Here is a 55,542-nt window from a genome sequence, read left to right on the forward strand (position 1 = left end):
CAGTCCTTCGAGCTGCTGCGCAGCGGCGAGCTGGAGGCTTTCGAAAAGTCGGTGGACTCCGAAGACGCGAAAGAGGGCGTGCGCGCCTTCTCCGAAAAGCGCCCGGCCGACTTCAAGGGACGGTAACAGACATGGATTTCGCCCTCAGCGGAGAGCAGAACATGCTCGTCGAGTCCGTTCGCGCCTTTTGCGAGCGGGAGCTCTATCCCCACGAGGAGTTGGTCGAGCAGAGCGACGAGGTGCCGCCGGAGCTGGCGCAGGAGATCCGCGACAAGGCGCTCAAGGCCGGCTTCTATGCCGCCAACATGCCCGAGGATCTCGGCGGCGGCGGCCTGGACGCGGTGGAGCTGGCGCTCTTCGAGCGCGAGCTCGGCCGGCCCAACTACGCCCTGCAGTCCTTCGTCGTGCGCCCCAGCAACATCCTGCAGGGTTGCGAGGGTGACCAGCGCGAGCGCTACCTGCTGCCCGCCATTCGCGGCGAGCGCATGGACTGCCTGGCCATGACCGAGCCCGGCGCCGGCTCCGACGTGCGCGGCATGTCGACCCGGGCCGTGCGCGACGGCGACGACTGGGTCGTCAACGGCCAGAAGCACTTCATCAGCCACGCCGACGTGGCCGACTTCTGCATCCTCTTCGCGGTCACCGGCGAGGAGGAAACGCTGCGCGGCCCACGCAAGCGCATCTCCTCCTTCCTGGTGGACCATGACACGCCCGGCCTCGAGGTCCGCCCCGGCCCGCGCCCGGTCTCCCATCGCGGCTACAAGAACTGCGAGCTCTACTTCACCGACTGCCGCATTCCCGGCTCGGCCCTGCTGGGCGAGGAAGGCAAGGGCTTCGAACTGGCCAACACCTGGCTCGGCGCTTCGCGCCTAACCGTGGCCACCATGTGCGTCGGCCGCGCCCAGCGGGTCATGGACCTGGCAGTGGACTGGGCCGCCCAGCGCAAGCAGTTCGGCCAGCCCATCGGGCGCAACCAAGGCGTCGGCTTCAAGCTGGCCGACATGGCGACCGACATCCGCGCTGCGGAACTGCTCACCCTCATGGCTGCCTGGAACCACGGCCAGGGTCGCATGACCGACCAGGATGCCGCCATGGCCAAGGTCTTTGCCTCCGAGATGCTGGCCCGGGTCACCGACGAGGCAGTGCAGATCTACGGCGGCATGGGCCTGATGGACTCTCTGCCGCTTGAGCGCTTCTGGCGCGACGCGCGCATCGAGCGCATCTGGGACGGGACCAGCGAGATCCAGCGCCACATCATCGCCCGCAGCCTGCTGCGCCCGCTGGGGGCGTAGAGGCCGGCGCCCATGACCCGCGCCTCCCTTCGCCGCCTGCTGCAGCCGCGCTCCATCGCCTTCATCGGCGGTCGGCACGCCGAGCTCGCGCTGCGCCAGTCACGCGCCATCGGCTATGACGGCGCCGTCTGGCCGGTGAACCCCAAGCGCGAGAGCCTCGGCGGCATCGCCTGCTACCCCTCGATTGCCGCCCTGCCCGAGGCACCGGACGCGGCGCTCGTGGCCGTACCGGCGGCGCCGACGGTCGACGTGGTGCGAGAGTTGAACGACGCCGGCGCCGGCGGGGCCGTCTGCTTCGCCACAGGCTTCGCCGAGGTCGGCGGTCAGGGCCTTCACCTGCAGCAGGCACTCAGAGAAGCGGCCGGCGACATGGCGTTGGTCGGGCCCAATTGCACCGGCCTCCTCAACTACCTGGACGGCGCGGCCCTCTGGCCCGACGAGCAGGGCGGCGAGCGATGCTCACGCGGGGCCGCGATCCTCAGCCAGTCGGGCAACGTGGCGATCAATCTCACCATGCAGGAGCGCTCCCTGCCGCTGTCCTATGTCATCAGCCTGGGCAATCAGGCGGGGCTCGGCATCGCCGACTATATTGAGGGCCTGCTGGAGGATCCGCGGGTCACCGCCATCGGGCTCTACCTGGAGCAGCTACACGACGTCCCCGCCTTCGCCAGTGCGGCGCGCCAGGCCCTGGAGAAGGGCGTGCCGCTGGTGGTTCTGAAGCTGGGCGCCTCCGAGTCCGGCGCGCGCTCGGTGATGAGTCATACCTCCGCACTGGCCGGCTCCGACGCCCTCTACCAGGCGCTGTTCGAGCGGAGTGGCGTGGTGCGGGTCGACAGCCCGGCGTCGCTGCTGGAGACGCTGAAGCTCTTCACCGTCTCCGGCATTCCCGCCGGCCGCCGGCTCATCTCGCTCTCCTGCTCCGGCGGGGAGGCCGCGCTGGTGGGCGACGTGGTGGAGGCGCGCTCGTTGCCGCTCGAGTTTCCGCAGCCGGACGCCGCCAGGGCGGCGCGACTGTCCGAACTGCTCCGCGTCCCCGCGGCAGCGGTTGCCAATCCCTTCGACTACAACACGGCCCACTGGGGCGATGCCGCCGCGCTGGAGCCGGCCTTTGCCGAGTCGCTGGAGGCGGTCGACATGGGCCTGCTGCTGCTTGACTACCCGCGCGCCGGCCGCGGCGACCCCGCCGCCTGGGAAGCCAGCGAACAGGCCTTCATCGCCGCCAGCCGCGGTCGCAACCAGGTCGCCGCCATCGCCTCGACCCTGGCCGAAAGCCTGCCCGCGCCCGTGCGCGAACGACTGGTGGCTGCGGGTATCGCGCCGCTCCAGGGACTGAGCGAGGCCCTTACGGCCCTGGCCGCCGCCGGAGACTACGGCGCGCGCCGCCCTGCCCTGCTTGCCGAACCGGCAGCACCGCCTCTGCCCGCAGCGCCGCTGACGGCAGAAGGCCGGCTTTTGAATGAAGCGGAGGGCAAGGCCTGCCTGGCCGGCTATGGCCTGAGCGTGCCGGAAAGCCGCGTGGTTCCGGCAAGCGAGGTCGTGGCCACCGCCGAAGCGCTCGGCGGGCCGCTGGTGCTGAAGGCGGTGCACCCCGCGCTGGCCCACAAGACCGAGGCCGGCGCCGTGGCCCTGAATCTGCGAACGAAGGACGAGGTCGCGGAAGCGCTCGCCGCGATGCGCGATCGCTTGGCAGGCGGCCCGGCGAGCGATGCTGCCTTCCTGGTCGAGCGCATGGTCGAGGACAGCGTGGCCGAGGTGATCCTGGGCCTGCAGGTCTCGCCCCCCTTCGGCCCGTCGCTGCTGCTCGGCTCCGGCGGCATCCTGGCGGAACTGGTGGGCGACAGCGTCAGCCTCCTGCTGCCCACCAGCCAGGCCGCGGTCCGCGAGGCGCTGGCCAGACTGAAGGTGAGCCGCCTGCTCAACGGCTGGCGCGGCCGCCCGGCAGGCGACGTCGAGGCCCTCGTGCAAGCCGCCATGGCGCTCGCCCGTTTTGCGGAGGCCGAAGCAGACCGTCTATTGGAGTGCGACATCAACCCGCTGCTGGTCCGCCCCGAGGGACAGGGCGCGGTGGCGGCGGACGTGTTGCTGCGACTGGGTTCCTGAACTACTGAAACGCCACCTCGGCGAAGCTTCTCAGCTTGCGCGAATGCAGGCGCTCGCGTTCTTGGCAGCGCAGGCGTTCCATGGCCTTCAGGCCGATCTCCAGATGCTGGCCCACCCGCTCGCGGTAGAACTCGCCCGCCATGCCCGGCAGCTTGATCTCCCCGTGCAGCGGCTTGTCCGAGACGCAGAGCAGCGTGCCGTAGGGGACGCGAAAGCGGAAGCCATTGGCCGCAATCGCCGCCGATTCCATGTCCAGGGCGATGGCGCGCGACTGCGACAGTCGGCGGAGGATCGCATCGTAGTCGCCCAGCTCCCAGTTGCGGTTGTCGACGCTGGCCACCGTGCCGGTGCGCATCACCCGCTTCAGGTCGTAGCCAGCCAGACCGGTCACCTCGACCACCGCCTGCTCCAGCGCCACCTGCATCTCGGCCAGCGCCGGGATCGGCACCCAGAGAGGCAGTTCCTCGTCCAGGACGTGGTCTTCGCGGACATAACCGTGGGCCAGCACATAGTCGCCGAGTTGTTGCGTATTCCGCAGCCCGGCGCAGTGCCCCAGCATCAGCCAAGCGTGCGGGCGCAGCACCGCGATGTGGTCGGTGATGGTGCGTGCGTTGGAGGGGCCGACGCCCACATTGACCATGGTAATCCCGCCGTGGTCCGGGGCCACCAGATGATAGGCCGGCATCTGCGGCAGGCGTTCCGGCGGCTCCGGCGCGCGCGCAGTTTCACCAAAGCGCGCGTTGCGCGTGACCACCTCGCCCGGCTCCACAAAGGCATCGTATTCCGGATGGCCGGCCGCCATGCGCTCGCGGCCCATCCGCACGAAGGCGTCGATGTAGAACTGGTAGTTGGTGAAGATCACCAGGTTCTGGAAATGCCGCGGCATGGTGCCGGTGTAGTGGGACAGGCGGTGCAGGGAGTAGTCGATCCGCCCGGCCCGGAAGAGGGCGAGAGGCTCGGGCGCACCCGCCGTCTGGATCAGGGTGCCGTTGGCGATGGCGTCGTCCATCGTCCCCAGGTCCGGCGTATCGAAGAGGTCGCGCAGCGGCGGCTCGATCACGGCGGCGCGGCGCAACCCCGCCGTTTCCAGGCTGACGTCGCGCTTGTAGGCGAAATGGACGGGAATCGGCTCGCTGGATTCGCCCACCGTCAGCGGCAGGCCGTGGTTGCGCAGCAACAGCTCGAGCTGTTCGCGGAGATAGGGAGCAAAGAGATCAGGCCGCGTGATCGTCGTCTCGTAGATGCCGGGTCCGTGCACGAAGCCATAGGACAAGCGCGAATCGAGCCGTGAATGGCTGGTCGCCGCCACGCGGATGAAGGGATAGGTCGCGCGCACACGCTGGGCCGGCGGATCGCCCTGCAGGTAGCGCTCGAAGTGGTGGCGCAGGAAGGCCGTGTTGCGCTCGTAGATCCGCTCGATCTGCGCCAATGCCTGCTCGACATCCGTAAAATCGGCCGTTTCCAGCGGTTCGGGTGCAATGTCGCCGTTTGCTGTATCGTTCCAGGTCATGGGGTCGAGCTTTCACCCTTGCTGTGGCAAGTCAAGGAGCAAGGACGTGCGGAAAAGGGTGCCCCAGCCCGAGCCATTCACCCATCGCGCGTTGACTTGAGCGGGGTCGACCCATATTTCTCAGGCACGGTCCCCATGCCGTACCTGCGCGCCGGCCGCGCGGCGGCTTCTTTCCAGTCCGTATCGAGGGATTCATGTTCAGCGCGATTGCAAAGCGCGTTTTTGGTTCTGCCAACGATCGCTTCATCAAGTCGCTGCGCCGCGAGGTGGCAGCGATCAATGCCCTGGAACCCGAGCTGGAAAAGCTGGACGACGCGGCGCTTGCCGCCCGCACCCAGCAGTTCCGCGAGCGCCTGGACAAGGGCGAGAGCCTGGACGACCTGATGGCCGAGGCTTTCGCGACAGTCCGTGAGGCCGCCAAGCGCACCCTGGGTCAGCGTCACTTCGACGTCCAGCTGATCGGCGGCATGGTCCTGCACCGCGGCCAGATCGCGGAGATGAAGACCGGTGAAGGCAAGACCCTGGTGGCCACTCTGGCCGTGTACCTCAATGCCTTGGCCGGCAAGGGTGTTCACGTCATCACGGTGAACGACTACCTGGCCAAGCGCGACGCCGAGTGGATGGGGCAGATCTACCGCTTCCTCGGCCTGACAGTAGGCACCATCGTGCACGGCCTGCCCGACCCTGTGCGCCGCGAGCAGTACGCCTGCGACGTGACCTATGGCACCAACAACGAGTTCGGCTTCGACTACCTGCGCGACAACATGAAGTATCGCCTGGAGGACATGGTCCAGCGCGACTTCAACTTCGCCATCGTCGACGAGGTCGATTCGATCCTCATCGACGAAAGCCGTACGCCGCTCATCATCTCCGGTCCGGCGGAGGACTCCAGCCAGCACTACCGAGCAATGGACCAGGTCCTTCCGTACCTCACCGAGGAGCACTACGAGAAGGACGAGAAGCTGCGCGCGGTCACGTTGACCGATGCCGGGGTGGAGAAGGTCGAAGAGGTTTTACGCGAACTGGGGCTGATGGAGAGCGGCGGCCTCTACGACATCCAGAACGTCTCTCTGCTGCACCACGTGACCCAGGCGCTGCGCGCCCACAAGCTCTTCGCCCGCGATACGGACTACATCGTCAAGGATGACAAGGTGGTCATCATCGACGAGTTCACCGGGCGCATGATGGAAGGCCGGCGCTACTCCGAGGGCCTGCACCAGGCACTCGAGGCAAAGGAAGGCGTGACGATCCAGCAGGAAAACCAAACGCTGGCCTCGATCACCTTCCAGAACTACTTCCGCCTCTATCCCAAGCTGGCGGGCATGACCGGCACCGCCATGACCGAGGCCTCCGAGTTCGCCGACATCTACAGCCTCGAGGTCGTGGAGATCCCCACGAACGTCGCCGTGGCCCGTGTCGACAACGACGACGAGGTCTACCGCTCGCAGCGGGAAAAGTACGACGCCATCATCGAGCAGATCGAGGACTGCCGCCAACGCGGCCAGCCGGTGCTGGTGGGCACGGTCTCCATCGAGAAATCGGAATTCCTGGCGAACCTGCTCCAGCAGAAGAAGATTCCGCACCACGTGCTGAACGCTCGCTATCACGAGCAGGAAGCCTACATCATCGCGCAGGCCGGCGCCCCGGGGGCGGTGACCATCGCCACCAACATGGCCGGGCGCGGCACCGACATTCAGCTCGGTGGCAACGTCGAGATGCGCGTGGCCCAGGAGTCGGGCGACATCGTCGACGACACGGCTCGAGCCAAACGCGAAGCGGAAATCCGCGCTGAGGTGGAGAAGAACCGCGAGATCGTGCTGCAGGCCGGCGGTCTCTTCGTGCTCGGCACCGAGCGCCACGAAAGCCGGCGCATCGACAACCAGCTGCGAGGCCGCTCCGGGCGTCAGGGCGACCCCGGTGCCTCCAAGTTCTTCCTCTCGCTGGAAGACGACCTCATGCGCATCTTCGGCTCCGAGCGCATGGACACCATGCTGCGGCGCCTGGGCCTGAAGGAGGGTGAGGCCATCGTGCACCCCTGGGTCAACAAGGCCCTGGAAAAGGCGCAGCAGAAGGTCGAAGCCCGCAACTACGACATCCGCAAGAACCTCCTCAAGTACGACGACGTGATGAACGACCAGCGCAAGGTCGTCTTCGAACAGCGCAAGGAGATGATGCGGGCCGAGGATGTGCGCGACACCGTGCTCTCCATGCGCGCCGAGGTGCTGGAAGACATGGTCGCCCGCTTTATTCCGGCCAAGGCCTATGCCGAGCAGTGGGAGGTCGATTCCCTGCACGAGGAAGCGCGGCGCGTCTTCGGTCTCGACCTGCCGATCAAGGACTGGGCCCAGGAGGAGGGGATCGCCGATCAGGAGATTCTGGACCGCCTGCGCCAGGCCATCGATGCCCGCATGGCCGAGAAGGACGAGAACTTCGGTCCGGAGATCATGCGTGCGGCAGAAAAGCAGATCCTGTTGGCCGTCCTCGACAAGCAGTGGAAGGAGCACCTGCTGGCGCTCGATCACCTGCGTCACGGCATCGGCCTGCGCGCCTACGGACAGCGCGATCCGCTGAACGAATACAAGCGCGAAGCCTTCGAGATGTTCGAGACCATGCTCTCGCGGGTGCGCGAAGAGGTGACGCTGCTGCTCTCCCATGTGCAGATCCGCGGGCCCGAAGCACCGAACGTGCCGCGCCCGCAACAGGAGATGCATGAAGGCCGCCAGGATCCGGCCCTGGCTGGCGCCGAGGGGGAAGCTGCAGCGGGCGCGAGTGCCGGTCCCGAAGCAGCCCCGGCGCATCCAGCGGTCCAGCCCAGCGTCAACCGCTCTCCCGAGGCCGCCTTCGATCCGGAAGACCCGGCCACATGGGGCCGCATCGGGCGCAACGCTCCCTGCCCCTGCGGCTCGGGCAAGAAGTACAAGCACTGCCACGGCAGCCTGGCCTGACCGGGGGCACACGCTACTTCAGCCGAATAAAAAAAACCTCCCGAGCCGAGGGCTTCCGGGAGGTTTTTCTTTGGGTGGGAGTGGATCTTTATCGAACCCTCAGCGCCAGGGCGCGACTGGGCACGGTGTCGGCCCGGCCAGGCATGGAGACGTAGCTCGGGGTTTCCTCCAGCACTTCCCAGACGCCTGCGCGCGCCTGTTCGGCGACCCGGGCGGCAAAGCCGTCCTCCCAGAGACGATCCTTGACCGTAAGCACGATGACGCCCCCCGGGCGCACCACGCGTGCCAGCTCGTCCAGGCCCTCGGCGCCCACGTGCCCAACGGTGAAGACTCCGGCGCAGACGACTCCGGCAAAATGGTCGCTTTCAAGTGGCAGCGACTGGCCCATGGCGGCACGGTGCAGGCGGTCGTAGACGCCCTTGCGGTGCGCGACTTCCAGCATTCCCTCGGAGATGTCCAGCGCCTCAGCGCTGCTATAGCCGACAATCTTGAGCCATTCCCCGATCAAGCCGGTGCCGGCACCGGCATCGAGAATCGGTCCCTCGCCCACGGGTAGATGACGGCACAGCAGGGCAAGACAAATGGTTGGATGACGATATCCCAGTGATGCCATCTCCCCGTCATAGTTCTCGGCCCACTCGTCATACTTGCGCGCAACATCATCGGGGCTGGTCGCGCTGTATACCGTGTCAAGACTCTCCGCTTTTCGCGCGGTTACCATGCGAAACTCCTCATCGGTATGGGATGGCTATTGATAGCCTCTGTGCCCTGTAATGCAAAGCGTTGGCGGATATCCTCACCTTTGCGTCGCTGCACGAGGCTGCATTTCCGGACCTCCAGTGATAGCGTCCGCCGACCCTGAGACGGAACGCGAGGTAGGACGAGCATGAGTGACAATGAAGCGATCGAGGCACTGGGGCAGCTAGCGGGCTTCGAAGCCCTGGCGGACAACGCACAGGTCACGCGCCTGGGCGGTCTGACCAATCGGGTCTATCGGGTCGAGCGGGGTGGCGAAGCCTGGGTTCTGCGGCTGCCGGGGGAAGGCACCGAGGCCTACATCGATCGCAAGGTGGAGGCGCACAATGCCCGCGCTGCCCAGCGGGCCGGGGTCTCACCGGAGTTGCTTTATGCCGATCCAGACAGCGGCGTGATGCTGATGCGCCATGTCGAGGGTGAAACGATGAGCCCCGAACATTTCCGCAGTGTGGCGGGAGCCCCCACCCGCGCCGCCCAGGCCTTCAAGCAGCTGCATCGCAGTGGCGAGACCTTCGAGTTCCACTTCGAGCTCTTCGCCATGATCGACGACTATCTCAAGGTGCTGGAGCGGCTTGGGGCCACTCTGCCCGAAGGCTACCATGACGTGGTGGCGGAAGCCGAAGGCGTCCGCGAGGCCTTGGCAGCGCAGCCGACGCCTCTCGCCCCCTGCCATTGCGACCCCTTGTGCGAGAACTTCATCGACACCGGCAGCCGGATGTGGATCGTCGACTGGGAATACTCGGGCATGAACGACCCGCTCTGGGATTTGGGTGATCTGTCCGTCGAGGCCGGTTTTACCGCGGCGCAGGACCAGGAAATGCTGGAGGCCTATTGCGAGGGCCCGGCACCTGCAGCCGTCCAGGGCCGCATGGTGATCTACAAGGCCATGTGCGATCTGCTCTGGACGCTCTGGGGCCTGATCCAGCACGCCAATGGCAATCCGGCCGAGGACTTCTGGGCCTATGCCACCGAACGCTTCGCGCGCTGCAAGATCCTGATGGCCGATCCGGACTTCGCCGAGCATCTGGCGGCCGTGCGCCGCGGCTGATCCAGCTGCGACGGCGTCACGTGAGCGCGCGCCAGCCGATGTCTTTGCGGCAAAAGCCCTGCGGCCAGTCGATGCGTGCCACAGCGGCATAGGCGCGCTCGCGGGCCTGTGCCAAGTCCTCTCCCTGGGCGCAGACATTGAGCACCCGGCCACCGGCCGCCTGCAGACTGCCGTCCTCCGCGCGCCGGGTGCCGGCGTGGAAGAGGGTGACACCCTCCACCTGCGCCGCCTGCTCCAGGCCGCGGATCTTGGTGCCCTTCTCATAGCTGTCGGGATAGCCCTCTGCCGCCAGCACCACGGTCAGGGCCGGCTGCGGCGACCAGGACAGCGAGACTTCGCTGAGCCGCCCCTTTGCAGCTGCGCTCAGCACGGCCAGCAGGTCGCTTTCCAGGCGCAGCATCAGGGTCTGGCACTCCGGGTCGCCGAAACGCACGTTGTGCTCCAGCAAGCGCGGCGTGCCATCCGAAGCGATCATCAGCCCGGCGAAGAGCACGCCGCGGAAGGGCCGCCCCTCGGCGGCCATGCCGCGCACTGTGGGCTCGACGATCTCGCGCATGACGCGCTCCTGCAGCGCCGGCGTCATCAAGGGCGCCGGGGAGTAGGCGCCCATGCCACCGGTGTTGGGCCCGGCGTCGCCGTCAAACGCTCGCTTGTGGTCCTGAGCGCTGGCCAGCGGCAGGGCCGTGGTGCCGTCGCAGAGCGCGAAAAAGCTGACCTCTTCGCCGTCAAGAAACTCTTCGATCACCACTTCGGCTCCGGCGCTGCCGAAGCGTCCTTCCAGCAGGGCCGCGTCGATAGCGGCTTCCGCTTCCGCCAGTGTCGCACAGACGCTCACTCCCTTGCCGGCGGCCAGACCATCGGCCTTGACCACGATGGGCGCGCCCTGCTCCCGGGCGAAGTCCTTGGCTGCCGCGGCATCGGTGAAGCGGCCATAGGCGGCGGTGGGAATGCCCTGGCGGGCGCAGAGATCCTTCATGAAGCCCTTGGAACCCTCCAGCGCCGCGGCCGCCGCGCTGGGGCCAAAGGCTGCGATGCCGACCTCTTCCAGCCGGTCGACCAACCCGGCTACCAGCGGCGCCTCGGGACCCACGATCACCAGCTCCGGGCGGGCCTCCCGGCAGAAGGCCATCAGGCCCTCGACATCCTCGGCGGGAATCTCCAGACACTCCGCAACCTCGGCAATGCCGGCATTGCCTGGCGCGCACCACAGTCGCTCGCACGCCGGCGAAGCCGCGATTGCCCAACAGATCGCATGCTCGCGGCCGCCGCCGCCCACCACCAATACCTTCATCCCGCCTCGATCCCTTTCCCGGCTTGTCCTACAGGCGCGCTCTTGTAGCATGGCGCGGCGAAACCATGAGTGAAACTTACACCACCCCCGGCCTTCAGCCCGAGCGCGCCGGCGCCAACCTGCCGGAGCTCACCGTCTCGGAGATCAGCGGCGCGATCAAGCGCACGCTGGAAAGCGCGTTCGATCGCGTGCGGGTGCGCGGCGAGATTTCCGGTTTCAAGCGCGCCGCCTCCGGTCACTGCTACATGGCGCTGAAAGACGAGCGGGCGGTGCTGGATGGGGTCTGCTGGCGCGGCACGGCACAGCGCCTCAGCATCCAGCCGGAAGACGGTCTCGAGGTCATCGCCACCGGCCGGATCACCAGCTACGCCGGCCGCTCCAAATACCAGATGGTAATCGACTCGCTGGAGCTTGCCGGCGAAGGCGCGCTGCTGAAGCTGTTGGAGGAACGCAAACGCAAGCTGGGTGCCGAAGGTCTCTTCGCACCGGAACGCAAGCGGGCCCTGCCCTTCCTGCCCGAGGTCATCGGGGTGGTGACCTCACCCAGCGGTGCGGTGATCCGCGACATCCTGCACCGCCTGGCCGAACGCTTCCCGCGACGGGTGCTGGTCTGGCCGGTGCTGGTGCAGGGTCAGGGCGCCGCCGAGCAGGTGGCCGAGGCCATCCGCGGGTTCAACGCGCTGCCGGCGAAGGGGCCGGTGCCACGGCCCGACCTGCTGATCGTCGCGCGCGGTGGCGGCAGCCTGGAAGACCTCTGGGCCTTCAATGAAGAGATGGTGGTGCGCGCCGCCGCAGAGTCCGCCATTCCCCTGATCTCCGCGGTCGGGCACGAAACCGATACCACCCTGATCGACTTCGCCTCTGACCGCCGGGCACCGACCCCCACCGCGGCCGCCGAGATCGCCGTGCCGGTGCGCAGCGAGCTCCAGTCCCAGGTGCTGGATTTCGAGCGGCGCCTGCTGGGCAGCAGCGTTCGGCAGCTGGCCGAACGGCGCAATCAGGTGGAGGGCCTGGCCCGGGGCTTGCCGGATCCGCAGCGCCTGCTGCAGGAGAAGACCCAGAGCCTCGACGATCGCAGCGAACGCCTGCAGCTGGCCGGACGCAGCTTTCTCGACCGCCGTGGGGCGGAACTGGAAAGCCTCGGTCATCGCCTGCCGCACCCGCGCCAGCAGCTCCGCTACGCCCAGCAGGCCCTGGATGGCGCCCGCGACCGCCTGAGCCCGGCCATGCAGCGCCTGGTCACACAGCGGCGCCAGCTGGTCGAGCGCCTGCGGCCGCTGCCGCCCCGGCGCGAACTGGCTCACGCGGTCCAGACACTGGCCACCTGTGGCGAACGGCTCGAGCCGGCGATGCGCCGGGTCCTGACCGCCAGGAAAGACACCCTGGACGCAAGCAAGCGCCTGCTGGAGACGCTCTCCTATAAGGGGACCCTGGAGCGCGGCTATGCCGTGGTGCGAGGGCCCCAGGGGCTGCAGCCTCGGGCCAAGGATGTGCGCAAGGGTGACGAACTGCGCATCGAGTTCTTCGATGGTGCGGTGACCGCGCTGGCGAGCGGCGGCCGTGAGGCCAGCTCCGCCGCGGCGAAGCCTGCCACTCCTCCGCAACCACACGGCCCGGCACCGAAACAAGGCAAGTTGCTGTAGCGAGCCGCGTTACCGACCGCAACTGCGGCACTCAGGGTCCGCCGTAGAGGTTGCGGCGCTCCTGCTGCTCCAGCATGCGCTGATGCGCTTCGTTCTCACCGCCAGAGCTGCTGGAACTTGAGCTGCCGCCACTGGCGATGCTGTCGATGAGACGATCGAGAAATCCGCCTTGATCCTCGGAGGCCTGGGCCTGGCGTTGCTCCAACTGCGGCTGCGGTTGCGGCACCGGCGCCTGGATCGGCAAGGGCTGTACGGGCTCGCCCTCCAGGGCGCGGGTGACGATAGATTTCCAAAGGCGGGCCGGCAGGCTGCCGCCGGTGACCTGTTGCATCGGCGTGCCGTCGTCGTTGCCGACCCACACACCGACCACAAGCTCCGCGGTGAAGCCGATGAACCAGGCATCGCGGAAGTCCTGGGTCGTGCCGGTCTTGCCGCCCGCCGGACGACCGGGATCGGCCGCCTTGCTGGTGCCCCAGGCAACGCTGGCCTGCAGCAGGTCGAGCATGGCTGCATGGGCGGACGGCGAGATGACCCGACCCAGCCCCTGCCCTTCGCGACGAAACACAACTTCGCCGCCCGGCGTGGCGAGGTGGCGCAGGCCGAAAGGCCAGACGCCATAGCCGCCGTTGGCGAAGGCGGCATAGGCCGCTGTGAGGTCCAGCAGAGTCACCTCGGAGGTGCCGAGCGCAAGACTGGGCAGACTGTCGAGCCGGCTGGAGATGCCCAGGCGCTGGGCCTGCTCCACCACGCTGTCCGCCCCCTGTTGCTGCAACACCTGGACGGCCACAGAGTTGAGCGAGCGGGCGAAGGCCTCGCGGAGCGTGACCTCGCCGTAGAAACGGTCGCCGAAGTTGCCGGGCGACCAGGGCCCCTGCGGCAGGGAGACGGTGATCGGCCCATCGTTCACCCGCTGATCGGGTGCCGCGCCGGCCTCCATGGCAGACAGATAGACGAAGGGCTTGAAGGCCGAGCCGGGCTGGCGCAGGGCTTGGACCGCCCGATTGAATTGGCTTTCGCCGTAGCTGCGTCCGCCGGCCATGGCCCGCACAGCGCCGTCCGGGGAGAGCATCACCACCGCCGCCTGGCTGACGCCACGTTCGGCGCCGGCGTCACTCAACAGCGCCTCGATCTCCTCCTCGACGATGCGCTGCAGCCGGGGGTCGAGGGTCGTGTGCGCCACCAAGTCGCGCTCCAGCGGCCCGATCGCGTCCTCGACCTGGCTGGTGGCCCAGTCCGCAAAATAGCGACCGCGCCCCCGCGGTCTTTCTCCCGGCGTGGCCCGTTCCTCCAGCGCGAGCAGAGCCTCCTCCTCGCTAACAAAGTCTGCCGCCACCATAGCGTCCAGGACGCTGCGGGCGCGCTCATGGGCGAGATCGGGATTGTGGGCCGGATTGTAGCGCGAAGGCGCGCGCAGCAGCCCGGCCAGCAAGGCGGCTTCATAGAGATCCAGAGCGGTGGCCGACTTGCCGAAATAGCGATTGGCCGCGGCATCCACCCCATAGGTGCCGGCTCCGAAGTAGACGCGGTTGAGGTAGAGCGAGAGGATCTGGTCCTTGCTCAGCTTGTACTCCAGCCAGAAGGCCAGAAGCAGTTCGCGGATCTTGCGATCGTAGGTGCGCTCAGAGCTGAGAAAGACGTTCTTGGCGAGCTGCTGCGTGATGGTCGAGCCGCCCTGGACCACGCGGCCGGCGCGGAAATTGGCCACCACTGCCCGGGAGAGACCGATGGGGTCGAGCCCGAAATGGCTATAGAAGCGCCGGTCCTCGATTGCCAGCACCGCCTGGGGCACATGCGCCGGCAGGTCTTCGACCGAAAGCGCAACGCCATAGAGTTCGCCGTAAGCGGCAACCCGCCCACCCTCGGCGTCCACGACCTGCAGGCTGGGTTGGCGGGTGGATTCGGCGATGCGGCGCACATCGGGCAGGTCCCAGGCGTACCAGCCGGCCACGAGCCCCACGATCAGCAGCAACCAGATCGCAGCGGCCGCGCTCCAAGCCAGCAGACGCCGCCAGAGCCCACTCTTGCGACCAGCGCCGCTCGCACTCGCCTTGGCCCTGCCGCGCCCACCGGTGCCGCTCGCGCTCTTCGCGTTGGTCTTGGCCGGGGAGGCCGTGCGCCGCGCGGTGGCTGCAGAAGCCTTGGTCTCGGCCGGCGTGCTTGCGCTTGAGCTGCTACGGGTGCTGCTGCGCGCGGCCCCACCACGGGCCGTCCGGGCGCCCGCAGACTTGGACGCCTTTCCCGGTTTGGCGCCGCCGCTGGGCGCGCGCTTGGGGGTTCGCGATAAGGGTGCCATGCCGCCTGTTTAGCGGGAACTTCCGGGCAAAAGAAAGGCAGGGGCTGTCTGCCCCGAAATGGTCACGGAGCGCGTCCAGCGATAATCCCAACGGAAAAGGGGCGCCGGAACGCGCCCGGCGCCCTGCAAAGCAGGCTTTCCCGAACCCGCAGGTTCACCAGGGCTCAGCCCTTGGCGCGCTCGCGATCGGCCTGGTTCAGCTTGGCGCTGACACCGGTGGTGGCCTCTGCGATACGCGCGGACTTGCCGCGACGGCCGCGCAGGTAATAGAGCTTCGCGCGACGCACATCGCCGCGGCGCACCACGTCGATGCCGTCGATCCGCGGGCTGTACAGCGGGAAGACACGTTCCACGCCCTCGCCGTAGGAGATCTTGCGCACGGTGAAAGCAGAGTTGATGCCGCGGTTCTTGCGCGCAATCACCACGCCCTCGAAGGCCTGGATGCGCTCGCGCGTGCCCTCAACCACCTTCACCTTCACCCGCACGGTGTCGCCGGGCGCAAAGGAGGGAATCGCCTTGGCTTCGGTCAGCTGGGCGATCTGCTCCTGCTCGAGCTGCTGAATGGTATTCATGGCCCTCGGTCCTATCCTTCGTCTTTCTCGCCGCTCTCGCGGCTTGCCAGATAACGGCGCCAGATATCCGGTCGCCGTTGCCTTGTCACGTCCTCAGCCTGCGCCCGCCGCCAGCGGCGGACCTTCTCATGGTGACCGGAGAGCAGGACCTCCGGCGCCTTCCGTCCCTGCCATTCGGCCGGACGTGTGAAGAGGGGATGCTCAAGCAGTCCCTCCTCGAACGATTCCTCTGCAGCGCTCTCGGCATTGCCCATCACCCCGGGCAGCAGCCGCACCACCGCATCCAGCAGCACCAGCGCCGCCATCTCGCCGCCAGAGAGCACGAAGTCGCCGACGCTGACTTCCAGCACCTCCCGCGCGTCCAGCACACGCTGATCGACCCCTTCGTAGCGGCCGCAGAGCAGCCGCAGGCCGGGGCCGGCCGCAAACTCCCGCACCAGCGCCTGATCCAACAGCCGCCCGCGCGGGGTCAAGTACACCAAAGGGCCCGGTCGCTCGGCGATGGCCTCGATGGCGGCGTCCACCACGTCGGGGCGCATCACCATTCCGGGTCCACCGCCCAGGGGGGTGTCGTCCACGGAGCGGTGTTTATCGCGCGCGAAATCCCGGATGTCCAGGACTTCCAAGGCCCAGAGCCCCCGTGCCAGCCCCCGCCCCGCAAGGCTGAGACCGAGTGGCCCGGGAAAGGCTTCCGGAAAGAGCGTCAACACGCTTGCGGTCCAGAGGTTGCCCCCCACATCGCCGGTCGCGTCTGCCGCCACGACAGCCCTTCCTTTCCGGACGGCGCGGACTTATGCCCTGCCGTCTCCCTCCTGTCCAGTCCCGGTCCCGTCATCGGACGCGGCGGTCACCGCCTCGGGCGGTTCGGCCACCAAGCGGCCCGCAGCCAGGTCGACCTGCGGCACCACCTGGCGGGTGAAGGGCAGGTGACTGCGGGAGCCGTCCTCGCCCTCGATCTCCAGCAGATCGCCCGCCCCGAAGTCCTGTACCGCAACCACCCGACCCAGATCGGTTCCTTCGGCCGTTTCCACCCGCAGCCCAATCAGGTCCGCGTGATAGAACTCCTCCGGATCCTCCGGGGGCGGCAGCGCACTGCGCGGCACGTAGAGCCGCAAGCCTCTGAGGGCCTCGGCGGCATCGCGGTCGCGCACACCCTCGACCTCTGCCAACAGCAGGCCCTTGACTTGCCCCTTGAGCCGAAGCGTGTACTGACGCGCGCCGGCCTCGTCGGAGAGCGGGCCGTAAGCTGCCACGCTCTCCGGGTCTTCGGTGAAGGCCTTGATGCGCACCAGCCCACGCACCCCGTGGGGACCCACAACGGCCGCCAGGCAGATGCGAGGCTCGCTCATGCCGGGCTCCGCCGGCAGCCCAATGCGACTCAGGCCTCGGCAGAGGCTTCGGTGGAGGCCTCAGGCGTCTCGGCAGCGGCTGCCGCGGCCTCCTTGCGCCGCTCCTCGGCCTCACGCAGGCGCTCCTGCGCCTTGGCCTTGGGCTGGCTCTTCTTGCTCTGCTCGCGCCGCTCGCGCGCCGGCATCAGTTCGGCATCGCTGAAGAAGCGGGCCACACGGTCGCTCGGCACCGCGCCTTGACTCAGCCAGTGCTTCACCCGCTCTTCCTTGATGACGATGCGATCGGCATGCTCGCGCGGTAGCATCGGGTTGTAGGCACCCACCTTCTCGATGAAGCGGCCGTCGCGCGGGCTGCGCGAGTCGGCGACCACGATCTGGTAGTAGGGGCGCTTCTTGGCACCGCCGCGCGAAAGACGAATACGCAAGGCCATAGCAACTTTTCCTCTGTTTCTCTAACTGTGATGAACGTCGATATCGTGTGGTGAGTTGGCGCTCAGCGACCCCCGAAGGGACCGCCCAGGCCCCCGAGGCCGCCACCGCCCAAGCCGCCGCCTCCAAGCCCGCCGCCGGGAGGCAATCCACCCCCTGGCGGCATGCCCGGCAGGTTGGGCAGACGGCCCGATTTGCCCATTTTCTTGACCTTCTTCATCATCTTCTGCGCCTCGGAGAACTGCTTGAGCAGCTTGTTCACCTCCTGCACGGAGGTGCCGGAGCCCTTGGCAATGCGCTGGCGCCGGGAGGCCTTGATGACCTCGGGGCGCGCGCGCTCCTGCGGCGTCATGGATGAGATGATGGCGAGCTGTCGCTTGACGACCTTGTCGTCGATCTTTGCGTTCTTGAGCTGATCCTGCAGCTTAGGCACGCCCGGCAGCATGCCCATGAGCTGCTTCAAGCCGCCCATCTTGGTGAGCTGCTGCAGCTGCTTGGACATGTCGTTGAGGTCGAACTTGCCCTTTTCCAGCTTCTTGGCGAGCTTTTCGGCGTCGTCCTGCTCCATGGTCTCGGCGGCACGCTCCACCAAGGAGACGATGTCGCCCATACCCAGGATACGCCCGGCCACGCGATCGGCGTGAAAGGCCTCCAAGGCATCCAGCTTTTCGCCGGTGCCCAGCAGCTTGATCGGTCGGCCCGTGACCGCCTTCATGGAAAGTGCCGCACCGCCGCGCGCATCACCGTCGACGCGGGTCAGTGCGATGCCGGTCAGGCCCACCTTGTCCTGGAAGGCCTTGGCGACATTGACCGCGTCCTGACCGGTCATGGCGTCGGCGACGAGAAGGGATTCCTGCGGCTTGACGGCGTCGCGCACCTGCGCAACCTCGTCCATCAACTCTTCGTCGATGGAAAGACGGCCCGCAGTGTCCAGCAGCACCACGTCGTAGCCTTCCAAAGCACCGGTCTGCATGGCGCGCTTGGCGATGGCCAGGGGTGGTTCGCCGGAAACGATCGGAAGCGTGTTGATGCCGGCCTGCTCACCCAGGACCGCGAGCTGGCGCTGCGCTGCGGGACGGCGGGTGTCGAGCGAGGCCATCATGACCTTCTTGCGCTCGCGCTCGGTCAAGCGCTTGGCCAGCTTGGCGCAGGTCGTGGTCTTGCCCGAGCCCTGCAGGCCGATCAGCATCACCGCCACCGGCGGCTGCGCCGCAAGATCGAGCAGCGGCGCCTGCTTGCCCTCCTCTTCCTTGGGCTTGCCGCCCAGCATCTCCACGAGCTGGTCGTGGACGATCTTGACGACCATCTGCCCCGGCGTGACCGAGCGCAGCACCTCCTGCCCGACCGCCTTCTCGCGGACGCCAGAAACGAAGTCCTTGACCACCGGGAGAGCGACATCGGCCTCAAGCAGGGCGATGCGCACCTCGCGCAGAGCCGCGTCGACATCGCTTTCGCTCAGCGCACCGCGACGGGTGAGCTTACCGAAAACATCGGACAGGCGTTCTTGCAGAGACTCGAACATGCGCTCTTCCTGGTGCCGGGCCGGATGTCGCCCCAAGCGGTTATGCGCCGGTGCGCGAACCCTCGCGGACCGGCGGTGCTCCTCGGAGCCGACAGGACGACCTGTTGGCGGAAACCGCGCGGACACTAAGGCCTGGTGCAGCCTCGGTCAAACGCTTTTGACGCACCTGCGGTTCACTCGACCGTCCAGGTGCTCCCGCTGCGCAGCAGGCCGTCGAGATCGCCCTGGATAGGCCCCGGCGCCGGCCGCCCGGTGGCCTGCCCCACCTCGGCAAGTTGACGCGCTTCCCAGGACTCGGGCCTCTCCTCGGCATAGAGTACGCCCATGGCCACCGGGAAGGGCGGCTCCAGACCCGCCAGCAGCGTCGCCAGCATGGGATCGGTCTCGTCATGCACCAGGAGGTCGCTTTCCGGCACCTCACTGAGAGAAACGACCTCGACGCGAAGCGTCCCCGGCTTGAGGCGCAGCCCCTTGTCCCGCTCGGCCCCAAAAATCATTGGCTGGCCATGCTCCAGGTGAAGCTGGCGTTCGCCTGCCACATCGCGGGCGGCAAAGAGGTCGAAGACCCCGTCGTTGTAGACGATGCAGTTCTGCAGGATCTCCACCATGGCGGTGCCGCGATGGGCGCGTGCGCGCTTGAGCACCGCCGGCATGCGCTTCTGATCGGTGTCGATGGTCCGCGCCACGAAGCTACCGCCGGCGCCGAGCGCAAAGCGGGTCGCCGAGACTGGCTGATCCAGGGAGCCGCTAGGTGTGGAGGGGGAGCGGGTGCCGGGGCGGCTGGTAGGCGAAGCCTGGCCCTTGGTCAGGCCATAGATCTCGTTGTTGAACAGCAGAAGCTGCAGATCGACGTCCCGGCGCAGCAGGTGCAGCAGATGGTTGCCGCCAATCGACAAGCCATCGCCGTCACCGGTCACCACCCAGACATCGAGATCGGGATTGGCCAGCTTCACGCCCGTCGCAATGGCCGGCGCACGGCCGTGGATCGTGTGGAAGCCATAGGTGGCCATATAATAGGGAAAGCGCGAGGAGCAGCCGATGCCGGAGACGAACACGGTCTGGGCTGGGTCGGCCTCCAGTTCGGCCAGGGTCTTCTGCACCGACTTCAGGATCGCATAGTCGCCGCAGCCCGGGCACCAGCGCACCTCTTGGTCGGTGGCATAGTCCTTGGCTTGCAGCTTCTTCGGGGCGGGCATCTCGGTCATCGCCTCAATCCTTCATCAGCGCGGTTAGCCGCGCTTCCAGTTCGGCCACCTTGAAGGGCCGGCCGGAAACCTTGGTAACGGGCACGGCATCCACCAGATAGGTGGCTCGCAGCAATGTCGCCAGCTGCCCGCCATTCATCTCGGCCACCGCCACCCGACGCCAGCGCTTCAACACGTCGCCCAGATCCTCGGGCAGCGGCCAGATGTGGCGCAGGTGCAGATGACCGACCGCCAGGCCCGCTTCGTTCATGTTGGAGACCGCCCGGCCGATGGGCCCCCAAGTCGAGCCCCAGCCCACCACCAGCAGGTCGCCGCCCTCCTCGGGCCCGCGCTCCAGCGCCAGCGGCGGATAGCTCTTGGCAATGCGCGCGATCTTGGCGGCGCGGGTTTCGGTCATGACCTGGTGGTTGTCCGGATCGTAGGAGATATTGCCGCTGAGCGCATCGCGCTCCAGCCCGCCGATGCGGTGCTCCAGTCCCGGCGTGCCGGGGCGCACCCAGGCCCGCGCCAGGCTGTCGGGATCGCGGCCATAGGGCTGGAAGCTCTCGCCCTCCGCGGGCGCTTGGGTGTGGAACTGCACGGGGAAATCCGCGAAATCGGCCATGTTCGGCACGCGCCAGGGCTCGCTGGCGTTCTGCAAGTAGCCGTCGGTCAGGAGAATAACCGGGGTCATCCAGGTGGTGGCGATGCGCGCCGCCTCTATCGCCACCTCAAAGCAGTCCGCCGCAGAGCGTGCCGAGATCACTGCCAGCGGCGCATCGCCGTTGCGGCCCCAGACCGCCTGGAAGAGGTCCGATTGTTCGGTCTTGGTCGGCAATCCGGTGGAGGGGCCGCCGCGCTGGGCGTTGACCACAATCAGCGGCAGTTCGGCGGCGATCGCCAGCCCCAGAGCCTCGGTCTTCAGCGCAACACCGGGGCCGGAGGACGCGGTGACCCCCAAAGAACCAGCATAGCCGGCACCAATGGCGGCGCAGATGGCGGCAATCTCGTCTTCGGCCTGGAAGGTGACCACGCCGAAGGACTTGAGCGACGCCAGGCTGTGCAGCAGCACCGAGGCCGGCGTGATGGGATAGCCGCAGAAAGTCAGACCCAGACCCGCCTTCTGTGCCCCAGCCAGGAGACCCCAGGACAGCGCCTGGGAACCGGTGACGTTGCGGTAGACGCCGGGCGCAAGCCGCGCCGAGGGAACGGACCAGGCGGATATCTCGCTCGGCAGTTCCGCCGTCTCGCCCCAGGCATGGCCGGCGTCCAGGGCGGCGCGGTTGGCGGCCACCAGCTCCGGGCGCTTGCCGAAGCGCTTCTCCAGCCAGTCGACCGTCGCCTGTCGCTCGCGGGCAAAAAGCCAGTAGACCAGTCCCAGCGCCCAGAAGTTCTTGCAGCGATGGGCCTCCTTCTTGGACAGGCCGAGCCCGGCCACGGCCCGCTCGGTCTGCTGGGTCATGTCGATCTCCAGCAGGCGCCAGGGCTCCAGGCTGCCGTCAGCGCGGGGATCGACCTCATAGCCCGCCTTGGTCAGGTTGCGCTTGGTGAAGGCGTCGCTGTCGAGAATGATGAGCCCGCCGCGGCGCACCTCGGCCAGGTTGACCTTGAGCGCCGCCGGGTTCATGGCAACCAGGACCTCGACCTCGTCTCCCGCCGTGCGGACCTCGCGGGCGCCGAACTGGATCTGAAAGGCGCTGACGCCAAAGGTGGTGCCGACCGGCGCGCGGATCTCTGCCGGGAAATCGGGAAAGGTCGCAAGGTCGTTGCCGGCCAGGGCCGTGGCCAGGGTGAACTGACTGCCCGTCACCTGCATCCCGTCGCCGGAATCGCCGGCAAAGCGCACAACGGCGCTTTCCACCTCCCGGCGGCTGGGAACGATCGGGCCGGAGCCTTCCATAACAAGAGTCCTCGATTGGGCTGATTGGGCTTAGGCTGTACTTAACACCTGCGCCCGGGTGGTTCAGCCCCGCAAAGAGTGCGGACTTTTCATCCCTGCTCCGCCTCCTGCGCAGCACTGCGCAGGGCGGCATAGCCGGTCAGCTTGCGACGGGGTGCAGGTGCCGTGGCTGCCGCACGTTCCGCCTCGTCGATGGCGCGCCAGCCTGTCCGGTCGACCCAGCCACGCTGTCGACCGGTCAAAATGCCATGCAGACCGACACGCCCCGGCTTCGCTTCCGCCTTGACCTCTTCCAGGATGGCCGCCGCAGCGGCGTCCCCGTCGTGCTTATTGGTGCCGATCACCCCGCTGGGCCCGCGCAGGCACCAGCCGGCGGCATAGAGCCCGGGCTCCAGGCGCGGCCCCTGCGCTCGGAAGCGACCGGACGCAGGATCGAACGCCGCCCCTTCCACGGCCTCGCCGGTGTAGCCGATGGCGGTGAGCAGCAGGCCGCAGGGCAGCTCGAAGGGCGCACCCTGGTCCACCAGCCGGCCCTCGGCATCGAAACCCGTGGGCTGGCAGCGCAGCGCCTCCACGCGTGTCTCGCCCAGAACTTCCAGCGGCCGGGTGAAAAAGCGCAGGTGCAAGCGCGCCTGTTCCGCCGGGGTCTCGGCGAAACCGCGCAGCACGCTCAGCACGCGCTCTGCCTTGCGCCGGGCGCGCTCATCCTCCACCACAGCGGCATCGTCGGGCAAGGCGTTGTCGTCGCCTCCGGCAAGGATGGCAGGCGGCCCCACCGCCAGATCCGCCAGCTCGCGCAGCTCGGCCAGAGTGAAGCGCGCCTGCAGCGGGCCCCGCCGGCCCAGCAGGGTGACCTGCGCCGGCGGCGCGGCGGCGATTGCCTCGCGGGCTGCGTCGCAGAGATCGCTGGCGGCCATCTCTTCCGAGGTCTTCAGCAAGACGCGCGCGAGGTCGAGCGCGACGTTGCCGTTGCCCACCACCACAGCCGGCCGCCCGTCCAGCAGCGGGGCCAGGTCTTCGTAATCCGGATGACCATTGTACCAGCCGACAAAGGCGGCCGAGCCATGGACGCCGGGCAGCTCCTCGCCGGGAATACCAAGCCGGCGCTCGTGCGGCGCACCGATTGCCAGCACCACGGCATCGTAGAGGCCCCGCAACTCCGCCAGATGGATGTCGCGGCCCAGTTCCACGTCGCCCCAGAAGCATAGCTCCGGCCGGTCCAGCAGCGCCTCGAAGCTGCGCTCGACCCCCTTGGTGTGCTGATGGTCCGGTGCCACGCCGCCGCGCACCAGCCCAAAGGGCGTCGGCAGGCGGTCGATCAGGTCGATCTCCACCGGAATCTCGGCGCGCAGCAGGGCATCGACCGTATAGAAGCCCGCCGGACCGGCCCCGACGACGGCCACGCGGAGCGTGGAGCGGTGAAAGCGTCTGCGCATGGCCCCAGCATGCCACGCCGCAAGGCCCGCGGTCACCACTGGATGCGCGGCAAGTCCTCAAGAGTTGAGCACCAACAAAGGGGGTAACGAAAAAGGGGAGTTCCACCTAGGCGGAACTCCCCTTCTTTTCGCGTGGCGGGCTGCGCCGCAGGACCCAAAGGGGTCCCGCAGCGCAGCATGACCTTTAGTAGCGGTAGGCGTCGTTCTTGAACGGGCCTTCCACCGGCACGCCGATGTAGTCCGCCTGCTCCTGGGTCAGCTTCGCCAGGTTGGCGCCGAGTTTCTCCAGATGCAGGGCCGCGACCTTCTCGTCCAGGTGCTTCGGCAGCACGTAGACCTGACGGTCGTAGTTGGCGTGGTTCGCCCAGAGCTCCATCTGCGCCATCACCTGGTTGGTGAAGGAGGCACTCATGACGAAGCTGGGGTGGCCGGTGGCGCAGCCCAGGTTCACCAGACGACCCTCGGCCAGCAGGATGATCTTCTTGCCGTCCGGGAACTCGATCTGGTCGACCTGTGGCTTGATGTTCTGCCACTTGAAGTTCTTCAGCCCCTCGACCTGAATCTCGTTGTCGAAGTGGCCGATGTTGCAGACGATCGCCCGGTCCTTCATCTCGCGCATGTGATCGACGGTGATCACGTCGGCGTTGCCGGTGGCGGTCACGAAGATGTCGGCGACCGGAGCGGCCTCCTCCATGGTCTTGACCTCGTAGCCTTCCATGGCGGCCTGCAGGGCACAGATCGGATCGACCTCGCTGACGATTACCCGGGCACCGGCACGGCGCAGGGACTCAGCCGAGCCCTTGCCCACATCGCCGAAGCCGGCGACCATGGCCACCTTGCCGGCCATCATCACGTCGGTGGCGCGGCGAATGCCGTCCACCAGGGACTCGCGGCAGCCGTACTTGTTGTCGAACTTGGACTTGGTGACCGAGTCATTGACGTTGATCGCCGGGGCTTTGAGCGTCCCCTTCTTCGCCATCTCGTAGAGGCGCAGCACACCGGTGGTGGTCTCTTCGGAGATGCCCTTCACGCCGTCCATGATGTCGGCGTATTCGGGCTTGTGCAGGAGACCGGTGAGGTCGCCACCGTCGTCCAGCACCATGTTCGGGACCCAGCCGTCAGGCCCGCGCACGGTCTGCTCAATGCACCACCAGTACTCTTCCTCGCTCATGCCCTTCCAGGCAAAGACGGGAACGCCGGCCTTGGCAACAGCCGCGGCGGCGTGATCCTGAGTCGAGAAGATGTTGCAGGACGACCAGCGAACCTCCGCGCCCAGCGCGGTCAGGGTCTCGATCAGAACTGCAGTCTGGATCGTCATGTGCAGGCATCCGGTAATGCGCGCTCCCGCAAGCGGGCGCGCAGAGCCGAATTCCTCGCGGGTTGCCATCAGGCCGGGCATCTCCGTCTCGGCAATTTCGATCTCCAAGCGGCCCCAGTCCGCGAGTGACAGATCCTTGACCTTGCAGTCGGTGAAGTCCGGCATGCTTATTCCTTCCGTTTCGCAGTCGCAATATGCGGCGATGGCGCAGGGTCATAACAACATGGACCGGAAGCGGCAAGCCACCGCCCCTCCGCGTCCGCCGCTGCACCCTTCTTTCCCGCCGCCGCAACGCGGGTCTCGGCCGCTGGCAATTATGGGTGTGTTTTGGCGGTCCTTCCATCATCGCCGCCGCTGCTTTTCGAGGGGCAAGTGACGCCGCAAGCACCACTCTCACGACCTTGGTCAGGCGCGGAACAGTGGTTGCCGCGGGCAGCCTCAAGAGGCGCTGCAAAAACACCGCTTAGGGGGCAGATTCCCTTGCTCTGTCGCGTTTCAACCACGATCGGTCGCCGGCACTATCGCTGGGGCGATGCTGTGGCGGGAAGTTCGGCGAAAGCGAGCCAGATTGGCACGGCTCCCTGTGGTGGAAAGCACGGACTGATCATGAGCAACGAAGACGATCTCGACCTGCGCTCTCTGGACGACGAGGAACTGGTCGCCCAGATGCACGACGACCTCTACGACGGCCTCAAGGACGAGGTCTGTGAAGGGGTCAACATCCTCCTGGAACGGGGCTGGACTCCCTACCGGGTGCTGACCGAAGCCCTGGTTGAAGGCATGCGCATCGTGGGCATCGATTTCCGCGATGGCATCCTCTTCGTGCCGGAAGTGCTGATGGCCGCCAACTCCATGAAGGCGGGCATGCACATCCTGCGCCCGCTCCTGGTGGAAACCGGGGCCCCGAAGATCGGCAAGATGGTGATCGGCACCGTCAAGGGCGACATCCACGACATCGGCAAGAACCTCGTCTCCATGATGATGGAGGGCGCGGGCTTCGAAGTGGTGGACATCGGGATCAACAACCCGGTTGAGACCTATCTCGCGGCACTGGAAGAGCATAAGCCCGACATTCTCGGTATGTCGGCCCTGCTCACCACCACCATGCCCTACATGAAGGTGGTGATCGAAACCATGAAGGATCAGGGCCTGCGCGACGACTATGTGGTGCTCGTGGGCGGCGCGCCGCTCAACGAGGCCTTCGCGGAGGCCATCGGGGCGGATGCCTACTGCCGCGACGCCGCCGTTGCGGTCGAGACCGCCAAGGACTTCATGGCCCGCCGGCACAACCTGGCAGGCCAGAAGGCCGCCACCGCCTGACCCGGGAGGCCGCCATGGCCCAGCCCGTCCATCAAAGCCCTGCCCTGCAGGCTTTAGACCCGACCAGCCTTCAACCAGCGCCAGCCTTTGCTCCGGCGCCGGCCGAGGCGGCTCCAAGCCTGATCATCGCCTGCGGTGCGGTGGCGCGGGAGATCATCGATTGCCTGCGCCTCAATGGCTGCAGCCAGCTGCGCGTCACCTGCCTGCCGGCGAGTTGGCACAATCGCCCGGAACGGATCCCTGAGGGGGTGCGTGCGAAGATCCGCGCCGCCCGGGCCCAGGGCGTGGAGCGGATCTTCGTGGCTTATGGCGACTGCGGCACGGGAGGCCTGCTGGACCGGGTGCTGGAGGAGGAAGGCGGCGAGCGGCTGCCCGGCCCCCACTGCTATGCCTTCTTCAGCGGCCAGGCGGCCTTCCAGGAGCAGGATGAGCGCGATCCCACGGCCTTTTATCTCACCGACTATCTGGTCCGACATTTCGACAGCCTGATCATCCGCGGTCTGGGGCTGGACCGCTATCCCGAACTGCTGGCCGACTACTTCGGCAACTACAGCCGCCTGGTCTATCTGGCCCAGACTCCGGATCCGGCGCTGGCGTCGCGCGCCGAGGACGCCGCCGCCCGCCTGGGCCTGGCCTACGAATATCGCTTCACCGGCCTCGGCGAACTAGGCGACTTCGTAGCCCGTGCCGCCGCCACGCCGCAGGAGGCTGATCCTGACCGCGAGAAGCTTGGGAGCGTCGCCGCATGGCCCAAATGACCATTCTCTACTGGCGCGACATCCCGGCCCAGGTCGTGGTGAAGGCCGGGCGCAAGACCGCCAAGCAGGTGCTGAGCGAACGCTTCGAGACAGCCATTGACCGCGCCGCCATGAAGGCGAAGCTGCGTGATACCGACAGCTATCTTGCCCACTGGCGCAAGGGCGCACCTCAGGCCTGCGCCGACGATCTCGAAAGCGTCGCTGCCGAGACAGCGGCGCGCCTGGAGCAGGACTACGACGAGGCCCGGCTCGCCCGACTGGTCGCCCAAGGCGGCGCAGAGGACGATGCGGCCTGACACCATTGCACCTCCACCCCTCCAGTCAGCGAGGAACCCACGCCATGAGCCTGCCGGAAATGCACCACGTACCGGAGCCCCGCTATCTGCCGGAGATCCACGACGTGGGTGAGGGCGACAGCGAGATCAAACGCCAGATCAGCGCCTTCATGCGCGGCTTCACCGTGGAGACGACACCAGGGACCGCAGCCAAGACCCCGGACTATCGCGCGCCGCTGTACCCGGGAACCAAGGTGGCCGTTACCTTCTTGCCCGGCTCGGATTTCGCCGACACGCTGGCCACCGCCAAGCGGCTGCGCGCCGAGGGTTTCGAGCCGCTGCCGCACCTGGCAGCCCGCTCCTTCCCCAGCACCCCGGCCTTCGAGGAGGGCGTGGCCCGCCTGGTGGAGGAAGCCGGGGTCGAGGAGGTGATCGTGCTGGCGGGCGCTGTGCCCACGCCACTGGGCCCCTTCGACAGCTCCCTGGCCTTGCTGGAGACCGGCGTGCTGGACCACTACGGCATCCGCCGCATCGGCGTGGCGGGACACCCCGAGGGCAGCCCCGACATACGGGACGAGGACGTCGCCGCGGCTCTGGCCTGGAAGAACGCCTTTGCCGCGCGCAGCGATGCCGAGCTCTACATCGTCACCCAGTTCTGCTTCGAGGCGGCGCCGATCATCGCCTGGGATCGGCGCATCCGTGCCGAAGGCAATCGCCTGCCGATTCGCATTGGTCTGCCAGGACTGGCCACGCTGAAAACCCTGCTCAACCACGCGCGCAACTGCGGCATCGGGCCCTCCATGACCTTCCTGCTCAAGCAGGCGCGCAACGTCACCAAGCTGATGACGCTCAACGCACCGGACCGACTCACAATGGAGTTGGCCCGCTATCAGGCGAGCGACCCCGACTGCGGCATCACCGGCGTGCACATGTATCCGCTGGGCGGACTGCGGAAGACCGCCGCCTGGAGCTACGCCGTGAGTGAGGGGGACTTCACGTTGAAGCCCGATGGCCAGGGTTTCACGGTGAACCGGCCGATCGACTGATCTGCGTCGCCTGTCGCGTTGCCAGCCAGGCAGGGCAGGCAATCCGGGAATACCTCCTCACTCCCCTATTGCAGTGCGGGCGCAACAGCGTCAGGCTCTGGGAGGAGGTGGAGATGCACAGTGACCACAACCGACGTCGGGCCCTCGTGGGTCTGGCTGCCGTAACCTTGGTGGGTGGCTGCGCCACGCAGCGCAGCGCCCAGGCAGAAGGGCGAGAGAAACCTGCGCGTCGTAGCGATGTTCCGCCCGACGAGTCCCAACCGGACTTGAGCGCCCTCGTAGGCAAGAGCCTCCGGGTCGTGCCCAAGGGCGGCATGATGACATCGGACTATCGGGACGACCGTCTGACAATTCTTCTGGACGAGGACGAGCGGATCGAGCGGGCCTATGTCGGATGAGATCGCGCTGCAGTTTTGTGTGCGTCCGGCCAAACCCGAAGATCTGGACGCGATAGAGACCCTGGTGAATGCCGCCTATGCGCCCTATGTGGTGCGCCTGGGCAAGGCCCCCGGCCCCATGCTGGAAGACTATGCGGGCCACATTGCAGCGGGTCAGACCCGGGTGCTGGAAACCGGCGGCGGCGCCATTGCCGGCCTGCTCGTGCTGCTGGTCGGCGAGGGGCATCTGCTGATCGACAACATCGCCGTGGATCCAGGCTTTCAGGGACGAGGTTTCGGCCGTGCCCTGCTGAAAAGCGCCGAGGACGAAGCGCGCAAACGAGGGTTGCAGGAATTGCGACTCTATACCCACGAGCTCATGACCGAGAATCAGTCGCTCTACAAGCGCCATGGCTGGGAAGAAACCGAGCGCCGCGAGGAAGCCGGATACTCCCGGGTCTATTTCCGTAAATCCTTGAGCTGACACGGCTTTCCCTCCTCTTCCCGTCGCGCAGTGACTACAGGGAAGGGCGAGGATAGATCGGTGTGTGCAACTGCGAAAGGCGACCGCCCAGCCCCCGCCGCCGGGTGGTGCGTCAGAGCGCAGAAAGGCTATGCATTCCCTGCAGTGGTGCTCTGCCGTGGCGTGCATTGTGCGGCGCAACGTTGGGGCGCATATCGCGCATTAGGGACGGCGCTGCGGCGCTCCCTGGCAGAGACCCCCTCAACCCTTATCGTGAGTGAGCGCGCACCATGAGCATCCAGCACACTTTCGGCCTCGCCGTCGTCATGGCCGCCGGCTTGCTGACGGTCCTGACCAGCCTGATCGGCTGACCCGCCAGCGGCACGGCCTGAAACAAACGACCTGAATCAAACGACCCGAATGACGAGCGGGCGGTTGCAGTGCAGCCGCCCGTTTTGCTTTTCCGCCACGCCGCGCGCGGACTGCGCGTTGACAGGCCCCGATCGGCCGGCCATAGACCAGCCGATGCACAAGAGGGGCCGGAAAAAGACGCTCGGAAAAGAGGCCCGGAAAAGAGGTAGATGTCGACGATACACGAAACCGCCATGACGCCAGAGACGGGATTACCCTACACCGGGCCCTATCAGGACCTGCTTGGCTATGACATCGCGCGCTTGGCAGACGGCCGTCCGGTTGTGCGGATGCAGGTGGAAGCGCAGCACCTCAATCAGTTCGCCATCGCCCACGGCGGTGTGGCTTTGGCCCTGCTCGATGTGGCCGGCGGCCTTGCCGTGCACGCTCGCCGTCCGGAGATGGCGGGTATGGCCACCGTCAACATGAACACTGCCTTTCTGGAAGTCGTGCAGCCCGGCCTGGTCTTCGGCATCGGCCGTATCGAACGACTGGGCGGCACCCTGGCCTATACCGCCATGGCGCTTCACGCGGGAGCGCCGGAAGGTGCCTTGCTGGCCACGGCACAGGGCGTCTACCGGATCTTCGCGGCCAAAAGCCGTTGACACTCCCCGGGCCGGGCGTATAGTTCGGCTTCCACGATCGGGCGGAACGCGCCCGGCGATATTTTTCCACGCGCGACGCAGGCAAACAGATGTACGCAGTGATCAAAACCGGCGGCAAGCAGTACAAGGTCGCCAAGAACGACGTGCTCGAGATCGAGCGCTTGCCCGGAGAGGCGGGTGCCACTCTGCAGCTCGACGAAGTGCTGCTGGTCGGCGGCGAAGACGGGGTCACCATTGGCACGCCGACGGTGGCGGGGGCCGTGGTGAATGCCGAACTGGTCGAGCAGACCCGCGGCGACAAGATCACCGTGTTTAAGAAGCGCCGTCGCAAGCACTATCGCCGCACTCAGGGCCATCGCCAGGACCTGACGCGCATCCGCATCACCGACATCGCCGTCGGCTGAGGAGAGAGACACTATGGCACAGAAAAAAGCAGGCGGTAGCTCCCGCAACGGGCGCGACTCAGCCGGTCGCCGCCTTGGCGTTAAGCTCTTCGGCGGCCAGAGCGCGACCGCCGGCAACATCATCGTGCGCCAGCGCGGCACCAAGTGGAAGCCGGGCACGGGCGTTGGCGTGGGCAAGGACCACACCATCTTCGCGCTGATCGACGGCAAGGTCGAGTTCAAGACGCGCGCCGGTGGCCGCACCCATGTTTCAGTGGTTCCCAACCCGATGAGCGAGGCCGCCGAGTAAGGCGCTTCCCACGCGAAACGGGCTGCAGAGACCCACTGCAGAGACCCAGGGGGAATGGCGCGCCATTCCCCCTTTCTCTTTTTCGGTGACGGCAATGAAGTTCCTGGACGAAGCCAAGATCTACCTACGCAGCGGCAACGGCGGTCCCGGAGCCTGCTCCTTCCGCCGGGAAAAGTACGTGGAGTTCGGCGGTCCCGACGGCGGCAATGGCGGCCGCGGCGGAGATGTAATTGCCGAGGCGGTCGATGGGCTGAACACCCTGATCGACTTCCGCTACTCTCAGCACTTCAAGGCCGAGTCCGGGCAGAATGGCGCAGGCCGGGACCGCAGCGGCGCCGCCGGCAAGCCCCTGCTGATCCGCGTGCCCGTCGGCACCCAGATCTTCGAAGACGACAAGGAAACCCTGATCGCCGACTTCACCGAGGTGGGCCAGCGCGTGGTGCTGGCGCGCGGCGGCGACGGCGGGTTCGGCAATGCCAACTACAAGTCCTCCACCAACCGCGCGCCGCGGCGTGCCGACCCCGGCTGGCCGGGGGAGGAGCGCTGGGTCTGGCTGCGCCTGAAGCTGATCGCGGACGCGGGCCTTGTCGGCCTGCCCAATGCTGGAAAGTCCACTTTCCTTTCGGCGGTCAGCCGGGCGAAGCCGAAGATCGCCAACTACCCCTTCACCACCCTGCACCCCAACCTGGGTGTTGTCCGCGCCGACGACAGCGAGTTCGTCCTGGCCGACATCCCCGGCCTGATCGAAGGCGCCTCAGCCGGCGCCGGCCTGGGCACGCGCTTCCTGGGCCACGTCGAACGCTGCCGAGTGCTGCTGCATCTGGTTGACGGCACCGCCGAAGACCCTGCGGCAGCCTATGCGACCGTGCGCGAGGAACTGCAGGCCTATGGGCATGGCCTGGCGGAAAAGCCGGAGATCGTGGCGCTCAACAAGATCGACGCCATCCCCGCCTCCGCCCTGGCCGAACGCCAAAGCGCTCTGGCCGCCGCCGCAGGCAGCGATGTCGCCCTCATCTCTGCGGTCAGCGGGCGCGGCGTGCGCGACCTGCACTTCCGCCTCCTGCAGGTGATCCGCGAGGCCCAGGCGGCAGAGGAAAGCGCGCAAGAGGACGTGCCTGGGGAGGCACCAGCGGGCAGCGAGGCATGAGCGAGCAGACGATCATTGCCGAGCAGGCTGCCCTGCTGGGCAATGCCCAGCGCGTGGTGGTCAAGATCGGCTCGGCCCTCCTGGTGGAGGAGGCCAGCGGCGCCATCCGCCATGACTGGCTGGCCAGCCTGGCGCAGGATCTAGCCGATCTGGCCGGGCAAGGGCAGGAACTGATCGTGGTCTCTTCCGGCGCCATCGCGGTGGGTCGGCGGCTGCTGGGTCTCGAGCGCCAGCGCCTCAAGCTGGAGGAGAAGCAGGCTGCGGCCGCAGCCGGGCAGATCCGCCTCGCCCACGCCTACCAGGAGGCCCTGGCGCCCCACGGCATCACCGTGGCGCAGGTGCTCCTGACCCTGGAAGACACCGAAGCCCGGCGGCGCCACCTCAACGCGCGCAACACGCTCAACACCCTGCTGAAGCACCGCGCACTGCCGGTGATCAACGAGAACGACACCGTGGCCACCAGCGAGATCCGGGTCGGGGACAATGACCGCCTGGCCGCTCGCGTGGCGGCGATGATGAACGCCGAAGCTTTGGTGCTGCTCTCGGACATCGACGGCCTCTATACCGCCGACCCCAAACGCGACCCAGCGGCCTGCCACATGCCCGTGGTCGTGCGCCTGACGCCGGAGATCGAAGCCATGGCCGGCGAGGCCCTGCCCGGCGTATCAACCGGCGGCATGATCACAAAGTTGGCCGCCGCGCGCATCGCGGTTTCCGCCGGCTGTCGTATGGCGATTGCCAATGGGACGCGACCTCACCCCTTGCGCGCCATCCTGGAGAGCGAGCGCTGCACTTGGTTCCTCTCGGATGTTGAGCCACGCGCCGCCCGCAAGTCCTGGATCGCCGGCAGCCTGAAGCCGGCGGGCTCGCTGCAGGTGGATGCCGGCGCGTTGAAGGCCTTGCGCGCCGGCCGTTCGCTGCTGCCCGCCGGGGTGCGCGCGGTCGAAGGCACCTTCCAGCGCGGGGACGCCGTTCTGGTGTGCGATGCCGAAGGCCGGGAAATCGCCCGCGGCCTCAGCGCCTACAACGCCGAGGATGCGCGTCTCATCATCGGCCACAACAGCCGCGACATCGAGGATATCCTGGGATACCGTGGCCGCGAAGAACTGATCCACCGGGATGACCTGGTGCTGACGTGAGGAAAGCGCGATGACCGTCACGCTTGCAGAAAAACCCGAAGTCGCCGCCGAGCAGATGGCCGTCCTTGGCCGCGACGCCCGCGCGGCCGCTGCCGTGCTGGCCCGCAGCTCGCTGGACCAGCGCAACAAGGCCTTGCTGGAAGGGGCGGCCGCCCTGCGTGCAGCCGAATCTCGGCTGCTCGCCGCCAATGCCGAGGATATGCGCGCCGCCGAGGCCAAAGGTCTGAGCGCCGCGCTGCTCGACCGCCTGCGTCTCGATTCCAAGCGCATCGAGGCCATGGCCCAGGGATTGGAAAGCGTCGCCGCACTGCCCGATCTCTTGGACCGCGTCCTCGCGGAATGGGAGCAGCCCAACGGCCTGCGCATTCAGCGCGTCGCCGTGCCTTTGGGCGTCATCGGCATCATCTACGAGAGCCGCCCGAATGTGACCGCTGACGCCGGTGCGCTCTGTCTCAAGGCCGGCAATGCCGCGATCCTGCGCGGCGGCTCGGAGTCCTTCCATTCCTCCGGCGCGATCCTGGAGGCCCTGCAGGCCGGCCTCGCCGCGGCAGGCCTGCCCGCCGCCTGCCTGCAGCGCCCGCCCGGCCGCGACCGGGCGCTGGTGGGCGAGATGCTGCGCGCCCATCGCTGGATTGACGTCATTGTTCCCCGAGGTGGGCGCAGCCTGATCGAACGGGTGATGCAGGAAGCGCAGGTCCCGGTTCTGGCGCACCTTGACGGCAACAACCATACCTACCTCCACCGCGCCGCCGATCCCGACAAGGCTCTGACGCTGACCCTGAACGCCAAGCTGCGCCGGCCCGGTATCTGCGGGGCTACGGAAACCCTGCTGGTCGACTCACAGGCAGCGGCACGCCTGCTGCCACCGATACTCGATCGCCTGGCGGCAGAGGGCTGCGAACTGCGCGGCGACTCGGCAGTCCAGGCGCTCGATGCGCGGGTGCTGCCCGCCGATGCGTCTGATTGGGATTGCGAGTATCTGGCCCCGGTGCTGGCGATCAAGACTGTCACCGATCTGGAAGGGGCGCTGGCGCATATCGAGAACCACGGCTCGCGCCACACCGAGTGCATCGTGACGGAAGATCCCGAGGCAGCCGCCGCCTTCCTGGAGCGGGTCGACGCCGCTATCGTCATGCACAACACCTCGACGCAGTTCGCCGACGGCGGAGAATTCGGCATGGGGGCCGAGATCGGCATCGCCACGGGGAAACTGCATGCGCGCGGTCCGGTGGGGGCGGAGCAGCTGACCAGCTACAAGTATCTGGTCCGCAGTGACGGCCGCACCCGGGCGTAAGGCAATCCGTGCCCGCCCAGTGACCCGAACCAGCCATCGCCTTCCGCCCCGCCCGACGCGGGCCGCCTTGGGCCGGGCGCTTGGCGGCCGCCTACCGCCGCGCGGTGCGCGCATCGGCCTGTTCGGCGGCTCCTTCAATCCGGCGCACGAGGGCCACAGCCATGTGGCGCGCGAAGCCCTGCGCCGCCTGGGCCTGGACGAGGTCTGGCTGCTGGTCAGCCCGCAGAACCCGCTGAAGGAGCGCGACGGCATGGCGCCCCTGGCCAAACGCCTCGCCTCGGCAAGGCATCAGGCCCGGCATCCGCGCATCCGCGCCACAGCGCTGGAAAGCCTGCTGGGGACCCAGGTCACCGCCGACACTCTCGATCAGCTCCAGCGTTGCTTTCCCGGCGTGCACTTCGTCTGGATCATGGGCGCAGACAACCTGGGGCAAATCCATCGCTGGGGGCGCTGGAGTGAAATCTTTCATCGCGTTGGCGTTGCGGTGTTTGATCGGCCTTCCTATTCTCTAGGGGCGTCGTCTGCCAAAGCGGCCCAGCGCTTTGCCGGCCAACGCCTACGATCCGCTCGCGGGCGTCTGCTGGCTCGGCGCAAGCCGCCCGTCTGGTCCTTCCTGCGCATCAAGCTGGTGGCCCAGTCGGCAACGGCGCTGAGAGCCCGCGCTCGCTCCGGCGAGCCGGCGGGGAAAGCTGGCACGGGCGCACGGAACGGCCGGGCGCCCGATCATCAAGGAGACTGATAGCCATAACCACGAAGGCCACGGCGCTGCATAGCGCCTCCCCGGCACCCGAGGGCTTCCTCGCCGCATCCGGTGCCGAGCCAGACACAGCGCGCCTCATCGAACTGATCGAGGCCTCGCTGAGTGACGACAAGGCCGAAGACATCGTCGTCATCGATCTTTCCGGCAGAAGCAGCTTCGCCGACTACATGGTGATCGCCAGCGGTCGCTCGACCCGACAAGTCGCGTCGATCGTGGAGCATCTTCGCGAACGCCTGAAGGCCGCGGGGGTGCAGGATATCGCCGTGGAAGGGCTGACCCAGGGCGACTGGGTGCTGCTGGACGCAGGCGATGCGGTCGTGCACGTCTTCCGTCCGGAGCTGCGTGAGTTCTACAATCTGGAAAAGATGTGGGGCGCACCCACCGTCCGGTCCGCGGAGGTCGAGACGCCGGCGTAAGAACGCCACAGCGCGCCGGCGCAAGAGTCGCGATTGATCGAAAGGGGGCGGCATGCGCCTGACTCTGCTCGCCGTGGGTCGTTGGCGCGCCGGCCCGCTGCAGAGCCTGTTCGACGACTATGCCCGGCGCCTGGGCAGCGGGCCTTTGGGTCCCCTGCAGCTCAAAGAGGTCGAGCTTCGTAAGCCTCTGCCGCCCGAGGCCCAGAAAGCGCGGGAGGCAGAGCTCATCTTGGCCGCCCTGCCGGCCGGCGCCCGACTCATCGCCCTAGACGAAAAGGGCCGGAGTCTTGACAGCCGCGGTTTTGCGCAATTGCTCGGGCGCTGGCGCGATGAAGGGGTGCGCGAAACTGCCCTGGCCATCGGCGGCGCAGACGGGCTCGATCCCAGCCTGCGCCGGCGCGCCGACCTCTGCCTCTCACTGGGCGCCCTCACCTGGCCGCACATGCTGGTACGCGTGCTGCTCGCCGAACAACTCTTCCGCGCCGACGCCATCCTGCAAGGCCATCCCTACCATCGGGACTGACGGGAGTTGTTACATTCTCTCGGCAAAGGTTCACAAATGCCGAGGTTTTGTAACAACCACCCAGAGCGGATCGCGTTTTGATCTGAAACGCGCAGCGTTCAGAGCAACCGCGTGACTCCGCTCTGAATCAGGGATGTCGAGCAGATTCACGCCTCAAATCGCATCGCTTCGCGAACTCGATTTGAGGCGATCTGCTCTACGGCAGGAAGCTGCGGATGGTTTCCAGGAAGCTGTTCACGGAGATGGGTTTGGCGATGTAGGCCTCGCAGCCGCCTTCGCGAATTTTCTCCTCATCGCCCTTCATGGCAAAGGCCGTGACCGCGATCACGGGAATGCGGCGCAGTTCGTCGTCCTCCTTCAGCCACTTGGTTACCTCCAGCCCCGACACCTCCGGGAGTTGGATGTCCATGAGGATGAGGTCGGGCCGGTGCTCCCGGGCAATGCGCAGCGCGTCCAGGCCGTCGCGGGTCTGAAGAACGCTGTAGCCCTGGGCTTCCAGGAGATCGTGGAAGAGCTTCATGTTGAGCTCATTGTCCTCGACCACCAGGATCCTGGGTGCTGCCGGGGCCTGTTCTTCGGGCTGTGTCATCATTGCCTGCAACCGCCGCCTTTCCGTTCGGCGCTTGCTTCGGCGCCGGTGTTCGTGAGTTTAACCAAAAGTCGTAGCGTCTGGAAATCGGCCCTAGGGCCTTCTGAATTCTGGTGCGCTAGACAGCAGGATAGCCGAATGTCGTCGCCCAGGGTCCCACCTGCTCGATTAGAGGTTCCAGTTGCGGGCGATAGTGTTGCCAGCGGTAACGCGCGCGGGTGTAGAGACCTTCAGTAACTTGGCTGTAGCTGGGCGTGTTGATGCGCCCGCGCTTGTGCGCCGTGGCAGTGAAGTCGCGCACGCCCTCTTCCCATTCCAGTCCCAGGAAGGCCAGCAGGCGCGTCACCTCGCCTTCAAAGTCTTCGAGCAGATCCTCGTAGCGCACCCGCATCTCGTCGAGCGGGAGCGTCTGCGCGTAGGTGTGATGGAGACGCATGACGGCGTCATAGTAGCTGCCCGCATCCTTCAGCGTCAGGAAGTTCGCCATGGCATCGTTGAGGTCGAAGTTCTGCATGAAGGCCGAGAGGCAGACATCACAGGGATGGCGCAGTGCGAATATGATCTGGGCCTCGGGCCAGAGGCGCTGGGCCAGCCCAAGCTGCATGAGGTTGAGCGGCAGCTTGTCCACCAGGCGCTGCCCTGGCGCGCGTACAACCGCGCCCTCCACCGCCTGCCAGTAGTCCCGTCGTGCGGCCTCCGCCTCGGCCTCGCCCAGCGACTCCAGGCAATCGGGAAAGCCCAGCGGCAAATCCGCCAGGCCGCGCCGCGCCGCATCCAGTGCCTCCACCTCCTCCATAACGGCAAGCTGCGAGTGGCCGGCCAGGATGTGATGCAGCAAGGTCGTGCCGGAGCGCGGGAAACCCACCAGGAAAATGGGGCTCTCGGCCCGCTCGGGCGCGACAAGCGGCGACCAGCCGCCCACCCACTCCGGCGTGAAGCGCGCCTGCAAGGTCTCGATCAGTCGGCGGCTCTGGTCCTGCTCCCCACGCAGCGCAGCGCCTCGCTCGACTGCGAGAGCATTGGCATCGGCAAAGGCGGCAAAGGCCTCCTCGTACTGCCCCAGACGGTCCAGGTTGCGGCCACGCTCGAACAGCCAGTCCTCCCGCAGCACGGCGGGCGCATCCGCCGGCGGAACCTCGGCAAGCCGCTCGGCGGCCGCTTCGATGCGGCCGGCACGCCGGTCAAGCCGCGCCGCCAACACTCGTGTCGCCGGATGGTCGGAGGCCAATTCCTCCAGTCGCTGGACCTCCTCCGCCGCTTCAGTCAAGCGGCTGGCCTGCTCCAGGCCGGTGGCGAGATTGAGCCGTGCTTCCCGATGGGACGGGTCCAGCGCCAGCGCCTTGCGCAACGCCGCCTCCGCTTCTTCAAGGCGCTCTTGCTTTTGCAGCAGAGCACCGAGGTTGGCCCAGGCAGCGGTGAAGTCCGGCGCCTGGGCCAGCACGGCACGGTAGCTGACTTCGGCCTCGGGCCAGCGGCCGGCCTCCTGTTGCGTAACCGCCAGATTGTAGCGCAGCTGAAGGTCCTGCGGTGCCGCTGTGGCGGCCGCCGTTGCCGCCTCCAAGGCTTCGCTGCTGGCGCCACGCGCCGCAAGCGCCCGCGAAAGAAGATCGAGCAGGCGTGGATGGCTGCCGCCGGAGAGTGCCTGGCGCGCCAGTTTTTCGGCTCGCTCAGCCTCTCCGGCAGCCAGGTGGGTTTCCCCCAGATTGATCAAGGCTTCGCCGAAGCCCGGTGCAACACTCAAAGCGGCCTGGAAGGTCTCCGCAGCCTCACCGAAGCGCCCCTCGGCCAGTAGAACACCGCCCAGATGGTTGAGCGCTTCGGGATGACCCGGCAGGAGTTCCAGCGCCTGCCGCAGGGCCGTCTCAGCGTCGGCGGCACGGCCCTGCGCCGCCAGCACCGCGCCCAGCACAATGGCGGCCTCGCCATCGTCGGGCGCCTCGGCCAGGGCGGCTCGCACGGAACCTTCCGCGGCCTCGACCTTACCGCCCGCCAGCTCAACCTTTGCCAGGTTGCGCAGGGCTTCCGCGTCCCGAGGGCGCTGCGTCAGGGCCTTGCGGATGAGCCGCTCGGCCTCGGCAAGGCGTCCCGACTGCGCGGCCAAGAGGCCCAGATAGTGTGCTGCCTGCGCCTGCGCGGGATCCTGTTTCAAGGCCTCGCGGTAGCAGCGTTCGGCCCCGGCCAGATCGCCCTGGCCGTGCAACCCGGCGCCCTCGGCGGCGAGACTTGCCGCGCGCGCCGCCCGATTCTGCCCCCGATCGCTCCCGGCCCCGCGGGCCGCGGCGCGCCGCTCCTTGCGATTCATACCGCCCCTCCTTGGTGTCGGCGCCAGCTTGCCCAAGCCCCGGTCGCAGGTCCAGCCTTCCACCTTAGGCAGAAAGCATGCTAAGAGGCCGGCCATGGATCTCCTGGTTTATCCTGAAAATGACTGCTGGGTGGCTCGCATCGGCGAGCAGCGTTATCGCTGCGCCATCGGGCGCGGTGGTATTCTTCCGGCTGCCGAGAAGCGCGAGGGCGACGGCGCCACACCGCTTGGCCGCTGGCCGCTGCGGCGCCTGCTCTTCCGCCCGGACCGGGGCGAAGCCCCTCAGACCGCCCTGCCCAGTGCTCCGCTGAGCCAGCGCGATGGCTGGTGCGACGATCCCGAGCGCACAGAGTACAATCAGCCGATCAACCTGCCCTTCCCGGGGCACCATGAGGTCCTGTGGCGGCAGGATGGCCTCTACGACCTCCTGGTCGTGCTGGGTCACAACGACAATCCACCCCGCCCCGGCAGTGGCAGTGCCATTTTCCTGCACTGCGCCCATGAAGACTATGCCCCCACCGAGGGCTGCGTCGCGCTGCAGCGCAGCGATCTGGAGCAGGTTCTGGCTCAGCTTCAGCCGGGTGACGCCGTCGAGGTGCTTGCGGAAGCGCCGGCCGGATAGGGCCGCTCGCCAAAGATGGCCGTGCCCACGCGAACATGGGTCGCCCCCAACTCCACCGCGGTCTCATAGTCTCCGCTCATACCCATGGAGAGCAGCGGTAGGTCATAACGCGCCGCCAGCTTGCGCAGCAGTGCAAAGTGCGGCGCCGGCGGCTCGCCCTGGGGCGGGATGCACATGAAGCCTCGCAGCGGCAGATCGAGCGAGCGGCAGAGTGTCACCAGGGCTTCTACTTCGCCCGGTACCACCCCGGCCTTCTGCGGCTCCTCGCCGGTGTTGACCTGAAGGAAGCAGGCCGGCCGCCGCCCTTGCTTGTCCATCTCCTTCGCCAGGGCCCGGGCGATCTTCTCTCGATCCACTGTCTGGATCACGTCGAAATGGGCCACGGCCTCGGCCGCCTTGTTGGACTGCAGCGGACCAATGAGATGCAGCTCGAAATCCGGCTGCGATTCGCGCAGCTCGGGGAACTTCTGCAGGGCTTCCTGCACCCGGTTTTCGCCGAAGCAGCGCTGACCGGCGTCAAGAGCTTCGACAATGCTTGCGGCTGGATGGGTCTTGGAGACCGCGACCAGGGTGACATCGCACGGATCGCGCCCCGCCCGCCGGGCCGCTGCCTTAATGCGGTCGCGCACCGCCTCCAGTCTTTCCACAAGCGCTTCCGCCTCACGCGCCATGATCGATCTCCTTGCTCTCCGACACCACCACGCATCCGGCACTCTTGCCGAAATACCAGCGAAGCGCCATTTTCCTTTGAAGGAATGGGCATAACTCAGGGTCAGCGACATGCAAGAGAGACCGTCCCAATCGCGCCTGTCAAACGCGGTGCATGCAAGGGCGCTGCGTGCCGTACCACTGCTGCTCGCCGGCGGGCTGGCGCTTTCCGCCTGCGCCGACACCGCGGCCGTCAATCGCGGAGACTACTCCCCAGGGTATCGGGTCAGCGACTTGGTTCACGCCGGCCGGGACGAGGGCGTCCCCTTGACCGTGCTGGGCGACCCCTTCGGCACCGGCGACGCAGCCGTAACGGCCGCCACTGCCGAGCGCCTGCAGGTTCCCGGCTGGGCTCCCCAGGTCGACTTCCGCCCGCGCCGCGACGGGGACAGCGCCTGGGGTGTCGTCCTGGCCTTTGACCCGCCACTCAGCACCAGCCCGCGGCAGGTTTGCTCGGCCCAGTATACAGGCGAATTGACCACCCGCTCTGCCCCGAACCCCGAGGCCGACGAGGGGCGACTGATAGCCGCCTTCTGTAATGGTGGGCCAATCAGCAGCACCCGCGCCACAGTGCCGACGCTGTCCGGCGTCGACGATCCCGCCTATCGCGAACTGCTTTCACAGATCAGTCTCACGCTTTTCCCGCCCTACAACCCGGACATGCGTGAAAGCGATGAAGAACGGATTCGGCCGAGCTTCTGAGCAACGGCAGTGACTTCAACGCGCCTTTGCTGTTTGAAGTCCCGGCCGATGCTGGCATAGTGCCGCTCGTTCGGCAGGCAATCGCCGCCGATCAGTGTTTGGCGCGGAAATGGTGTACTATGTGGAAACGCACGGCGAGCCTTTGCCTTCTGCTCGGATTGACGGCCTGCGGTACCTCCTCCAACGATAATGTTCGCTACGATTATCCTGACCAAATGGACCGCTTTGGCCGCCCGACCTATGAAGGCGAGCCGAGCGTCTTTGGTGAGGATGGCCTGCTCCTGCTGGGCTCGCGGACAGAGCGACCGGATGCGGGGGGCAGCGGGATTGGCGTCAACGCCTTCCTCTGGCGGGCCTCGCTGGACACCCTGAACTTCCTGCCACTGGCTTCGGCGGATCCCTTCGGCGGTGTCATTATCACCGACTGGTATACGCCGCCGGACACGCCAGATGAGCGCTTCAAGGTCAACGTGCTGATCCTCGGCAGCGACCTGCGCGCCGATGGTGTACGCGCCACGGTCTTCCGACAGGTGCGCGACGAAGGTGGCTGGGCGGATGCACCCAGCGCCGAGAACAGCGGACGCGAAATCGAAGACGCCATCCTGACCCGGGCTCGCGAGTTGCGCATCGCCGGCCTCAACTGAGCCCACTACGGATCGATACCCCCGGCCTGCCCGCGACGGCCGGGCGGTCTGGAAGCAAGAGCATGAGCCGTTACAACCCGAAAGAAACCGAAGCCAAGTGGCAGCGGGCCTGGGACGAGGCCGACTGCTTCCACGTGGCCGACGCGCCTGGCGCGGAAGACACCCGGCCCAAGTACTATGTGCTGGAGATGTTTCCCTATCCTTCCGGGCGCATCCACATGGGCCATGTGCGCAACTATTCCATCGGCGACGTGATCGCCCGCTACAAGCGCGCCCGCGGTTTCAACGTCATGCACCCCATGGGATGGGACGCCTTCGGCCTGCCGGCCGAGAATGCCGCGGCCGAACGCCGCATTCATCCGGCGCAGTGGACCTACGACAACATCGCGACCATGCGCGGACAGCTTAAGAAAATGGGGCTGTCCATCGACTGGGCGCGGGAGTTCGCCACCTGCGATCCGGAGTACTACGCCCACCAGCAGGCGATCTTCCTGGATTTCCTCGAATCCGGGCTGGTCTATCGCAAAGAGTCCTGGGTCAACTGGGATCCGGTCGATCACACCGTGCTGGCCAATGAGCAGGTCATCGATGGCCGCGGCTGGCGATCGGGCGCGCTGATTGAACGTCGCCGCCTGTCGCAGTGGTTCTTCCGCATCACCGCCTTTTCCGAGGAGTTGCTGAGCGCGCTCGATTCGCTCGAACGCTGGCCGGAGAAGGTGCGCCTGATGCAGCGCAACTGGATCGGACGCTCCGAGGGTGCCAAGGCGCACTTCGAGATCGTCGGTCGTGACGAGGCCATCGAGGTTTTCACCACCCGCCCCGACACGCTCTACGGCGCCTCCTTCTGCGCGCTCTCGCCGCATCACCCCCTGACCGCCGAACTGGCGGAGAAGAACCCGGAACTGGCCGCCTTCGTCGCCGAATGCGACCGCCTGGGCACCAGCGAGGAGGCGATCGAGACCGCTGAGAAGCGGGGCTACGACACGGGCCTCAAGGTACGCCACCCCCTGGACCCGGACTGGGAGCTGCCGGTCTACGTCGCCAACTTCGTTCTGATGGACTACGGCACCGGCGCGATCTTCGCCTGCCCGGCCCATGATCAGCGCGACCTGGATTTCGCGCGCAAGTACGACCTGCCGGTCACGCCCGTGGTGCTGCCGCCGGACGCCGATGCCGCCAGCTTTGACGTGGGCGACGAGGCCTATGTGGGCGAAGGCACGATCTTCAACTCCCACTTTCTCGACGGCCTGCCGGTGGAAGAGGCCAAGCGCAAGGTCATCGAGCGCCTGGAAGCCCTCGGCAAGGGCGAGGGCCGGGTGCAGTTCCGGCTGCGCGACTGGGGCGTCTCGCGCCAGCGCTACTGGGGCTGTCCGATTCCCGTGATCCACTGCCCGAGCTGCGGTGCGGTTCCGGTGCCGCGCGAACAGCTGCCTCTGCGCCTGCCCGAGGATGTCAGCTTCGACAAGCCGGGAAATCCTCTGGTCCACCATCCGACCTGGAAGCAGGCTTCTTGTCCCAAGTGCGGCGGTACGGCGGAACGCGACACCGACACCATGGACACCTTCGTTGATTCCTCCTGGTACTTCGCGCGCTTCTGCAGCCCGCGCGACGAGAACCGGCCGCTCAATCCGGCGGCCGTGGACCACTGGCTTCCGGTCGACCAGTACATCGGCGGCATCGAGCACGCCATCTTGCATCTGCTCTATTCGCGCTTCTTCACGCGTGCCTTGAAGCAGACGGGGCATCTCGGCCTGGAGGAGCCCTTTGCCGGTCTCTTCACCCAGGGCATGATCGGTCATGAGACCTATCGTGACGCCGAGGGCCGCTGGTTCTCGCCGGATGAGGTGGTGGCCGGAGACGATGGCCAGCTGCGCGGCCCCGAGGGCCAGGCGGTCACCCGCGGGCGCGTGGAGAAGATGAGCAAGTCCAAGCGCAACACCGTGGACCCCGAGCGTATCATCGGCACCTACGGCGCCGACACCGCGCGCTGGTTCATGCTTTCAGATAGCCCGCCCGAGCGCGAGATGGAGTGGACCGACGCGGGGATCGAGGGCGCCTGGCGCTTCACCCAGCGGCTCTGGCGCCTGGTCGCCGAGTCGCTGCCCCTGCTGCCACCCTTTGGCACGCCGGCCCCGGCTGAGATCCAGGGCCCAGCCTTGGATTTGCGCCGTCAGGTCCACAAGACCATTCACGACATCAGCGTCGACATCGAGGCCTTCCACTTCAACAAGGCCGTGGCGCGAATCTACGAGCTGACCAACGCCATCTCCGCCTTCAAGGGCCGCGACGAAGCCGGCCTCTGGGTGCTGCGCGAAGCCTGTGAGACGCTGGCCCGGCTGGTGGCGCCGATGATGCCGCACCTGGCCGAAGAGCTCTGGGCGCGGCTGGGCGGAGAGGACCTCTTGGCGCGGGCGCCCTGGCCGGAAGCCGACCCGGCGCTGGCCCGCGATGAGGTGGTCGTGATCGCTGTGCAGATCAACGGCAAGCTCCGCGCCAAGCTGGAGCAGCCGCGCGATGCCAAGCGCGACAGCTTGGAAGCCGCCGCCCTGGCCGACCCTGCGGTAGCCAAGCACCTAGAGGGCCGCAGCCCACGCAAGGTGATCGTTGTGCCGAACCGGATCGTCAATGTGGTGGTCTAGACGCCATCTGCTGGGCATGCTCGGCGCCCTGCCGCTCGCCGCCGGGCTGAGCGGTTGCGTGGTGCGGCCGCTCTACGGCACGGCCGGCAGCCGACCCGGAGCCGCGGAGGATGGGGCGCCGGCTCTGGCTTCGGTTGGCATCCAGCCCATTCCAGGCCGCCGTGGCCAAATGCTGCACAACGAGCTGCGCGATCTGCTCAATCCACGCGGCCAACCAGTCTCGGCGCTTTATAATCTCCAGGTGGAGATGTCCGAGAACACGCGCGAATCCGGCCTCCGGCGCACGGAAACGGCAACCCGTGGCACCTTGACCATGCGCGCCGACTACCGCCTGTTCCAACGCGAAAGCGGCGAAGCACTGACCAGCGGGCGCGCGCAGTCGATCGTCGGCTTCAACCTCGTGGAAAGTGGCTACGCCAACCACGTCTCGGCGCAGAGCGCGCAGGAACGCGCGGTGCGCGAGCTGGCGCAGGAAATCCGTCGACGACTCGCGCTCTTCCTCGCCGAATCCAGCGGCTGACGGGAACCGGATCGTGGAGATCCGCGCCGACCAACTTCCCTCCCAGCTGCCGCGCCTGGTGGAGCGTCTGCGCGCGCTGCTGTTTTACGGCCCCGATGCCGGGCTGATCGCTGAGCTGAGCGGCAACGCCTCGCGCGCCGTCCTGGGCGAGACGGCCGATCCCTTTCGCATGGCGGAGCTGACGCCGGCGCAGCTGCGCGACGACCCGGCCTTGCTGGCCGACGAGGCGGCGGCGCTCTCGCTGACCGGCGGACGCCGCGTGGTGCGCCTGCGCGGCGCTGGCAACGAGCTGGCCGAGCTGCTGAAGGGCTTCCTGAAGGATCCCCCCGGCGAGGCGCTGCTGTTGGTGGAAGCCGGGGATCTGCCGAAACGCGCCGCGCTGGTCCAGGCCTTCGCCCGCGCCGACGATCGGGCGGGCGTGGTGGCCTGCTACCGCGACGAGGGCGGCGGCATCGCACGCCTCGCCACCACGCTGCTGCGCGAGGCCGGACTCGAGGCAAACCGTGATGCGCTGGCTCTGCTTTCCCGCCAGCTCGGAGGAGACCGACAGCTCAGCCGTCGCGAAATCGAAAAGCTGATCCTCTACAAAGGCGGGTCCCAGGATGACGTCCCTGCCGGCACGGCAAGCAGCCGCGTCGAAGTAGAAGATGTGGTGGCCTGCATCGGAGATGGCGCCGCCCTCGACCTCGACGACATCGCGCTTGCCGTCTGCGACGGCGATACCGCGGCGCTTGATCGGGCCTTACGTCGCAGTTTTCAGCAAGGCACCAACGCGGTGCAGATCCTGCGCCACGTCATGCGCCACTTCCAGCGGCTGCACTTCGTGGCCGCACAGGTGGCAGAGGGCACGGCAGCAAAATCCGCCATGGCCACGCTGCAACCGCGTCCCTTCTGGAAAGTGGCTGACCGCTTCGAGGCTCAGGCCAGAAGCTGGCCGCCAGCCCGACTGGCCGCGGCGAGCGCCCGTCTGCTCGACGCGGAGGCCGCCTGCAAGCGCACCGGCAGCCGCGATACCGCGCTCTGTGGTCAGATCCTGCTGGGCATTGCCTTGACGGCGCCGAAGGGGCGCAGGCGGTGAAAGCGCGACTTTAGCCCTTGTCGACCTGCTGCTTGCCGCGCCCCGGACCGAGGTCGCGGAAGAAGTCGTAGAGCACCAGCAGCACGACGATGCCGATGACCACGGTCATGTCGACGCGCGGCACCCACATGACCAGCACGGACAGGAAGGCGAGCAAGAGCACCAGGGCGCAGATGGCGATCAGGCGGTCGGAGAACATGACGTTCCTCTCCTCATGTATCACAGCGAACGCGGGCTAGCCGCGCCCCTGTTCCTGGTTGTCGCTCTCGTCGCGGAGGCGCTCCACGAGCCAGCGCGCAGTGCGCAGCAAGCGACCGTCACGCCCCCGCTTGCCGATCAGCTGCACTCCGATGGGCAAGCCCTCAGCGCCCACCAGCAGCGGCAGACTCACCGCCGGCACGCCGCAGAAGGTCCAGAGCGTGCAGAAGGTTGGCTTGCCCGTGGTCTCGATGCCGAGCGCCTGTCCGGTCGTGGCGGGGGTGATCAAGGCGTCGTACTGATCGAGCAACTGATCGAGCGCGGCGTTGTAGATCTCGATCCAGTCATGCGCGCTGACGTAGTCCATGGCCAGGATCCTGCGGCCCTCTTCGACCATCTCCCGCAGGCGCGGACTGAGCTGCTCGCGGTCCTTGTCGTAGTAGCGGCCGTAGTTCTTTGCGATGTCCGCCAGGTGAATGGTGCTGTGTAAATCGATGGCCTTGCCGAAGACCTCGGGCAGGTCCACCTGTTCAACCCGCGGGCCCAGCTCCGCCACCAGTTCCTCAAAGCCCTGGCGCAGATCCGGCTCCGTATCCTCCCAGAAGGGCGAGCGCACGAAAGCAAAATCCGGCTGCACCGGCGGCTTGCTGCGCGCCGTTTCCAGCAACTGGGGCCGCGCGACCAGGCGCATGGCCCGGTCCTCCTCATCGTAGCCGGCCATGGCATCGTGCAGCAGCGCCACGTCCTCAACCGTGCGGGCGAAGCCGCCGAGCGTGTCCAGCGTCGGCGACTGGGTGATCACACCACGGCGCGAGACCACGCCCTGGCTCGGCTTGAAACCAACCACACCACAGTAAGCAGCCGGTCGGATGACCGAACCGTTGGTCTGGCTCCCCACCGACAAGGGCGCCATCCCCGCCGCCACCGCCGCCGCCGAGCCCGAGGAGGACCCACCGGGTGTGCGGCTGGTATCGTGGGGATTGCGGGTCTTGCCCGGATGGAAGACCGCCAGTTCCGTGGTGACGGTCTTGCCGAGAATAATCGCTCCGGCTTCGCGCAGACGGGTGACGACGGCCGCATCCTTGCGCGGCCTGCGTCCCGCATCCAACGGCGTGCCGTTCTCACAGGGGAGCCCTGCGACATCGACGATGTCCTTGATCCCCACCGGCACACCGTGCAGCGGCCCCAGTGGGTGCCCCTTCTCACGGTGCCGGTCCAACGCCTTCGCCTGTGCAAGGGCAAACTCGGGGTCGAGGTGCGCCCAGGCCTGGATCCGGGTGTCCTGCTCCCCGATGTGGTCGAGGAAAGCTTCGGTGGCCTCCACCGCCCGGACGCTGCCCTTGGCGATTGCCTCAGCCAGTTCCAGGGCGGAGAGCCCAACCACACCAGCGTCAGCGTTCTTCTTCTTGGCCATTTCCTGTCTCCTATCGCCCGTAGATCTGCTGCGGCAGCCAGAAGGCGAGCTGTGGGAAGACGTAGAGGATGAACATGGAGAAGACGATCATCACCAGGTAGGGCGCGATGCCCTTGAAGATATCCACCAGCTGCACGTGAGGTGGCGATATTCCTTTCAGGTAATAGGCCGCCATGGCCATGGGTGGTGTGAGGAACGAGGTCTGCAGATTCAGCGCAATCAGGATCCCAAAGAACAGCGGATCGATCTCGAAGTGCGCCAGCAGTGGCAGGAAGATGGGAACGAAGATGATGATGATCTCGCTCCACTCCAGCGGCCAGCCGAGCAGGAAGATGATGATCTGCGCCAGGATCAGGAAGGTGATGGCCGAAAGCTGCAGGCCGACCACGAAGTCGCTGATCACGTGCTCGCCACCGAGGTAGGAGAAGACCGAAGCGAAGGTCCAGGAGCCGACGAAGAGCCAGCAGACCATGGCGGAGGTCTTCACCGTCAGATAGACCGATTCGCGCAACCGATCCCAGGTGAGCGCGCCGTAGGCGGCGGCCAGAACCAGTCCGCCCAGCGCGCCGATGGCAGCCGCTTCCGACGGCGTTGCCAAGCCAAAGAGGATGGCACCCAGCACCGCAAGGATCAGCACAGCAAGCGGGAAGAAGGAGGTAAGCAGCATGACGAAGAGCCGACCTGCGCTCACCTCGCCCACCTCTTCCTTGCTGGGCTTGGGTGCGAGCTGCGGCTGCATCCAGGCCCGGATCAGCACGTACATCACATAGAGGCTGGCCAGCAGGAAGCCCGGGAAGAGCGCCCCGGCGTAGAGGCGCACGATGGAAACGCCCGATGTCGCCGCATAGACGATCAGCATGATCGAAGGCGGAATAAGGATGCCAAGACAGCCACCGGCGCAGATCACGCCCGCTGCGAAGCTGGTGTTGTAGCGCGCCTTGAGCATGGCCGGGAAGGCCAGCAGGCCCATGAGCGTGACCACAGCGCCAACGATGCCCGTTGCCGTGGCGAAGAGCGCACAGGTGATCAGGGCCGCCACCGCCATGGAACCCGGCAGGTTGCGCGCGGCGATGTTCAAGGTGGAGAAGAGACGCGCGACGATGTTGGCGCGCTCGACGATGTACCCCATGAAGAGGAACAGCGGCACGGCCGTCAGCACGTCGTTTGCCATCACCGAATAGGTTTGATTGACGAAGAGATCAAATATTCGATTGTTCAGGAAGGCTCCGATATAGGCGTCAACCTGATTGAAGAAGCCTGCCCCCTCTTCGACAGCCCTGTCGTAGGCGCGCCACATCCGGGTGCCGTCAAAATAAGCGTAGTAGCCAAAGCCGACCGCCATCCCCATGAGGGTGAAGGCAATCGGGAAACCCAGCATGATGAGGAAGATGAACAACCCCAACATGAACACCGCGACCTGGGGATCGGTCATTGCCCCTGCCTTTCCGGATGCGCTGCACCGGCACCCGTCTGTACGCTCTCCATCTCGGCCGCCGGCTCGGCAGCCACCTCCTTGTTGGCCAGGAGAACAGCTTCCATCTCTTCCACGTCCTCCAGCGCCTGCGGCCATTCACGGGTACGCATTGCCACGATGCAGCGACAAACCTGGGCTAAACCCTGAAGGAGCAGGAGAACACCGGCGGCCACGATGACGGTCTTGAACTGGAAGATCGGAATGTTAGCCGGGCTGAACTGACTGACTTCCATGTAGCGCCAGGAGTTTCCGGCATACTTCCAGCCGGCGAAGATCAGCGCCAGGACGCCGGGGAAGAAGAAGAGAAAATAGAGAATGAGTTCGACCGTGGCCTGCACCTTGACCGGCCAGAGCCGATAGAGGAAGTCCGCGCGGACGTGTGCATTGCGCGATAGCGCATAGGCGCCAGCCATCATGAAGAGCGAGCCATACATCATATAGGTGACGTCGAAGGCCCAGGGCGTCGGTCGCCCCAGCACATAACGCACGAACACCTCGTAGCTGACACCCAGGGTCATCAGCATGATCAGCCAGGCAAAAGCCTTGCCGAACCACATCGAGATCTTGTCGACGAAAAGGATGAAACCCGTCACCCGCCGGCTCCTCGTGTCGGTGTCAGAAAAAGGGGGCGGTGCCCAAGGCGCCGCCCCCTGATCCAGGTCCGGCTTTAGAAGTCGATCTTGCCGGGATAGTAGTGCTGATAGGCCAGCTTGTAGTCCGGCCCGTTCATCAGGCTGTAGAAGACCACCCTCTCACACCACTCACGCTGGCTCTCGACCACCTTCGCGAAGAACTCGTCCTCGCCGGTCAGCTGATCGATCATCTCGTCCCAGGCAGCCAACTGGGCTTCCATGATGGACTGCGGCGTGCGCTGAACGTTGACGCCATCCTCCTCGATCAGACCCTGCAGGTCGGCGGAGTAGAGGTTCATCGCCTTGGAGAGATTGGCCGTGGCAGAAGCTTCGACGCCATACTCCAGGATGGCCCGCAGCTCGTCCGGAAGCTCCTCGAACATGTCGCGGTTGAAGATGAACTCGAAGGTCTCGTTTGCCTGGTGGTAGGAGCCAAGCATGTAGTTCTTGGCCACGTCCTGCGCACCGAAACGACGGTCAGAGGTCGGGTTGTTGAACTCGAAGGCATCCAGGACACCGCGCTCCATGGCAGGAACGATTTCGCCGCCCGGAAGCTGGGTGACGGCGGAGCCCATGGCCTGGAAAAGGTCGGCGGCCAAGCCGACGGTGCGGTACTTCAAGCCTTCCAGCTGATCGGCAGACTCGATCGGCTCCTTGAACCAACCCAGCGGCTGCGCCGGCATCGGCATGCCGAAGCGGCCGACGATGTTGAGGCCCAGGATGTCCTGGACCAGCTCGTCATAGAGGTCCTGACCACCGCCGTGGTGGACCCAGGCCAGCATCTGGATCGGATCGCCACCGAAAACGGGGCCGGTGCCGAAGAGCGAGGCGGCCTTGTTCTTTCCGTACCAGTAGGCAGCCACGGTATGGGCAATGTCGATGACGCCGTCACTGCAGGCGTCCTGCACCTGGAAGGCGCCGACAATGGCGCCGGCCGGGGTGAGGTCGATCTGCAGACGGCCACCGGCCATGGCTTCCACGCGGGACACATAGTCGGCAGCCATTTCGTGGAAGACGTCGCTCGAGGACCAGGACGACTGCATACGCAGGGTCATGGTTTCCGCGCGAGATACCTGGGGCATCGCCAAGGATGCGGCGCCGACACCCGCGGTGATCGCGCCCCCCTTGAGCAGTTTGCGACGAGACAATTTGCTGGACGTAGCATCAGACATGCCGTGCCTCCTGTTGCGTTTCCGTGCGTTTCTCTTTTTGCGACCTGCGCCGCACGCGAGCAGGCCGCAGGACTTCCGTTGTGCTCTGTCCCACAACCGTCGGAAAGTGCACAGCGAAACTGTTGTTACCCATATGGCATAATTTTGATGATCGGGGCTAGGGTAAAATGCAGGCTAGAGCGCCTCATTGGCGGCCGCACGAGGAAAAGCCACAACAACCCTTGCTTTTCATCCGCCCGTCAGGCTCGCGGGCGATCCAACTCGGGATAGTGCCGGAAGATCCCAGATTCGTTGAAGGCGATACGCCGATCCGACTCGAGATAGCGCCGCAGCCGGGGCAGTGCCGCAATGTGCGCATGCAAGGCTACAATCCGCGGAAACCTGGGCTCCAAATGGCGCATTGCCTGCGGGAAGGCGTAGCGAAGACCGGCCAGGACCTGGAACAACGAAAGGTCGGCATAGCTCCACCGCGAGCCGCAGAGAAAGCCCGAGTCGCCCGCACGCTCGAGCACCCGCTCGAAGTAGCCCAGGTAGCGTGGCGCCCGCTCAGCGAGAAAACCGGCAGTGCGCCGACGCGCTTCGGCCTGCTGCTCTTCATAGTAGAGCCCGCTGCCTATGGGATGATGCGTATCGTGGATTTCCTGCAGGAAGTCGGCCAGGGTCAGCTGGAGTTGCTGGGCGCGAAGGAATCCGGTCTCGTCGCTCGGCGCCAGGCCGTGTTGTCGGCCCAGATAGCAGAGGATGGTCGCTGTCTGGGCGATCACCAGGTCGCCCTGCTTCAGGAAGGGCGGCGCAAAGGGCAAGGTCCCCCGCTCGCTCTCTCGCATCAGAGCCAGGAGCCGCGCCGTGCCACCAGGCTCCCGCGCAACATCCCGGTAGGGCAGGTCCGCCGCCTCCAGCGCGAGGCGAACGAATTCGCCCCGCCCTTGGATCTCCGGCCAATAGTAGAGCTCGTACATCGCGACCCCTCCTTTCCCGCTGCTTGTCTTCGTGGCGGAAAAGCCAGGCGCGACTCCGCGCCCTGCTATTCCTTGACGGGATGCTGCGCCATCAGTTCCAGAGCCTTGACCATGGCGGAATGATCCCAGTCAAAGCCGCCCTGGGCGACGCAGGCGCTGAACAAAGCTTGGGCGGTGCCAGTGTTGGGCAGCGCCACGCCGAGCTCGCGCGCCGACTGCAGCGCCAGATTGAGATCCTTCTGGTGCAGACCGATGCGGAAACCCGGATCGAAGGTGCGCTTGATCATGCGCTCGCCGTGGATTTCCAGGATCTTTGACCCGGCAAAGCCGCCCATCAGCGCCTCGCGCACCTTGGCGGGATCGGCCCCGGCCTTGGAGGCGAAGACCAGCGCCTCGCCCACCGCCTCGATGGTGAGCGCAACGACGATTTGGTTGGCGACCTTGCAGGTCTGTCCGGCACCATTCTCCTCGCCCACCAGGGTGATGTTCTTGCCCATGGCTTCCAGCAGGGGCAGTACCCGATCGAAGGTCTTGCGTGCGCCGCCGCACATGATGGTCAGAGCCGCATTCTTGGCGCCGACTTCACCGCCGGAGACCGGCGCGTCGATGTATTCGCCGCCCTGATCGAGAATGCGCTTCGCGAAAGCCTGGGTCGCAGTGGGCGAGATGGAACTCATATCGAGCAACACCGCACCGGCCTGCAAACCTGCCGCGACTCCCTCATCTGCGAAAAGCACAGCTTCGACGTCCGGGGTGTCCGGCAGCATCAGGATCACGACCTCGGACTTCTCGGCAACTTCCTTTGCACTGCTGCAGGCGGTGGCGCCGCCGCTCACCAACTCCTCGGGCAGCGGCGAGCGGTGCTGCAGCAGGAAAAGCTCGTGCCCTGCCGCCTGCAGATGCCCCGCCATGGGACGACCCATGATGCCCGTTCCGATGAAACCGATGCGCATTGCTTTTTCCTCCCGTGCTAAGTGTCGTTCTGCCCTTGCGGGTTCCCGACAGTCCTAGCCTTTCGGACCGCCCAGGCCAAGCTTTGCCCGGCGCTGATAGAGGCCGCCTGCGCAAAGAGTTCTTGAAATGACGCTGACCGCGCCGAGATTGAGCAACGTGCCCCCGGGGGCGGGCGTACGACAGATTAGGGACAATTCATTGCTGGTATACATACTGCTAGCCGTCGGTCTGGTGCTGCTTTGCGCCGGCGGTGAATTTCTGGTGCGCGGCGCTGTTGGGGCAGCACGGCGACTCGGCGTTTCCCCTCTGCTGATCGGCATCACGCTGGTGGGTTTCGGCACCTCAATGCCGGAACTGGTGGCCTCCGTTAAGGCCGCGCTCGCCGATGCACCGGGAATTGCCATTGGCAACGTGGTTGGCTCCAACATCGCGAACGTGCTGCTGATCATCGGCACCACGGCATTAATCGCACCAATATACGTCATGCGCGGGCCCTTCCCACGCGACGCCACAGTGATGATGGCGGCGGCCCTGCTGGTGGGCGCCGTGGTGCTCACCGACTTCATGGCCCGCTGGGCCGGCCTGCTCTTCCTTGCCGCGCTCAGCGTCTACCTCATCTACTGCTACGTTTCCGAGCGGCGGAACACCAAAGAAGGCGCGCAGCACGTTGCGGAAGCCGAAGAGATCGAGGCGGTGGAAGGACCCTTATGGAAGGCGCTGCTGGTTACGGCCATCGGTCTGGCGGGTGTGATCGCCGGCGCCCGTCTATTGGTTGATTCCGCTATTGAACTCGCAACACTGCTCGGCATATCGGAAACGGTGATCGGCGTGTCGGTCGTGGCCGTCGGCACCTCCCTGCCGGAATTGGCCGCTTCGATCACGGCCGCCTTGCGCCGACACGCCGACGTGGCCTTCGGCAACATCGTCGGCTCCAACATTTTCAACCTCCTCTTCATCCTGGGAGTCACCGCCACCATCAAGCCCATACCGGTGCCCGACGAGATCATCCGACTGGATTACTGGGTGATGCTGGGCGCCATGGCTCTGCTGGTGGTGGTGTCCGCCACCGGCTGGAAGATTGTGCGGCGGGAGGCAATGCTGTTCCTGCTGCTCTACGCTGGCTACATGACGCTGGTCTTTTCGCCAGCGGCCCAATCTCTGATCGGTCTGCAGTGATACCCACCGACAGGATCGGGGCTGGAAGACGCCCGGCACAAGGCATAGGTTCACAAGCATGAGCGCGTTCATGATCGTCCTCATGGTGATCGCGATGCTGATCACCCTGGGAGTCCTCTTCGCCGGCCTGTTTTCCATGGCCCGGGGCGGAGAGTTCAACAAGAAGTACGGCAACAAGCTGATGCGCTACCGCATCCTGGCGCAGGGGGCAGCGCTGCTGCTCTTCGCCATCGCGATGCTGTCTGCCGGCAAGTAATCACAGGCGAGCAGGAAACGCTATGGTTCAACTGACGCGCATCTACACCCGCGGCGGTGACAAGGGTAAGACCTCGCTCAGCGACGGCCGCCGCGTGGTCAAGCATGACCTGCGCGTGGCCGCCTACGGCACTGTGGACGAAGCCAACGCCGTGATCGGTCTGGCGCGCCAGCACACCGAGGGCGAGGTGGACGCGCTATTGAGCCGCATCCAGAACGACCTTTTCGATCTGGGCGCGGACCTGGCGACCCCCGAGAGCGAAGCCCCGAAGTATCCGCCACTGCGCATCGTCGCCGCGCAGGTCGACGCCCTGGAGCAGGCGATCGACCACTACAACGGCGCGCTGGAGCCCCTGAAGTCCTTCATCCTGCCCGGTGGTACGGCCGCCTCGGCCTGGCTGCATTTCGCCCGTACCGTGGTGCGCCGCGCCGAGCGCGAGATGACAGCGCTGGCCGAGACAGAAAGCGTCAACGCCGATGCCATTCGCTACGCCAACCGCCTGTCCGATCTGCTCTTCGTGCTGGCCCGCGCGCTGAACGACAACGGCAAGGCCGACGTGCTCTGGGTACCGGGACAAAATCGCGGCTGAGACGAGGGCGAGAAACGCGCTTCAGCGGCGGGGAGTCGCAATTGACAGGGTCCAGAGGTCTACTTATCGTGCGCGCGCTCGCTTGCCGGAACGGCGGCCGGCTTTCGGGTGTCAACCCCAGCATCACTGCGACCCGGAGTGACTGAGTCGTGGAGTAGCGGGGTTCGGGGGTAGCGGGGATTGCCCTCGAGCGTGCGTGTTTTCCGTTCCGGCGAAACTCATCAAGAAGGTAGCAGGCAGCCCATGAAGGTACTGGTCGCCATCAAACGCGTGATCGACGCCTATGTGAAGGTGCGCGTGAAATCCGACGGCTCGGGCGTGGAGACGCAGAACGTCAAGATGTCGATGAACCCGTTCTGCGAGATCGCCGTCGAGGAAGCGGTGCGCATGAAGGAAGCCGGCATCGCCAGCGAGGTGGTGGTGGTATCCTGCGGCCAGCAGAACAGCCAGGAAACAATCCGCACCGCGCTCGCCATGGGCGCCGATCGCGGCATCCTGGTGCAGAGCGATGCAGAACTGCAGCCGCTCGCCATCGCCAAGCTGCTCAAGGGCGTGGTTGAGAAGGAGCAGCCGGAGCTGGTCCTCATGGGCAAGCAGGCCGTCGATAACGATTTCAACCAGACCGGCCAGATGCTCTCGGCGCTGCTCGACTGGTCGCAGGCCACTTTCGCCTCCAAGATTGAAAAGAGCGACGGCAAGCTGACCGTCACGCGTGAAATCGACGGCGGGCTGGAGACCATCGAGGTCGCGTTGCCGGCCGTGGTGACCGCCGACCTGCGCCTGAACGAGCCGCGCTACGCTTCTCTGCCCAATATCATGAAGGCGAAGAAAAAGCCGATCGACACCATGAGCGCCGAGGACCTGGGCGTCGATCCCAGCCCGCGACTCAGCGTGGTCAAGGTGAGCGAGCCGCCGGCGCGTCAGGGCGGCGCTAAGGTGGGATCGGTTGCCGAGCTCGTGGAAAAGCTGAAGAACGAAGCGAAGGTCATCTGACGATGAGCATTCTGGTCATTGCCGAGCACGACGGTGGCGCACTCAAGCCTGCGACGCTGAACGCGGTCACTGCTGCCAAGGAAATCGCCGGCCACAGCGACGGCGA

Annotated in this window: 55 protein-coding genes and 1 pseudogene (2 of these 56 cut by a window edge); 33 read left to right on the forward strand and 23 right to left on the reverse strand. The window is 66.5% G+C overall.

Features of this window, described 5'->3' with window-relative positions:
- The 3 genes in view from P2G67_RS05345 to P2G67_RS05355 are tightly spaced (at most 12 nt apart) and all read left to right on the forward strand, a layout consistent with a single transcriptional unit that may run on beyond the window.
- On the forward strand, positions 1–126 hold the 3' end of the coding sequence (locus P2G67_RS05345) for an enoyl-CoA hydratase-related protein (protein ID WP_275820787.1). It extends 672 nt beyond the left edge of the window; 126 of the gene's 798 nt are visible here — the last part of the coding sequence; the start codon falls outside the window, past its left edge; its stop codon occupies positions 124–126.
- A 5-nt stretch (positions 127–131) separates the two neighbouring features.
- Entirely contained in the window at positions 132–1,292 is a 1,161-nt protein-coding gene (locus P2G67_RS05350) for an acyl-CoA dehydrogenase family protein (RefSeq protein ID WP_275820790.1), read from the forward strand.
- A gap of 12 nt (positions 1,293–1,304) precedes the next feature.
- A complete protein-coding gene (locus P2G67_RS05355; protein WP_275820792.1) occupies positions 1,305–3,392 on the forward strand; it encodes an acetate--CoA ligase family protein in 2,088 nt (695 codons plus the stop codon).
- Position 3,393: 1 nt separating this feature from the next.
- On the opposite strand, the gene P2G67_RS05360 is transcribed toward P2G67_RS05355, so the two are convergent.
- Complete coding sequence (locus P2G67_RS05360) at positions 3,394–4,902, reverse strand: AMP nucleosidase (RefSeq protein WP_275820794.1); 1,509 nt, start codon at positions 4,900–4,902, stop codon at positions 3,394–3,396.
- 194 nt (positions 4,903–5,096) lie between these two features.
- Here P2G67_RS05360 and secA point away from each other — a divergent pair, with 194 nt between their 5' ends.
- The gene (gene secA / locus P2G67_RS05365; protein ID WP_275820796.1) at positions 5,097–7,847 is read left to right on the forward strand and encodes a preprotein translocase subunit SecA; all 2,751 of its coding nucleotides are present in this window, start codon (positions 5,097–5,099) and stop codon (positions 7,845–7,847) included.
- 88 nt (positions 7,848–7,935) lie between these two features.
- Here the strand turns inward: secA and P2G67_RS05370 are convergent, their stop codons facing one another.
- Positions 7,936–8,568 carry a class I SAM-dependent DNA methyltransferase gene (locus P2G67_RS05370; protein WP_275820798.1) on the reverse strand — a complete coding sequence of 211 codons (633 nt, stop codon included), beginning with the start codon at positions 8,566–8,568 and terminating at the stop codon, positions 7,936–7,938.
- A 165-nt stretch (positions 8,569–8,733) separates the two neighbouring features.
- Between P2G67_RS05370 and P2G67_RS05375 the strand changes: the two genes are divergently transcribed.
- Positions 8,734–9,651, forward strand: coding sequence for a choline/ethanolamine kinase family protein (locus P2G67_RS05375; protein ID WP_275820800.1), 918 nt, complete (start codon positions 8,734–8,736; stop codon positions 9,649–9,651).
- A 16-nt stretch (positions 9,652–9,667) separates the two neighbouring features.
- Here the strand turns inward: P2G67_RS05375 and purD are convergent, their stop codons facing one another.
- Complete coding sequence (gene purD, locus P2G67_RS05380; protein WP_275820802.1) at positions 9,668–10,942, reverse strand: phosphoribosylamine--glycine ligase; 1,275 nt, start codon at positions 10,940–10,942, stop codon at positions 9,668–9,670.
- A 65-nt stretch (positions 10,943–11,007) separates the two neighbouring features.
- Between purD and xseA the strand changes: the two genes are divergently transcribed.
- A complete protein-coding gene (gene xseA, locus P2G67_RS05385; RefSeq protein ID WP_275820803.1) occupies positions 11,008–12,585 on the forward strand; it encodes an exodeoxyribonuclease VII large subunit in 1,578 nt (525 codons plus the stop codon).
- A gap of 31 nt (positions 12,586–12,616) precedes the next feature.
- Here the strand turns inward: xseA and P2G67_RS05390 are convergent, their stop codons facing one another.
- Positions 12,617–14,554, reverse strand: a complete 1,938-nt coding sequence (locus tag P2G67_RS05390) for a transglycosylase domain-containing protein (protein ID WP_275820805.1) — start codon at positions 14,552–14,554, stop codon at positions 12,617–12,619.
- Between the two features lie 52 nt (positions 14,555–14,606).
- On the opposite strand from P2G67_RS05390, the gene P2G67_RS05395 reads away from it, so the two are divergent.
- Positions 14,607–14,891: a hypothetical protein gene (locus P2G67_RS05395; protein WP_275820807.1), complete on the forward strand. Its 285-nt coding sequence runs from the start codon at positions 14,607–14,609 to the stop codon at positions 14,889–14,891.
- 151 nt (positions 14,892–15,042) lie between these two features.
- Here the strand turns inward: P2G67_RS05395 and rplS are convergent, their stop codons facing one another.
- From rplS to ahcY, 9 genes are all read right to left on the reverse strand, one after another.
- The gene (gene rplS, locus P2G67_RS05400; protein WP_322099643.1) at positions 15,043–15,450 is read right to left on the reverse strand and encodes a 50S ribosomal protein L19; all 408 of its coding nucleotides are present in this window, start codon (positions 15,448–15,450) and stop codon (positions 15,043–15,045) included.
- An 11-nt stretch (positions 15,451–15,461) separates the two neighbouring features.
- Complete coding sequence (trmD, locus tag P2G67_RS05405) at positions 15,462–16,187, reverse strand: tRNA (guanosine(37)-N1)-methyltransferase TrmD (protein ID WP_322099656.1); 726 nt, start codon at positions 16,185–16,187, stop codon at positions 15,462–15,464.
- A gap of 54 nt (positions 16,188–16,241) precedes the next feature.
- Entirely contained in the window at positions 16,242–16,799 is a 558-nt protein-coding gene (rimM, locus tag P2G67_RS05410) for a ribosome maturation factor RimM (RefSeq protein ID WP_275820811.1), read from the reverse strand.
- A gap of 29 nt (positions 16,800–16,828) precedes the next feature.
- On the reverse strand, positions 16,829–17,230 hold the full coding sequence (rpsP, locus tag P2G67_RS05415) for a 30S ribosomal protein S16 (RefSeq protein ID WP_275820813.1): 402 nt from the start codon (positions 17,228–17,230) through the stop codon (positions 16,829–16,831).
- 62 nt (positions 17,231–17,292) lie between these two features.
- A complete protein-coding gene (gene ffh / locus P2G67_RS05420; RefSeq protein ID WP_275820815.1) occupies positions 17,293–18,750 on the reverse strand; it encodes a signal recognition particle protein in 1,458 nt (485 codons plus the stop codon).
- Positions 18,751–18,923: 173 nt separating this feature from the next.
- On the reverse strand, positions 18,924–19,955 hold the full coding sequence (locus P2G67_RS05425) for a 2-oxoacid:ferredoxin oxidoreductase subunit beta (protein WP_275820817.1): 1,032 nt from the start codon (positions 19,953–19,955) through the stop codon (positions 18,924–18,926).
- A gap of 4 nt (positions 19,956–19,959) precedes the next feature.
- Positions 19,960–21,834, reverse strand: coding sequence for a 2-oxoacid:acceptor oxidoreductase subunit alpha (locus P2G67_RS05430; RefSeq protein WP_275820819.1), 1,875 nt, complete (start codon positions 21,832–21,834; stop codon positions 19,960–19,962).
- An 89-nt stretch (positions 21,835–21,923) separates the two neighbouring features.
- The gene (locus P2G67_RS05435; RefSeq protein WP_275820821.1) at positions 21,924–23,270 is read right to left on the reverse strand and encodes an FAD-dependent oxidoreductase; all 1,347 of its coding nucleotides are present in this window, start codon (positions 23,268–23,270) and stop codon (positions 21,924–21,926) included.
- 184 nt (positions 23,271–23,454) lie between these two features.
- Entirely contained in the window at positions 23,455–24,753 is a 1,299-nt protein-coding gene (gene ahcY, locus P2G67_RS05440) for an adenosylhomocysteinase (protein WP_275820823.1), read from the reverse strand.
- A 441-nt stretch (positions 24,754–25,194) separates the two neighbouring features.
- Between ahcY and P2G67_RS05445 the strand changes: the two genes are divergently transcribed.
- The 15 genes from P2G67_RS05445 (at position 25,195) to rlmH (ending at position 35,815) form a co-directional block, all read left to right on the forward strand.
- Positions 25,195–25,908 carry a corrinoid protein gene (locus P2G67_RS05445; RefSeq protein ID WP_275820825.1) on the forward strand — a complete coding sequence of 238 codons (714 nt, stop codon included), beginning with the start codon at positions 25,195–25,197 and terminating at the stop codon, positions 25,906–25,908.
- A gap of 14 nt (positions 25,909–25,922) precedes the next feature.
- Entirely contained in the window at positions 25,923–26,666 is a 744-nt protein-coding gene (locus tag P2G67_RS05450; protein WP_275820827.1) for a DUF1638 domain-containing protein, read from the forward strand.
- A complete protein-coding gene (locus P2G67_RS05455) occupies positions 26,654–26,962 on the forward strand; it encodes a virulence factor (RefSeq protein WP_275820829.1) in 309 nt (102 codons plus the stop codon). Before P2G67_RS05450 ends, P2G67_RS05455 begins: the two co-directional genes overlap by 13 nt.
- Before the next feature lie 44 nt (positions 26,963–27,006).
- Positions 27,007–27,987: a methylenetetrahydrofolate reductase gene (locus P2G67_RS05460; protein ID WP_275820831.1), complete on the forward strand. Its 981-nt coding sequence runs from the start codon at positions 27,007–27,009 to the stop codon at positions 27,985–27,987.
- 113 nt (positions 27,988–28,100) lie between these two features.
- Positions 28,101–28,385: a hypothetical protein gene (locus tag P2G67_RS05465; protein WP_275820833.1), complete on the forward strand. Its 285-nt coding sequence runs from the start codon at positions 28,101–28,103 to the stop codon at positions 28,383–28,385.
- Positions 28,375–28,848 (forward strand): GNAT family N-acetyltransferase, encoded by a 474-nt coding sequence (locus tag P2G67_RS05470; protein ID WP_275820835.1) that lies wholly within the window; start codon positions 28,375–28,377, stop codon positions 28,846–28,848. The genes P2G67_RS05465 and P2G67_RS05470 overlap by 11 nt, the downstream gene beginning before the upstream one ends.
- A 560-nt stretch (positions 28,849–29,408) precedes the next feature.
- Complete coding sequence (locus tag P2G67_RS05475; protein WP_275820837.1) at positions 29,409–29,843, forward strand: PaaI family thioesterase; 435 nt, start codon at positions 29,409–29,411, stop codon at positions 29,841–29,843.
- Positions 29,844–29,932: 89 nt separating this feature from the next.
- Complete coding sequence (gene rplU / locus P2G67_RS05480) at positions 29,933–30,247, forward strand: 50S ribosomal protein L21 (RefSeq protein WP_322099644.1); 315 nt, start codon at positions 29,933–29,935, stop codon at positions 30,245–30,247.
- Positions 30,248–30,260: 13 nt separating this feature from the next.
- Positions 30,261–30,536: a 50S ribosomal protein L27 gene (gene rpmA, locus P2G67_RS05485; protein ID WP_275820839.1), complete on the forward strand. Its 276-nt coding sequence runs from the start codon at positions 30,261–30,263 to the stop codon at positions 30,534–30,536.
- Positions 30,537–30,630: 94 nt separating this feature from the next.
- A complete protein-coding gene (gene obgE / locus P2G67_RS05490; protein ID WP_275820841.1) occupies positions 30,631–31,683 on the forward strand; it encodes a GTPase ObgE in 1,053 nt (350 codons plus the stop codon).
- Positions 31,680–32,822 carry a glutamate 5-kinase gene (gene proB, locus P2G67_RS05495; RefSeq protein WP_275820843.1) on the forward strand — a complete coding sequence of 381 codons (1,143 nt, stop codon included), beginning with the start codon at positions 31,680–31,682 and terminating at the stop codon, positions 32,820–32,822. Before obgE ends, proB begins: the two co-directional genes overlap by 4 nt.
- A gap of 10 nt (positions 32,823–32,832) precedes the next feature.
- Positions 32,833–34,116, forward strand: a complete 1,284-nt coding sequence (locus P2G67_RS05500; protein WP_275820845.1) for a glutamate-5-semialdehyde dehydrogenase — start codon at positions 32,833–32,835, stop codon at positions 34,114–34,116.
- Positions 34,117–34,135: 19 nt separating this feature from the next.
- Positions 34,136–34,855, forward strand: a complete 720-nt coding sequence (locus P2G67_RS05505) for a nicotinate-nucleotide adenylyltransferase (protein WP_275820847.1) — start codon at positions 34,136–34,138, stop codon at positions 34,853–34,855.
- Between the two features lie 98 nt (positions 34,856–34,953).
- Positions 34,954–35,292: a ribosome silencing factor gene (gene rsfS, locus P2G67_RS05510; protein WP_496196318.1), complete on the forward strand. Its 339-nt coding sequence runs from the start codon at positions 34,954–34,956 to the stop codon at positions 35,290–35,292.
- A gap of 52 nt (positions 35,293–35,344) precedes the next feature.
- On the forward strand, positions 35,345–35,815 hold the full coding sequence (gene rlmH, locus P2G67_RS05515) for a 23S rRNA (pseudouridine(1915)-N(3))-methyltransferase RlmH (protein WP_275820849.1): 471 nt from the start codon (positions 35,345–35,347) through the stop codon (positions 35,813–35,815).
- A gap of 196 nt (positions 35,816–36,011) precedes the next feature.
- Here rlmH and P2G67_RS05520 read toward each other — a convergent pair whose 3' ends face one another.
- Together P2G67_RS05520 and P2G67_RS05525 are read right to left on the reverse strand one after the other, a co-directional pair.
- Entirely contained in the window at positions 36,012–36,404 is a 393-nt protein-coding gene (locus P2G67_RS05520; protein WP_275820851.1) for a response regulator, read from the reverse strand.
- Between the two features lie 118 nt (positions 36,405–36,522).
- Positions 36,523–38,706, reverse strand: coding sequence for a tetratricopeptide repeat-containing sulfotransferase family protein (locus P2G67_RS05525; protein WP_275820852.1), 2,184 nt, complete (start codon positions 38,704–38,706; stop codon positions 36,523–36,525).
- A 94-nt stretch (positions 38,707–38,800) separates the two neighbouring features.
- Between P2G67_RS05525 and P2G67_RS05530 the strand changes: the two genes are divergently transcribed.
- Complete coding sequence (locus P2G67_RS05530; RefSeq protein ID WP_275820854.1) at positions 38,801–39,328, forward strand: L,D-transpeptidase family protein; 528 nt, start codon at positions 38,801–38,803, stop codon at positions 39,326–39,328.
- Here P2G67_RS05530 and P2G67_RS05535 read toward each other — a convergent pair.
- Positions 39,280–39,999: a YggS family pyridoxal phosphate-dependent enzyme gene (locus tag P2G67_RS05535; protein WP_275820856.1), complete on the reverse strand. Its 720-nt coding sequence runs from the start codon at positions 39,997–39,999 to the stop codon at positions 39,280–39,282. The two genes, P2G67_RS05530 and P2G67_RS05535, sit on opposite strands and share 49 nt — an antisense overlap.
- Before the next feature lie 109 nt (positions 40,000–40,108).
- Here P2G67_RS05535 and P2G67_RS05540 point away from each other — a divergent pair, with 109 nt between their 5' ends.
- The 5 genes from P2G67_RS05540 to holA all read left to right on the forward strand — a co-directional run bounded on the left by P2G67_RS05540 (position 40,109) and on the right by holA (position 45,619).
- Complete coding sequence (locus P2G67_RS05540) at positions 40,109–40,738, forward strand: hypothetical protein (RefSeq protein ID WP_275820858.1); 630 nt, start codon at positions 40,109–40,111, stop codon at positions 40,736–40,738.
- A 119-nt stretch (positions 40,739–40,857) separates the two neighbouring features.
- Positions 40,858–41,382 (forward strand): DUF3576 domain-containing protein, encoded by a 525-nt coding sequence (locus tag P2G67_RS05545; RefSeq protein ID WP_275820860.1) that lies wholly within the window; start codon positions 40,858–40,860, stop codon positions 41,380–41,382.
- Positions 41,383–41,444: 62 nt separating this feature from the next.
- A complete protein-coding gene (gene leuS / locus P2G67_RS05550; RefSeq protein WP_275820862.1) occupies positions 41,445–44,021 on the forward strand; it encodes a leucine--tRNA ligase in 2,577 nt (858 codons plus the stop codon).
- Entirely contained in the window at positions 44,008–44,541 is a 534-nt protein-coding gene (gene lptE / locus P2G67_RS05555; protein WP_275820863.1) for an LPS assembly lipoprotein LptE, read from the forward strand. The genes leuS and lptE overlap by 14 nt, the downstream gene beginning before the upstream one ends.
- A gap of 13 nt (positions 44,542–44,554) precedes the next feature.
- Complete coding sequence (holA, locus tag P2G67_RS05560) at positions 44,555–45,619, forward strand: DNA polymerase III subunit delta (protein WP_275820865.1); 1,065 nt, start codon at positions 44,555–44,557, stop codon at positions 45,617–45,619.
- 10 nt (positions 45,620–45,629) lie between these two features.
- Here the strand turns inward: holA and P2G67_RS05565 are convergent, their stop codons facing one another.
- The 7 genes and pseudogenes from P2G67_RS05565 to P2G67_RS05595 form a co-directional block, all read right to left on the reverse strand.
- Positions 45,630–45,818 (reverse strand): hypothetical protein, encoded by a 189-nt coding sequence (locus P2G67_RS05565; RefSeq protein ID WP_275820867.1) that lies wholly within the window; start codon positions 45,816–45,818, stop codon positions 45,630–45,632.
- 36 nt (positions 45,819–45,854) lie between these two features.
- A complete protein-coding gene (locus tag P2G67_RS05570) occupies positions 45,855–47,231 on the reverse strand; it encodes an amidase (RefSeq protein ID WP_275820869.1) in 1,377 nt (458 codons plus the stop codon).
- A gap of 10 nt (positions 47,232–47,241) precedes the next feature.
- Positions 47,242–48,663: a TRAP transporter large permease gene (locus tag P2G67_RS05575; RefSeq protein WP_275820871.1), complete on the reverse strand. Its 1,422-nt coding sequence runs from the start codon at positions 48,661–48,663 to the stop codon at positions 47,242–47,244.
- Positions 48,660–49,298, reverse strand: a complete 639-nt coding sequence (locus P2G67_RS05580; RefSeq protein ID WP_275820873.1) for a TRAP transporter small permease subunit — start codon at positions 49,296–49,298, stop codon at positions 48,660–48,662. The genes P2G67_RS05575 and P2G67_RS05580 overlap by 4 nt, the downstream gene beginning before the upstream one ends.
- A gap of 74 nt (positions 49,299–49,372) precedes the next feature.
- Positions 49,373–50,509, reverse strand: coding sequence for a TRAP transporter substrate-binding protein (locus P2G67_RS05585; RefSeq protein ID WP_275820875.1), 1,137 nt, complete (start codon positions 50,507–50,509; stop codon positions 49,373–49,375).
- Positions 50,510–50,748: 239 nt separating this feature from the next.
- Complete coding sequence (locus P2G67_RS05590) at positions 50,749–51,468, reverse strand: glutathione S-transferase (protein ID WP_275820877.1); 720 nt, start codon at positions 51,466–51,468, stop codon at positions 50,749–50,751.
- 65 nt (positions 51,469–51,533) lie between these two features.
- A pseudogene (locus P2G67_RS05595) lies at positions 51,534–52,436 on the reverse strand (2-hydroxy-3-oxopropionate reductase); the annotation flags it as partial.
- 184 nt (positions 52,437–52,620) lie between these two features.
- Here P2G67_RS05595 and P2G67_RS05600 point away from each other — a divergent pair.
- The 5 genes from P2G67_RS05600 to P2G67_RS05620 all read left to right on the forward strand — a co-directional run.
- Positions 52,621–53,598 carry a calcium/sodium antiporter gene (locus tag P2G67_RS05600; RefSeq protein ID WP_275820879.1) on the forward strand — a complete coding sequence of 326 codons (978 nt, stop codon included), beginning with the start codon at positions 52,621–52,623 and terminating at the stop codon, positions 53,596–53,598.
- A 58-nt stretch (positions 53,599–53,656) separates the two neighbouring features.
- On the forward strand, positions 53,657–53,854 hold the full coding sequence (locus tag P2G67_RS05605; RefSeq protein ID WP_275820881.1) for a twin transmembrane helix small protein: 198 nt from the start codon (positions 53,657–53,659) through the stop codon (positions 53,852–53,854).
- Between the two features lie 22 nt (positions 53,855–53,876).
- Entirely contained in the window at positions 53,877–54,443 is a 567-nt protein-coding gene (locus tag P2G67_RS05610) for a cob(I)yrinic acid a,c-diamide adenosyltransferase (RefSeq protein WP_275820883.1), read from the forward strand.
- Between the two features lie 243 nt (positions 54,444–54,686).
- Positions 54,687–55,436 carry an electron transfer flavoprotein subunit beta/FixA family protein gene (locus P2G67_RS05615; protein WP_275820885.1) on the forward strand — a complete coding sequence of 250 codons (750 nt, stop codon included), beginning with the start codon at positions 54,687–54,689 and terminating at the stop codon, positions 55,434–55,436.
- A gap of 2 nt (positions 55,437–55,438) precedes the next feature.
- A protein-coding gene (locus tag P2G67_RS05620) for an FAD-binding protein (protein ID WP_275820887.1) crosses the window boundary here: on the forward strand, positions 55,439–55,542 show its 5' end (the start). 850 nt of this gene lie beyond the right edge of the window; only the first 104 of its 954 coding nucleotides appear in the window; it begins with the start codon at positions 55,439–55,441; its stop codon lies off the right edge, out of view.

This window comes from Aquibaculum arenosum (assembly GCF_029222965.1).
Classification (GTDB): domain Bacteria; phylum Pseudomonadota; class Alphaproteobacteria; order Kiloniellales; family DSM-21159; genus Aquibaculum; species Aquibaculum arenosum.

Coding starts and splice junctions, on each gene's coding strand:
- P2G67_RS05350 (WP_275820790.1), top strand. CDS start 132: ATGGATTTCGCCCTCAGCGGAGAGCAGAACATGCTCGTCGAGTCCGTT.
- P2G67_RS05355 (WP_275820792.1), top strand. CDS start 1,305: ATGACCCGCGCCTCCCTTCGCCGCCTGCTGCAGCCGCGCTCCATCGCC.
- P2G67_RS05360 (WP_275820794.1), bottom strand. CDS start 4,902: ATGACCTGGAACGATACAGCAAACGGCGACATTGCACCCGAACCGCTG.
- secA (WP_275820796.1), top strand. CDS start 5,097: ATGTTCAGCGCGATTGCAAAGCGCGTTTTTGGTTCTGCCAACGATCGC.
- P2G67_RS05370 (WP_275820798.1), bottom strand. CDS start 8,568: ATGGTAACCGCGCGAAAAGCGGAGAGTCTTGACACGGTATACAGCGCG.
- P2G67_RS05375 (WP_275820800.1), top strand. CDS start 8,734: ATGAGTGACAATGAAGCGATCGAGGCACTGGGGCAGCTAGCGGGCTTC.
- purD (WP_275820802.1), bottom strand. CDS start 10,942: ATGAAGGTATTGGTGGTGGGCGGCGGCGGCCGCGAGCATGCGATCTGT.
- xseA (WP_275820803.1), top strand. CDS start 11,008: ATGAGTGAAACTTACACCACCCCCGGCCTTCAGCCCGAGCGCGCCGGC.
- rplS (WP_322099643.1), bottom strand. CDS start 15,450: ATGAATACCATTCAGCAGCTCGAGCAGGAGCAGATCGCCCAGCTGACC.
- rimM (WP_275820811.1), bottom strand. CDS start 16,799: ATGAGCGAGCCTCGCATCTGCCTGGCGGCCGTTGTGGGTCCCCACGGG.
- rpsP (WP_275820813.1), bottom strand. CDS start 17,230: ATGGCCTTGCGTATTCGTCTTTCGCGCGGCGGTGCCAAGAAGCGCCCC.
- ffh (WP_275820815.1), bottom strand. CDS start 18,750: ATGTTCGAGTCTCTGCAAGAACGCCTGTCCGATGTTTTCGGTAAGCTC.
- P2G67_RS05425 (WP_275820817.1), bottom strand. CDS start 19,955: ATGACCGAGATGCCCGCCCCGAAGAAGCTGCAAGCCAAGGACTATGCC.
- P2G67_RS05430 (WP_275820819.1), bottom strand. CDS start 21,834: ATGGAAGGCTCCGGCCCGATCGTTCCCAGCCGCCGGGAGGTGGAAAGC.
- P2G67_RS05435 (WP_275820821.1), bottom strand. CDS start 23,270: ATGCGCAGACGCTTTCACCGCTCCACGCTCCGCGTGGCCGTCGTCGGG.
- ahcY (WP_275820823.1), bottom strand. CDS start 24,753: ATGCCGGACTTCACCGACTGCAAGGTCAAGGATCTGTCACTCGCGGAC.
- P2G67_RS05445 (WP_275820825.1), top strand. CDS start 25,195: ATGAGCAACGAAGACGATCTCGACCTGCGCTCTCTGGACGACGAGGAA.
- P2G67_RS05450 (WP_275820827.1), top strand. CDS start 25,923: ATGGCCCAGCCCGTCCATCAAAGCCCTGCCCTGCAGGCTTTAGACCCG.
- P2G67_RS05455 (WP_275820829.1), top strand. CDS start 26,654: ATGGCCCAAATGACCATTCTCTACTGGCGCGACATCCCGGCCCAGGTC.
- P2G67_RS05460 (WP_275820831.1), top strand. CDS start 27,007: ATGAGCCTGCCGGAAATGCACCACGTACCGGAGCCCCGCTATCTGCCG.
- P2G67_RS05465 (WP_275820833.1), top strand. CDS start 28,101: ATGCACAGTGACCACAACCGACGTCGGGCCCTCGTGGGTCTGGCTGCC.
- P2G67_RS05470 (WP_275820835.1), top strand. CDS start 28,375: ATGTCGGATGAGATCGCGCTGCAGTTTTGTGTGCGTCCGGCCAAACCC.
- P2G67_RS05475 (WP_275820837.1), top strand. CDS start 29,409: ATGTCGACGATACACGAAACCGCCATGACGCCAGAGACGGGATTACCC.
- rplU (WP_322099644.1), top strand. CDS start 29,933: ATGTACGCAGTGATCAAAACCGGCGGCAAGCAGTACAAGGTCGCCAAG.
- rpmA (WP_275820839.1), top strand. CDS start 30,261: ATGGCACAGAAAAAAGCAGGCGGTAGCTCCCGCAACGGGCGCGACTCA.
- obgE (WP_275820841.1), top strand. CDS start 30,631: ATGAAGTTCCTGGACGAAGCCAAGATCTACCTACGCAGCGGCAACGGC.
- proB (WP_275820843.1), top strand. CDS start 31,680: ATGAGCGAGCAGACGATCATTGCCGAGCAGGCTGCCCTGCTGGGCAAT.
- P2G67_RS05500 (WP_275820845.1), top strand. CDS start 32,833: ATGACCGTCACGCTTGCAGAAAAACCCGAAGTCGCCGCCGAGCAGATG.
- rlmH (WP_275820849.1), top strand. CDS start 35,345: ATGCGCCTGACTCTGCTCGCCGTGGGTCGTTGGCGCGCCGGCCCGCTG.
- P2G67_RS05520 (WP_275820851.1), bottom strand. CDS start 36,404: ATGACACAGCCCGAAGAACAGGCCCCGGCAGCACCCAGGATCCTGGTG.
- P2G67_RS05525 (WP_275820852.1), bottom strand. CDS start 38,706: ATGAATCGCAAGGAGCGGCGCGCCGCGGCCCGCGGGGCCGGGAGCGAT.
- P2G67_RS05530 (WP_275820854.1), top strand. CDS start 38,801: ATGGATCTCCTGGTTTATCCTGAAAATGACTGCTGGGTGGCTCGCATC.
- P2G67_RS05535 (WP_275820856.1), bottom strand. CDS start 39,999: ATGGCGCGTGAGGCGGAAGCGCTTGTGGAAAGACTGGAGGCGGTGCGC.
- P2G67_RS05540 (WP_275820858.1), top strand. CDS start 40,109: ATGCAAGAGAGACCGTCCCAATCGCGCCTGTCAAACGCGGTGCATGCA.
- P2G67_RS05545 (WP_275820860.1), top strand. CDS start 40,858: ATGTGGAAACGCACGGCGAGCCTTTGCCTTCTGCTCGGATTGACGGCC.
- leuS (WP_275820862.1), top strand. CDS start 41,445: ATGAGCCGTTACAACCCGAAAGAAACCGAAGCCAAGTGGCAGCGGGCC.
- lptE (WP_275820863.1), top strand. CDS start 44,008: ATGTGGTGGTCTAGACGCCATCTGCTGGGCATGCTCGGCGCCCTGCCG.
- P2G67_RS05565 (WP_275820867.1), bottom strand. CDS start 45,818: ATGTTCTCCGACCGCCTGATCGCCATCTGCGCCCTGGTGCTCTTGCTC.
- P2G67_RS05570 (WP_275820869.1), bottom strand. CDS start 47,231: ATGGCCAAGAAGAAGAACGCTGACGCTGGTGTGGTTGGGCTCTCCGCC.
- P2G67_RS05575 (WP_275820871.1), bottom strand. CDS start 48,663: ATGACCGATCCCCAGGTCGCGGTGTTCATGTTGGGGTTGTTCATCTTC.
- P2G67_RS05585 (WP_275820875.1), bottom strand. CDS start 50,509: ATGTCTGATGCTACGTCCAGCAAATTGTCTCGTCGCAAACTGCTCAAG.
- P2G67_RS05590 (WP_275820877.1), bottom strand. CDS start 51,468: ATGTACGAGCTCTACTATTGGCCGGAGATCCAAGGGCGGGGCGAATTC.
- P2G67_RS05605 (WP_275820881.1), top strand. CDS start 53,657: ATGAGCGCGTTCATGATCGTCCTCATGGTGATCGCGATGCTGATCACC.
- P2G67_RS05610 (WP_275820883.1), top strand. CDS start 53,877: ATGGTTCAACTGACGCGCATCTACACCCGCGGCGGTGACAAGGGTAAG.
- P2G67_RS05615 (WP_275820885.1), top strand. CDS start 54,687: ATGAAGGTACTGGTCGCCATCAAACGCGTGATCGACGCCTATGTGAAG.